Genomic DNA, 57,671 nt, shown 5'->3' on the forward strand with positions numbered 1-57,671 from the left:
CCCGTCGGCCGGGAGCATGTTCCCGTAGACGTCGGGATGTCGCGCACCCAGCTGAGTGGAGCAGGTCCCTCCCTGGGAGAATCCTCCGATGGCCCATAGCTGGGGTTTGCTGTCGACCGGCAGGTTGGCCCGGATCCAGGCAGGCACGTCACGGCTCAAATAGGTTTCGGCCTTTCCGTAGACGGGTGAGTCTACGCACAGGCTGTTGTGGAAGGAGGACCCGTTCTGGTCGGGGGAGACCACCACTGGAGCCAGTCCATCGTGTTCGGCCGCATAGGCATCCATCATGGCGGGGATGGACCCGGCGGTGAAGAGCCGGTCGGGGCTGCCGGGTTGACCGGCCAGAAGGACGAAGACGGGCAGAGCGGGGGGCTTCTTGCTCAACGCAGCGGGTGGTAGGTAAATATCGGCTGGACGTGCCAGGAAACGTGAGCTGTCATTGGGGATGTGCACGCTGTAGGAGCGGCCGGTGCGGGGATAGGTCGGCAGGTTGCCCTGTGAGGCACGGGCACGCCACTGGGCCACACTCATGGCTGGTCTGACTGCCTGATGGCTCCCGTAGTCGGGATAGAGAGTGACGTCGAACAGGGATCCCAGAGTGGTGAACTCTCCGTAGATGATATCCACTCTAAGCCCGGTGGACAGCAGGCAGAGCAGGATGCTCAGGGCTGCCAGGAGGCGGCGCCATCCCCGGGAAGTGATGAGGATGCATACGGTGAACCCCACGGCCAGGAAGCCCAAGGCCACGGTGATGATGACCATCCAGCCCAGGGAAACCCCGAAGAGCATGAAAACGTCGGAGACAAGCCAGGTGGCCAGCAGTCCCAGGGCTCCTATGCCTACGGCGATGGCGATCTGTTTCAATAGGGTCCGCCAGCGTCCATGCGTCAGTCCGGTCAGCACCAGCAGGGCCAGGGCCAGGGCCGTCAGTGTGAACAGTGTTGCGGGAAGCCATCCCTGGGTCAGATGGACCTTAGCCAGCCATGTACCCATGCAATTCCTTCCAGCCAAAACGTATCCGCAGTTCAGTATAGGGAGTGTCTAGGCGGATGGCTGCCATTTGTATGGGCAACCTTTCTGGCCATTGATAGTTCTATGGTAGATTTATTGATAATCAATCTCAGTAACGGTTCAAGGGTCGTTTGAGGCCCCTGGCCGTCGCCAGGAAGGAACCCTCATCCATGCATGCCAGCAGCCCACGCCTTCGCCGGACCCGCACCTTGGTCGCCGCCCTTCTGGCCGGACTGACTCTGCTGACCAGCCTGACAGGCTGCGGGAAGGGCGAATCGACCCCATCCGCCTCCGGATCCGGACCTCTGCAGGTGGTGGCCAGCATCAATCAGTGGCAGTCCCTGGCCGAGGACCTGGGCGGGGATCAGGCCCAGGTGGATACCATCTTGAGCAACACCTCGACTGATGCCCATGATTATGAGCCGACAACGGCTGACATCGCCCGAATCAGCCGTGCCGATCTGGTCATAGTCAACGGGGCCGGCATCGATGACTGGGCTGCCAAGGCCGCTGAAACCGGGCAGGGCAAGTTGGTGGACGTATCCAAGGCATCGGGGCGCGAGTCTGGCGACAACCCCCATCTCTGGTTCTCCTCCCAGAGCAGGAGAGCGGCCGCCAAGGCCGTGTATGAGGCTTACCGGCAGCTGCGCCCAGGCCGTGAGACCGACTTCGACAAGGCCTACCAGGACTGGCAGGGTAGACAGACCCGACTGGACAATCTGATTGCCGATGCGCGCAAGCAGACCCAGGGACGCCACTATGCGGCCACGGAATCGGCTGCCTACTACCTCTGCCATGATCTGGGCATGAAGGATCTGACCCCAGAGGGGTACCTGCGGGCGGCCGCCAACGAGAGTGAGCCCTCGCCCGAGGACTTGGTGGCCTTCCGCCACCTGCTGGCCTCCGGGCAGTTGGATATGTTGGTACTCAACACCCAGGAGGTCAATCGAACCTCCAAGGAGCTAGCCACTGAGGCCCGCAAGGCCCATCTGCCGGTCTTCGAGGTCAGCGAGCAGCGACCCGATAAGTACCGGAACCTGGAGGATTGGATCAGCGCCCTGGTCCAGCAGGTGCCGGGCGCCAAGGCCTGATGGGTCCGCTCGCTCTTCATGTTCGCTAAGGGGTGTTTTTATGGGGCTTGTCGTCCTTAATGGGAACAATGGCACAGGTATCGGTAAAAGGCCCATGGGGCCCAGTCACCAAAGTCAGGAGTAAGTGGTGAAGGATCGTGAACGTCAGCCCGGCCGGTGGACATCCTGGATGCAGATCGTGACCGGACGTCTTCGGGTGCGTGGGTGGGTCTACCTGCTCGCCTTCATCCTGATTGACTTCCTGTCGGTAGGCATCCTTCAGTGGGGGGTCTCCCTGAACAGTTCCCGCGTAGAGCTGTCCAACCCGCTGATCGGCTTCTGGGGCTTCATCTCGGCCATGTGGACCCAGCGTCGGTTTGTCCTGGTGCTCAACATGCTGGCTATAGGCCTGGTTTACCTGGCCCTGGCCTACCTGACCAATCGCTTCTGGGCGGCATCGGGCCTGATTCTGGCCATCTGTGCGGTCATTGCGATCATCGAGCGTTTCAAGGTGCGTGCACGGTATGAGGCCGTCCTGCCCTCCGATTTGGACTTTCTCCATGCCGATGCGGCCAACCTGGTCTCCTTCCTGCCGGCCCGGTCCCTGATCATGATCGGGCTGGGAGTTGTAGCTTTGATTATTCTCGGATTGCTCTGCTGGGTGGTGACACGGATGGATTCCCGTCGCGGTCGTCCGGTGTCCACCGGCAACAAACCCCTGGGCGCCGGGCTGCGTACGGCAGGGGTCCTGGTCCCGGTCCTGGTGGTGGCACTCTTCATGTCCACTGTGGGTACCTACGGCAGCCCCGCCTACCGCTTCTCGCAGTTCATGGGCGACATACCCTCCATGTGGGACTCGGTCTATGACGCCCAGCGCAACGGGGTCTTCGTCTCCTTCTCCCGGCAGCTGCGGCCCAAGGTCATGGACCAGCCCTCAGGATACAGCCGTGCCACCATGCAGTCTCTGGCCCACCGCTACCAGCTTTCGGCGGACCGCATCAACCGTGACCGCAAGTCCTATATGAATGAGTCGAGCCTGGTCTATATCCTCTCCGAGTCCTTCTCGGATCCCACGCGGGTGCCGGGCGTCGCACTCAACCAGGACCCCATGCCCCATATCAGATCCATCAAGGATGGCACCACCAGCGGGCTCATGCTCTCCTCAGGCTATGGCGGGGGCACGGCCAATCTGGAGTTCCAGGCCATGACCGGCCTGTCCATGGCCAACTTCGATCCCTCGCTGACCTCTCCCTATCAACAGGTCATCCCTCACCTGAGCTGGATACCCACGGTCAATCAGGCCTGGGGGTCGCCGTCCAAGTCCCTGGCCTTCCACCCCTATGAGTCCTCCATGTACTCCAGGGCCGAGAACTACAAGAAGTTCGGCTTCTCGCACTTCTACTCGCTGACGGGCCCCGACCAGATAGCCCACCAGGACCGCATCGACCGCAGCCAGTATGTGGGGGACCGGTCCGCCTACGATTCCGCCCTGGAGCAGATGGGTGACGACAAGGGCAACCAGTTCGTCGAGGTCATCACCATGCAGAACCACATGCCCTACAACGACTGGTATGACGACAACAACTTCTCGGTCAGCTCCTCTGACCCCAACATGCCCCTGGGCGACGATGAGATGCAATCCATCCGCACCTACGCCAAGGGGGTCAGTCTGACCGATCAGGCCACTGCCGATTTCCTGAACAGCCTGGACTCCCAGAGCAAACCGGTCACCGTGGTCTTCTACGGGGATCATCTGCCCGGCATCTATGGCACGGCCGGTTCGGACCAGCGCAACTCCCTGGCCCTGCATCTGACCGACTACTTCATCTGGTCAAACAAGGCCTCGGATGCATCGGGGACACAGGTCAGCAACAGCGCCTATTCCTCTCCCAACTTCTTCCAGGCACAGGTGGCCGAACACATGGATACCAAGGTCTCTCCCTTCACGGCCTTCCTGACCGAGCTGCACGACAAGATCAGTGCCATCGAGCCCCCGGTGGCCAACCAGATCCAGGACTGGAACAGGATTCCTGCAGGGCAGACCAACTATCTGGATGCCCAGGGTCAGCCCATGAACGCCCGTGACTTCGACCAGGCCACCCGGCAGCTCCTGAACGACTACAAGCTGATCCAGTACGACATCATGGCCGGCAAGCACTACCTGCAGGGGACCGGCTTCAACACCACGCCCACCCGCCATTCGGATGCCGCCCGGCAGAAGGCCAAGGAACAAGCCCGCCAGGAGGAGCAAAGCCAGGATAAGGACAGCGGGGACTCGACCAGCTCGGCCAATTAGGCTTCCAGGCCGCGGTGGCCGATGTCGTGCCGATAGAACAGGCCGGGCATCGACAAGCCGTCCAGCCGGGCATAGACCCGGTGGGCTGCCTGGGCCAGGTCGTCGCCTTGAGCCACCACCAGGGCGGTCCTCCCAGAGGACGATGTCAGACCGGTTGAAGCCGAGCCGGACACTCCGGCGTAGTAGGCTCTGAGGTCCTGCTCCGGAGCAATCAAGGGCACGGGCACCCCGGTCTTGGGGTTGCCGGGATAGCCCTGTGCTGCCAGGACCACTCCAAGGCGGCTGTGGGAGTCGTCCCAGGTGAATTGCGGCTCTCCGCCCTCCATCAGTGTGCGGATGGCCGTGCCCAAGTCGCTGGTCAGTGCAGGCAGCACCACCTCGGTCTCCGGGTCACCCAATCGCGCATTGAATTCGATGACCTGAGGGCCTTGATCGGTGACCATCAACCCCGTGTACAGGACCCCGGTGAAGGGACTGCCTTCCCGGGCCAGGGCACGGACGGTGGGTGCGACGATGGTGTCCAGGGCCTTTTGGGTCAGTTCCGGGCCGAACTGCGGAAGAGGGGAGTAGGCCCCCATGCCGCCGGTGTTGGGACCCCGGTCCCCGTCATAGGCGGGCTTGTGGTCCTGCGACAGAGGCATGGGCCAGAACTGCTCACCCCGGACGAAGCACATGAGCGAACACTCCTGGCCCACCAGCTGATCCTCGATGACCACCTGGGCTCCGGCCTGCCCGAACTTATGATCGATGAAGATGGCATCCAGGGCCTGCATGGCCTGGTCAAGGTCGGTGGCCACCGTCACACCCTTGCCCGCAGCCAGCCCGTCAGCCTTGATGACCACTGGTGCTCCGTGCGAGCGCACATAGGACTTGGCACCGTCCAAGTCATGAAAGACCGCATAGTCGGCGGTCGGGATTCCATGCCTGCGCATCAGATCCTTGGCAAAGCCCTTGGATCCCTCTATGCGGGCCGCAGCCTTGCTGGGTCCAAAGGCGGGGATGCCGGCAGCCTGCAGTTCGTCGACCAATCCAGCCGTCAAAGGAGCCTCGGGCCCGACGAAGACCCAGTCGATTCCCAACTCGCGTATGGCAGCGATCAGTTTTTCGGGTTGTGTGGGATCCTCTCGAAGCAGGCTGATGCCGTCCGGTTCCATGCCCGGGTTGCCCGGGGCGCACCAGACCCGATCCACTCCTGGCCCGGACAGCAGGGTGGTGGCGATAACGTGCTCCCTGGCTCCCGATCCGATGACCAGTACCTTGTCCGCCATGATGGGCTCCTCTCGCTATTGCTGACGACCGTCTTCGTTAAGAATGACCTGCTGGCCGTTTTGAGCACCTGTCACCCGACCGATCAGGGCGTAGGGCTCCTGCTCCTCATCCAGGACTGCGCGGGTCTGGTCCAGCCGGTCAGGGGAGACGACCAGGACCATCCCAATGCCCATGTTGAAGATGTTGTACATCTCCAGATGGTCGACCCTGCCCATCTCCTCGATCATCGTGAAGATGGGCGGCACCTTCCAGGAATCGAGGTCGAAGCTGGCAGCCAGACCCTCGGGCAGAATCCGGGGTACCTTCTCCACGAAGCCACCCCCGGTGATGTGCGCCGCACCCCTGAGCAGGCCAGAGGCGAAGAGCGGGCGCAGCGCCTTGACGTAGATGCGGGTGGGCGTCAGCAGTTCCTCACCCAGGGTCCGTCCGCCAAGCTGGTAGGGCCGGTCCTCCAGCTTCATGCCCCCCTGGTCAAGCAGGACCTGACGAATCAGGGAGAATCCGTTGGAGTGGACTCCCGAGGAGGGCAGGCCGATCAGCTGGTCGCCTTCTGTGATGGCCGAACCATCCACCAGGGACTCCCGTTCGACCACGCCCACGGTGAATCCGGCCAGGTCGTACTCGTCGGGCTGGTACATGTCGGGCATCTCGGCGGTCTCCCCGCCTACCAGGGCGGCCCCGGCCTGGACGCAGCCGTCGGCGACGCCCTTGACCACCTGCTCCAGCAGAGCCGGGTCGTTGTGCCCGCAGGCGATGTAGTCCAGGAAGATCAGCGGCTCGGCCCCCTGGGCGATGATGTCATTGACGCACATGGCCACGCAGTCCTGGCCGATGGTGTCATGGCGGCCGGCCTCCCGGGCCACCATCAACTTGGTGCCCACGCCGTCGGTGCCTGAGACCAGGACCGGGTGGCGGTAGTTGAGTGCAGACAGGTCGAAGTCGCCGCCGAAGCCGCCGATGTCACCGGCGCCCGGCCTATGGGTTCTGGCCGTGTGGGAGCGGATCCTGTCGATCAGTTCGTATCCGGCCTCCACCGATACCCCAGCCTGCTCATATGCCTTCGGCATGGTTGCCCCTTTCTCTGCCCTGTCTGTCCTGCTCTTCGCTAGTGCTCATTGGTCTGTTCTCCGGCTCGACCCTGCAGGCATGTCAAGCCCATAGGATCCCTTGGAGGCTTCCAGCCGGGCCCGGTCCTCCGGAGTCAGCGAGGCCAGGAAACCCTGCTCGTAGTCGTCAAGCCGCGTTGGGTAGTCTCCGTTGAAATAGGCCACGCAGAGCCCTTGGTAGGGTGCATCACGGCCCAGACCGATGGATTCCACCAGACCGTCCAGACTCAGGTAGGCCAGGGAATCGGCCTCGATGGCTTCCCTGATCTGCTCCACGGACTTTTTGGCGGCGATCAGTTCGGATGTCCGTTGGATGTCGATGCCGTAGTAGCAGGGGTAGCGCAGGGGCGGGGAGGCGATGCGCATGTGCACCTCGCTCGCCCCGGCCTCCCGCAGCAGACGGACGATTCTGCGCGAGGTGGTGCCTCGGACGATGGAATCGTCGATGACCACCACCCGCTTGCCGGCCACGACACCGCGCACTGCTGCCAGTTTCATCCTGACTCCCTGCTCGCGCATGGCCTGGCTGGGTTGGATGAAGGTGCGTGCCACATACTGGTTCTTGATCAGTCCCATCTCGTTGGGCAGCCCGGCCGCCTCGGCATAGCCTGAGGCTGCGGAAAGGGAGGAGTTGGGCACCCCGATGACCATGTCGGCGTCCACCGGGGCCTCGCGGGCCAGCCTGGCTCCCATCCTCTTGCGGGCCGAGTGGACGTTGACCCCGTAAATATTGGAATCGGGCCTGGCGAAGTAGATGAATTCCATGGAGCAGATGGACAGGCAGGTCTGATCGGTATAGCGCTCGATGCTGTAACCCGAGTCATCCACCCTGACGATTTCGCCGGGGCCGATGTCACGCACCAGCGTGGCGCCGACCAGGTCCAAGGCGCAGGTCTCGGAGGCCAGGACATAGGCCCCACCTGGCAGCTGTCCCAGCGAGAGGGGACGGAAGCCGTTTGGATCCATGGCTCCGATCATGGCGTCCTCCGTCATGAGCAGGTAGGCGAAGCCGCCATGGACCTGGCGCAGGGCCTGTTTGAGCGCCGCCATGAAGTCCTTTTCGGGGCTGCGGCGGATCAGGTGCATGAGCACCTCGGTGTCGGAGTTGGAGTGGAAGATGGCTCCCTGATCCTCCAGCTGTGCCTTGAGGCTGTTGCAGTTGGTCAGGTTGCCGTTGTGGGCCAGGGCTATATCCCCGTCGTGGAAGCGGAAGACGAAGGGCTGGATGTTCTCGATGGACCCCGATCCGGTCGTGGCGTAGCGCACATGGCCGATGGCGCGGTCCCCGGTCAGCGGTGTCAGGCTGGACTCGTCCGGGAAGACCTGAGTGAGCAGACCCAGACCGCGCCTTCCAATCAGCTGCCCCTGGTCGTTGGAAACGATGCCGGCACCCTCCTGGCCGCGGTGCTGCAGGGCGTGCAGGCCGAAGTAGGTCAGCCGGGCGGCGTCGGGATGTCCCCAGACCCCGAAGATCCCACACTCCTCGTGGATGCCTTCAAGCTCCAACGACATGGTCTATGTCCTTTCCCCTAGGCGGCAAAGTAATCCACTCCAGACTGGAAGAGCGGTTGCGTATTTTTTCCGGGCACGTTGAGATACAGGTCGGGACCACTGCGTTCCGTGTGGCCCATCTTGCCCAGCACTCGGCCGTCTGGGCTGGTGATGGCCTCGACGGCCATGTCGGATCCATTGGGGTTGACCAGCGGATCCATGGAGGGACGGCCCTGCTCATCTACATACTGGGCAGCCACCTGGCCTCGGTCGATCAGGGTGCGCAGGAGGCCAGGCTGGGCCACGAACCGCCCTTCGCCGTGGCTGATGGGCATGGTATGAATATCGCCCACCCGGCAGGTGCTCAGCCAGGGGGAGCGGGTGGAGCTGATCCGGGTGTGGACCAGACGGCTCTGGTGGCGACCGATGGTATTGACGGCCAGGGTGGGATCCTCGGGCGAGCCGGTGACGATTTTGCCATAGGGAACCAGACCCAGCTTGATCAACGCCTGGAAGCCGTTGCAGACGCCCAAAACCAGCCCGTCCCGGTCCTGTAAAAGCTCCTGGAGGGCATCGGCAACCTGGTTCGAACGCAGGAAGGATGCCACCAGTTTGGCCGAACCGTCGGGTTCATCGCCGCCGGAGAAGCCTCCGGGCAGCATCAGTATCTGGCTGTTGCGGATGGCCTGGGCCAGGCGGCGGGAGCTCTCGGTCACGTCCTCGGCATTCAGGTTGCGGATGACCACGGTATCCACCTGGGCTCCAGCGTCCCGGAAGGCCCGTGCGGAGTCGAATTCGCAATTGGTGCCGGGGAAGACGGGCATGACCACCCTGGGTCGGGCGGTCTTGGAAGTCCCTTCGGCTCTGCGCGCGGCAGGCCTGCCGGGCTCACGGTCGGTGCGGCCGATGGTCGGCACTGGGTCGCCTTGGCCCCGGTATGGGAAGATTGATTCCAGACCCTCGGCACGGATCTCCTCCAGCTCGGCCAGATCCAGATCCTCGTTGCCGCAGCGCAGGCGATAGTCCTCGCGAGTGTGCCCTAGTAGGCGCAGATGCAGGCCTGAATTCTGAATGAACAGGGGTTCCGGACCAGAGGCCTCCAGGATGAAGCTTCCATAGGCGGGGCGGAAGAGTGCAGGTATGGCAGTGTCTGGCGCCAGGTCCAGCCCGATCCTGTTGCCCAGGCACATCTCCATCAGGGACTGGGCCATGCATCCGTAGCCCGGTGTGGCTGCAGCATCCACCAGGCCCTGGCTGATCAGCGTCTCCACCTGGTCCATGACGGTCCGCAGGCTCTCCGGGTCGGGCAGCAATCCGTCCTCCTGGTATTCGGGGGTCAAGAGGTAGACCTGACGGTCAGCCGCCTTGAATTCGGGGGAGACCGCATCCTTGGCCTGCCCCAGGGCCACGGCAAAGCTGATCAGGGTGGGTGGAACATCCAGGTCCTCGAAGCTGCCGGACATGGAGTCCTTGCCGCCTATGGCGCCCACGGAAAGATCCAGCTGGGCCTGGAGGGCTCCCAGGACGCCGGCCACCGGCAGACCCCATCGCCGGGGGTCGGCGCCTGGCTTGGGGTAGTACTCCTGCAGGCTCAGGTGGGCCCGGGAACGGCTAAAGCCAGAGGCCACCAGCTTGGCCAGGCTCTCGACCACGGCCAGGTAGGCGCCGGTGTATGGGTCCTGGCTGCTGATCCAAGGGTTGAATCCCCAGGCCATGGCCGAAGCGGTGGTGGTGTGCCCATCCACCGGCAGCTTGGCCACCATGGCCTGTGACGGAGTCAGCTGTCGGGCTCCGCCGAAGGGCATGAGGACGGTGCCTGCGCCGATGGTGGAGTCGAATTGTTCGGCCAGACCCTGCTGGGAGCAGACGTTGATGTCCGTAAGCAGGGCCCTCATGCGCGCATCCAGGCCGCCTTGGACTTCGAAGGGGGCATGGTAGGGAGCGGGGACCGGCACCTGGGCACCGGCCTTATGCGGGGCGCCGTTGGAGGCCAGGAAGGCTCGGGGGATGTCCACGATGGTCTTTGACCGCCAGGTCATCCGCAGCCGGGGTTCTTCCGTCACCTTGGCGATGACGGTGGCCTCGAGGTCCTCCTGCCGGGCGTATTCGATGAAGGTGGGTGCGTCTTCGGCAGCCAGGGCCACGGCCATGCGCTCCTGGCTCTCGGAAATGGCGATTTCGGTCCCGTCCAGCCCCCGGTACTTGAGTGGCACCCGGTCCAGGTCCACGCTCAGTCCGTCCGCCAGCTCGCCTACGGCCACGGCAACGCCGCCGGCTCCGAAATCGTTGCAGCGCTCAATCAGCCTGGCTGCCTCCGGGCGGCGGAAGAGGCGCTGGAGCTTGCGCTCCTCAGGCGCGTCGCCCTTCTGCACCTCGGCTCCGCAACGTTCCAGACTCTGCTCGTCCTGTGACTTGGAAGCCCCTGTGGCGCCGCCGATTCCATCGCGGCCGGTCCTCCCGCCGACCAGGATGATCAGATCACCGGGGGCGGGTCGGCGACGAATCACATGGTCGGCCGGGGTGGCTGCCACCACTGCGCCCACCTCCATCCGCTTGGCTGCATAGCCGGGGTGGTAAATCTCCCGAACCTGACCGGTGGCCAACCCGATCTGGTTGCCATAGGAGGAGTAGCCGTCGGCCGCCTGACGGACGATCCGGCGCTGGGGCAGCTTGCCGGGCAGGGTCTGATCCAGGGGCTGGCGGGGGTCTGCTGCCCCGCTGACCCTCATGGCTTGGTAGACGTAGCCCCTTCCGGACAGAGGATCGCGGATGGCTCCGCCGATGCAGGTGGCGGCACCGCCGAAGGGCTCGATCTCGGTGGGATGGTTATGTGTTTCGTTTTTGAAGAGGAAGAGCCAGTTCTGATCCTGGCCGTCCACGTCGACCTTGGTTCGGATAGTGCAGGCGTTGACTTCCTCGGACTGGTCCACATCGTTCAGGATGCCGCGCTTCTGCAGGTACTTGGCTCCGATGGTGGCCATGTCCATCAGGCATTCCGGCCGGTCCTGGCGGCCCAGCTCTTCGCGGATGGTCCGATACCGTTCCAGCGTGTCACGGGCCCGGGGGTTGTCCGCATCGATCCGCTCCAGCCTGGTGTTGAAGGTGGTGTGCCGACAGTGGTCGGACCAGTAGGTGTCGATCACCTTGAGCTCGGTCAGGGTGGGGTCGCGCTTCTCCTGACGGTAGTGGTCACGGCAGAATCGGATATCCGGCAGATCCATGGCCAGGTCCAGCTTGTCGATCAGCGCTTCCAGTCCAGGATCATCCAGATCGCGGAACCCGTCCAACACCGGCACTGGATCCGGGTCGTCATCAGGCAAGGCCAGGGTCTTGGGCTGCTCCAGCCCTACCACCCGTGAGTCGACCGGGTTGACCAGGTAACTGCGGACGGCCTCGATCTGCCCGGCATTCAGGTCGCCCTGGAGCAGATAGACGGTGGCCGTGGCCACCAAGGGGCGGGCGCCCTGGCCGATCAGCTGGACACACTGGGCTGCGGAGTCGGCTCGTTGATCGAACTGACCGGGCAAGGGGGCCACGGCGAAGAGCATGGGGGAGTCCAGGGATGGCAGATCCTCATCGCCCTTCATGCGCAGGGCCTGCTCCAGTTCGGTGGCCACCAGGTCGGTCTGGGGCTGGGCGAAGACCGTGGGCAGGCAGCGTTCGAAGAGGTCTTCGTCGATCCCTTCCAGATCGTAGCGGTTGATCATGCGCAGGCCGGTCAGCCCTTGCACACCCGGCAGGGTGCGAAGCTGTTCGGCAAGCCTTTCGGCGGCCTGGTCGAAGCCCTGCTTTTTCTCGGTATAGACACGGAAGAGCACAATGGATCCTTTCGCGATGGACTGGTTGGGGACCAATGAAAAACCCGGAGGCGATATGCTCGCTTCCGGGTCGACCGATTCAGCTGTTCGATTGGCTCTCGCGTTCCTCCAATTCGGTCAGCCCATCCAGAATGGTTTGATAAGCCGGAATGATGCTTCCCAGGTCCCTGCGGAAGATGTCCTTGTCCAGGTGGGTGACATGGCTGTCATTATTGTTGCCGATCGCCCAGAGCCGGCAGGTGTCAGGGGTGATCTCGTCGCCGAGAAGGATGATGCCCGAGCCGGTCTTGCCCATTTCGATCTTGAAATCCACCAGCTCCACGTTGATGGCGCGGAAGATGCCGGTCAGCGCGCCGTTGATCTCCCTGGTCTTTGCGGCGATGATGTCCAGATCCTGCTCGGTGGCCAGTCCCAGGGCCAGGATGTCGTCCCGGTTGATAAATGGATCATCCAGGGGATCGGACTTGTAGAAGAACTCCAGCACCGGCTGCTTCAAGGCGGTGCCCTCCGCAACCCCGTACCGCTGGGCGAAGGAGCCTGCGACCCGGTTGCGCATGACGATCTCCAGGGGGAACATGTCCAGCCGACGATTGAGCTGTTCGGTATCCGAGATGCTACGTATGAAGTGGCTGGGGATCCCCCGGCGGGCCAGCAGGGAGAATATCACCGTGGTGATCCTGTTGTTCAGTCTGGCCTTGCCCTCGATATTGGCCTTCTTGGCCCCGTTCCCCGCGGTGGCCTGGTCGGTGTACTCAACCCATAGTATGTCCGGATCATCCGTCTCGTACAGTTTCTTGGCCTTGCCTTGATAGCGCATTCCCAACTTTTCCACTGTTCGCCTTCCTCGAGTTTGTTGCGAATTGGAAACTTCTGCACTGCTTGGGACACGACCACCATAGCAAGCCCGGGTTACATCCCCGTGCCCACCCGGGGTTTCAGATCGTGGACCACGGCTTCGGCACGCTTGGTGGCGGTCTGCAGGTCAGGGCCCAGGGCCAGGGCCACGCCCATGCGGCGCAGGCCATGCACTTCCGGCTTGGAGAAGATGCGCAGATCGGTGCCTGGGTGGTCAAGGGCCTGGGGCAAGCCTTGGAAGCTGACCGGTCCCTGGCCCCTGACCAGGATGGGCCGGCTGACCGCGCATGTGCCTTCCGGCAGACCCAGGGTCAGATCCTCCTGGTGGACGGGAATGCCCAGGATGGCCCGGGCGTGAAGATCGAACTCGCTCAGCCGTTGGGAGATCATGGTCACCATGCCGGTGTCATGGGGACGTGGGGCCACCTCGTTGAAGAGCAGCGACCCGTCGCGCAGGACGAAGATCTCCACACCGTAGATCCCCCAACCGGTCTCGCCACTCTGGCGGGCCAGGGAGGTCATGGCCTCAACCAACCGGGTGGCCATGCTCCGGGCCTGCTGCAGGATGTCAGGATTCAGATCCGCAGGTTGCCAGGAGAGGCGGTAGTCCCCGTCCTCCTGACGCTGGCCGATGGGTGTACAGGTGGCCACGCCGGCGCAGGAGGCCACGGTCAGAACAGTCAGCTCATGGGCCAGGGGGGCCAGGGCCTCCACGATGACCTCGGCCTTGCCCTGGTGCCTGGTGGCTGCCCGGCCTTGGGTCAGTGCCGAATTCCATGCTTGCGACAAACCCTCCCTGCTCCGCACCAGGGTCTGTCCGTGGCCGGAGGAGCTCATCAGGGGTTTGACCATGCAGGGGTAGCCCACCTGGTCCGCCGCGCTGGCCAGCTCTTCGGGGGAGTCGGCGAATCGGTAGGGGGTGGTGGGCAGGCCCACCTGCTCGTGGGCGAAGACGCGCAGGGCCCGGCGGTCCATGCACATGGCCGCCAGGGGGGCGGCAGGCACTACCTGGATGCCCCTGGCCGCGGCACCGACCAGACGGTCTGTGGCGATGGCCTCCACCTCAGGCACGATCAAATCGGGGTGGACCTTGTCGATCAGGTCCTCCAAAGCCTGGGGATCGCTCATTTTCACCTGGTAGCCGGCATGGGCCACCTGGGTGGCCGGTGCGCCAGGGTAGGAGTCCGCCGCGCCAACCCAGGCACCCAGCCGCATCAGGCTGATGGCAATCTCGCGTCCGAGTTCGCCGGCTCCCAACAGAAGGACTCGTGTTGGTCTTGGTCCCAGAGGAGAGCCGAACGGTCGCTCCCCGGGATTGATGGTATTGATAATCCGCTGCTGACCGGATGCGCTCATACCCATATTCTGCCACCGACCCGTAGACCAAGCAGGTGAATTATCGATACATGCCTATAAACGACATCTATAGAGGCCTTCTTGTCCGCTGGCCGCCGGGACGATTACCATGTCATGCAGTCGACCAGGGAAGGCGGGAACGTGAGCGAGCGGACACCGGCGGTGCGGATGGAGCACCTGACCAAGACCTATCACAGCGATGACGACGAAGACAAGACGGCACTGGCCGACATCGATCTGACCGTCGAGACTGGGGATATTTTCGGCATCATCGGTTTGAGCGGGGCGGGCAAGTCCACGCTGGTCCGCTGTATCAACGGGCTGGAGGATTACGACTCGGGCAGCGTCAAGGTCCGCGGCCGCGAGGTCAAGGATCTGGCTCCGGCCGAGCTGAGGGACCTGAGGCGTCGTACCGGCATGATCTTCCAGCACTTCAACCTGATGCCCTCCAGGACGGTGGCCGACAATGTGGGTCTTCCCCTGCGGGGGAGCGGACGCGACCGTGCATCCCGACGGGGCCGGGTGTCCGAGCTTCTGGAATTGGTGGGACTGACCGAGCTGGCCGACCATTATCCCGCTGAGCTCTCCGGCGGCCAACAGCAGCGGGTGGCCATCGCCCGGGCCCTGGCCAACGAGCCGGATATCCTGCTCAGCGACGAGGCCACCAGCGCATTGGATCCGACCACCACGCGCTCCATCCTTCAGCTGCTGCGTGATCTGCATGACCAGCTGGGCATCACTGTGGTCATGATCACCCACGAGATGTCGGTCATCAGACAGATCTGCAACCGGGTGGCGGTCATCGACCAGGGCGTCATCGTGGAGCAGGGCAGGGTCTTCGATGTCTTTGCAGACCCCAAGGCCCAGCTGACCAAATCCTTCGTGGCCACAACCTCCAACCTGGACAAGGTCAAGGATCTGATGGCCGCCGATTCGCCCCTGGTGGCCCTGGAGCCCGGACAGATCCTCATGCGCATGTCCTATGTCTCCAAGGAGGTATCCGAGGCCCTGGTCTCCGCCATCAGCCGTCGCTACAATCTGGACGTCAACATCATCTTCGGCGACATCGATGTGGTGGAGGGTGCACCCCTGGGCGGTCTGGTGGTCCGAGTGGGCGGCGATGCTGAAAATATCCGTCAGGCCATGGAATACCTGCGCTCGCGCAACATCGGAATCGAGGTTCTCAAGTCATGACGTCCCTGCTTACCACCTGGTTTCCCAACGTCATGAGCCGGCTGCCGGAGTTTTTCAGCAGCATGGTTCAGACCCTGGTCATGGTCGGCGTCTCCGGGGTGATCTCCTTCCTGCTGGCCCTGGTCATCGGGGTGGGACTGATCATCAGCCGACGCGATGGCATCCGTCGCAACGGCCTGGTTTTCACCGTCCTGGACAAGCTGATCGACCTCTTCCGCTCCATCCCCTTCATCATTCTGGCGGCGGCCCTGGTGCCGGTGACCAGGATGCTCATGGGCACGGCCATCGGACCCAAGGGGGCGATCTTCCCCCTGGTCGTGGGCATCACACCCTTCTTCTCCCGGCAGATCGAGTCGGCACTTGCCGGTCTGGACCCTGGGTACGTCGAGGCGGCGGAGTCCATGGGCATGACCACCTGGCAGATCATCTGGCATGTCTACCTGCGTGAGGGCATCCCCTCAATCATCCGGGTGACCACCATCACCATCGTCAGCCTGGTGGGCGAGACCGCCACCGTGGGCATTGTGGGCGGCGGCGGTCTGGGTGACTTCGCCATCCGTCTGGGCTACCAGCGGTCCATGAACGACGTGACCATCGCCACCATCATTGTGCTGGTGATCTTCATCGCCCTGATCGAACTGTTCGGTCGACTTCTGGCCGAAGTCCTCGAACACTGAGCAACCTGGGAAAGGTCAGATTATCGTGGTCGGTCGTAATCGCGTCGGCAAAAAGAACAGAGCCAAGGTACAGCTGGCGGCACTCAGCCTGGTCATCGTCCTCCTGCTGGCGCTGGTTGTAGGCACCGATGTGCGTCTGAACCAGGTGGGTGCCGGTGTCAAGGTCGTCAAGGTCGGTGTCATCGGCAGTTCGGACGACCAGATCTGGAAGGCTGTCCAGGCAGAGCTGGATCAACGGGGCGAACACATCAGGATCGAGCTCAAGCCCTTCCAGGACGCCATCTACGTCAACCAGGCCACGTCCAACCGCGAGGTGGACTTCAACGCCGCCCAGCATTACGCCTACCTGGAGGACGATGTAAAGACCAACCACTACCAGCTGGCCGTGCTTGGCAATACCTACATCTCGCCCATGAACCTATACTCGCAGCGCTATGCCAAGCCCTCGCAGTTCCAGGACGGTGACCGGGTGGCCATCCCCAACAACGCCACCAACATGGGCCGGGCCTTAAAGGTCCTGGCCGATGCCAAGCTGATCGGTCTGCGCGACCCCAAGGCCACCAACCCACTGCCCGAGGATGTGGTGGACAACCCCAAGCATTTGCACATCGAGCAGGTGGATCCGGCCGGCATCCTCAACCTGCTGCCTGATTATGCGGGCGGGGTCACCAATGCCAACTTCGTGGTCGACGCAGGCCGCAGCGTGCACGATGCCATCCACGAGGTTCCCTACGATCTGCAAAACCCGGCCAACAAGCCTTACATCAACATCATCGTCACCACCAAGGATCAGCGGGACAACCCCACCTATGCCGCAGTGGTGCGCGCCTACCATTCCAAGTCCGTGGCCGACACCATTGTCCGTGTCTACAAGGGCGCCTGTCTGCCGGCCTTCAAGGTTTCCTGATGCGATAGGTTCCAGCAATGAAGGAGGACGGATATGAGCACCAGAAGAACCAGAGCCAAGAGAGAGCTGGCGGCTGTCTCGGTCGTCATCCTGGTGGTCGCCGTCCTGATGGGCGTGGCCTATGTCAAGGTCAACCAGCCCGAACGTGGCCAGCGGGAGATCAGCATCGGCCTGGTGGGCGATGCCGACGAGGAAATCTGGAAGGCTGTTCAGCACGAGTTGGACCAACGCCGGGCCGGCATAAAAATCAAGCTCCGCTCCTTCCAATATGGGCGCTACGCCAATCAGGCACTGTCCAACGGGGAGATCGACCTGAATGCCTTTCAGCACTACGCCTTTCTGGAGCAGGAGTCCAAGCAGCACGGGTACCGGTTCGCAGCCATCGGCGACACCTACATCTCACCCCTTAACCTCTACTCAAAGAAGTACAGGAGCGTTGACCAGATTGGCTATGGCGAGCGTCTGGCCATACCCAGTGATCCCATCGATCTGGGTCGATCCCTGAAGGTGCTTGCCAGCGCCGGGCTGATCGGTCTGCGGGACCCCAAGGCCACCACGCCGGTTCCAGAGGACATCGTCGACAACCCACGCGGGCTGGTCCTGGACCAGGTCGATCCACCGGGAATCGTCAAGGTTCTACCCGACTATGCGGCCGGCATCACCAACACCAATTTCATCCTGGATGCCGGCATGAAAATCCAGGATGCCATCTACCAGGTGCCCGGCGATCTCAAATCGCCAGCCAATCACCCCTATGTCAACATCATCGTGGCCAGACAGGCCGACAAGAACGACCCCGCCTACAAGTCCCTGGTTTCCGCCTACCACAGTCGATATGTGGCCGATGCCATTAACCGCTACTACCGAGGTGCGGCCGTCCCGGCCTTCTCCTACTAATAGTGGGTGCAATCGGGTCGTCGCCCTGTCTTGGTCCGGCCCAAGTCTGCTAATGATGAACAGCGGAGGGAAGGCTGATGAGGGATCGTGATCGCCTGACGCTGGCCCTGGTCCTGGATTCCTTCGGCAACAGGGGCAACGGGACCTCCAACTCCGCCATCCAATACGCCCAGGGTCTGGAGGCGCTTGGACACCAGGTCCGTCTGGTGGGGGTGGGCTCGACCGACTATCCGGCACGGGTGCATCGCATTCCTTTGGTATCCGCAGTGGCGGCCAGGCAGCAGATGAGCTTCGCCCATGCTGATCCGGAACTCTTCCGAAGAGCCTTTGCCGGTGTGGACCTGGTCCATATCTACGAACCTTTCGCCTTCGGCCGCGCCGCGCTAGCGCAGGCCAGGTCCATGGGTATACCGGTGACCGCCGGGTTTCACATCCAACCTGAAAACATAACCTATTCTGCAGGCCCATTACGCTGGCTGCCCGGGGTGGATGCGGCCATCTACAGGCTGTTTCGGTTCTGGCTTTACGATCATGTCGGGCACATCCATGTTCCCACCCAGCTGACGGCCGACCTGCTGCGCTCGCATGGGTACAGGGCCCGTCTGCATGTCATATCCAACGGGTACCAGCCTAGGTTCAACCCTGGTAACCGATATAAGCAGCACCAATCCGGTCGGCTGATTCAAGTCGTGGCCTCTGGCAGGCTAGCCCGGGAAAAGGACCATCTGACCCTGATCCGTGCCCTGGCCTTGTGCAGGAACAAATACAGAATCCGCTTGACCATAGCAGGTACAGGTCCAATGGAGCGCCGACTGAAGGCGGAGGCCGCCTGTCAGCTGGATGGTATGCAGGTCGCGATTGGATTCCACCAGAACGCGACCATGCCTGATCTGCTCAGGCAGGCCGACCTGCTGGTCCACCCCTCAATCGCGGATCTGGAATCGGTCAGCGTTCTGGAGGGGATGGCCTGCGGCGCAGTTCCGATCATCGCCCGATCTGAGCTTAGCGCCGCCGGTCATTTCGCCCTGACACAGCACTCGCTCTTCCCGGTTGGCAAGGCCCGGTCCCTGGCTGAGCAAATCGACTGGTGGATAGACCGTCCTGATGCCCTTGCCGTCTGGTCAAGACGCTATGCCGAACATGCCAAGGAAGATTACTCCCTGGATACCTCCGTCAAGGCCTTTGCCCATATGGCCGTGCAGGCCGTCAGCGATCAAGAGCCGGACCAGGCGCAATCCAACCCCGCTTAGATCTCCTGCTTGGATATGATCAGAGCCGACCCGAAAATAGCCACCAGGACTACGCCCACGGATACTCCGGCATAGATCCAGACCTGATCGGCCTTCAAAGTGCCAAGGATCATCTGGTCGCCGAACCCGACAAAGTCGAAGTACTTCAGCCAGTTCAACTTAAAGGCATACTCTACAAGGGAGATAAGAATGGGCCATATCACAATCACCACCGCTGAAATGACCAGGGATTTGGTAATAATTAAGAGGACAATGCCCAGACTGATGATGACGGAGATACAGAAGCCGACCGTTAAGGTCATGAGGGCCACATCCTTGCCCAAGATGCCCCAGCCGGCTCCAGGCTTCCTTCCCAAGGCGAGTCCAGTGATCAGGATGGTGATGTAGTAGCACAGGGTCAGGAGGATGATGTCAGTCAGGATGGTCACGTACTTGCCCAGAATGAACTGTATTCGCGAGATGCCCGAGGTCAGCGTGTTCTTCAGAGTGTGCTGGCTGTATTCCGCACCGATGACGATGACGAAGACCGCGATGAAAAAGTAGATTAGGGACGAAGTGGAGGCGGCGCCTACTTGCAGGCCTGTTCTGACGGTCCAGCTTCGGCCTTCGATTGCCATCAGTTTATGATTGTATTCTTCGCTCCCGCCGCTCATTCCTATGGTCGTCTTACTCCATGTGGTCACTATGCCGAGTGCCACAGTGGCAATCAGCAGAAGCAGCATGCCGATGGAGCGTCGCTGCCTGTAAAAGTCGGCCCTGATCTGGTTAATCATTGTTGTCTCCTAGGCTCTTGAGGATCCTTGTCGAGCAGATCCGCGAAATATTCCTCCAGCGACTCCTTCTGCTGGCTGATTTGATTGACCAGGATGCCTTTCTGAACAAGAAGATTGATGATGGGTCCCGGTTCCAGATTCCCTTGCTTGATCAGAATCTGATGGTCGTCAAGGACTTGGAAGGGGCCGATTCCCTTGCGATCTAGGAGCATGGCGGCTTTGGAGCTCTGGTCCACGTCTATCAATAGTCCATTCTGGTTGATCCGGTCCAGTTCATCCTTGTTGACCTCCTTGATCAGGCGGCCGTGGCTGATGAACCCGAACCGGGAGGAGACCAGGTAGAGTTCGCTCAAAATGTGACTGGATATGAGGATGGTCGTCTGGCGTTCCTTGTTGAGCCTGTCCAGGAGTGTTCTGAATTCCATGATTCCTGCCGGGTCCAGGCCGTTGATGGGCTCGTCCAGAATCAGGAAATCGGGTCGGGTGAGGATGGCCATGGCCAGCCCCAAGCGCTGACGCTGGCCCAGAGAGAGGTGACCGGCCCGAGTCTTGGCCTTTTTGCTCAGGCCGACGAAGTCGATGGTCTGATCGATGGCCTTGTCGTCGGCCAGCCCGTGCTGGATGGCTGTCAGTTTCATGTTCTGGACGACGGTGAGTTTTTTAAAGGCGGCTGGGGCCTCAATGACCGAGCCTATTCTGCTCAGTATGCGGCTGTCCTTGCCAATTGTGTGCCCCATCAGCCTTATGGCCCCCTTCTGCATGGGGGAGAGTCCTGTGATTAGACGCATCAGGGTGGTTTTGCCGGCGCCGTTCTCGCCGATCAGCCCGTAGATCTCGCCCTTGTTTATGGAAAGGCTGAGATCGTCCAGTGCCTGGAAGCGGCCGAACCGTTTGCTGACATGGTTAATATCCAGAATGGTATCGTCCATGGGGTTCCTTTCTCTATGTCGCTATGAGAGAATCTAAAATGCCTTTCTTAAGTGCTTGGCTAAGAAATCATTAAGAATTTCATAAATCCGATTGGGCGAGATCGGCCTCGTTAGACGGCTTCAGTAACATGAGAGTGACCTGCGAAAGGAAGAAAGTATGCCGACGATTCTGGTCGTGGAGGATCAGGAGGACATCCAGTCCCTGCTCAAGGATGTGCTGGGCGGGACCTATCGGATCATCCAGGCGACGACGGGCGCCCAGGCCTTAGACCGCTTCCAGCAGGAGGAACCCGACCTGATTCTTCTTGACCTGATGCTCCCTGTAGTCACCGGGGACAGCGTCCTCAAAGCCATTCGACGTATCTCGTCGGTGCCGGTCATCATCCTCACGGCCATCCAGGACAAGACCAGGACCGTCAGCCTCTTGGAGCAGGGCGCCAATGATTATGTGACCAAGCCTTTTGACATCGACGAGCTTCGCGCTCGTGTCCAGGTCCAGCTGCGCCAATCCGGGGCACTGAAAGCGAACGCGGATGCAGCAGGTAAATCCGCCGCTAAGATTTGTTTCGAGGGGATTGAGCTGGACCGGATGGAGCACACGGTCAGCGTTGATGGACACCGGGTCGAACTGGCGCGTAAGGAATTCGCCATCCTTGAGCTTCTGATGGACCATCCACATCGGGTTTTCGAGAAGGAGGACCTCTATCGACAGGTTTGGAATCAGCCATACATCAATGCCGAGAATACTCTCAATGTGCATCTGAGCACCTTACGAACCAGTTTGAATAGATACGCCGGCAGTCAACGCTACATCGTGTCGGTCTGGGGCATCGGCGTTCGCCTGGTTTGAATTCACACGGAGGGAATAACGATGAATAAGGGGTCGTCGGAGGTGAATCCGTGAAGGTGGTTGCACTTGTTCTGGGTCTTGTCGTCCTCGTCCTGGCGATTGGCCTGATAATGCTGACTACCGACCTCAAACGGATCAGTGATGATCTGGACTTCATCAACCATGCCGACACTAATGCCTTGGTAACCACTGGGTCCAATATCGGGCTCATCCGCACTCTGGCGGATAGGATCAACGCCGTTCTGAACAAGACCAGACGGCTGCAGATCACTCATGCTGAGCAGAACAAGCAAGTCCGGCAGATGCTGACCAACCTAACCCATGACATCAAGACCCCGCTGACCGTGGCCAGGGGATACGCCCAGCTGCTCAAGGAAGGATCGGCTGATCAGGAGCAATTGGGCAAGATCCTCAACAACCTGCAGTCAGTGGATCACTATCTGCATTACCTGATGGATTTCAATCTGATCCAAGAGAAGAGTGTGAGCCTGGATCTGACCCGGGTGAACCTATCGGAACTGGTTCAGCAGGAGCTCTTCAACGCTTTCGATTCGTTGAATGCGCGGTCTGTCACAGTGGATCCCAGAATTGAAACTGGTGTGGAAATTACGACGGACCAGATTATGATGAGTCGAATAATTCAGAATCTGATCGGCAACTGGCTCAAGTATGCTGACGAATCAGCCTGGGTTGAACTGAACAAGGGTGAAGATGGGCGGATCCATCTGGACTTCGGCAACGAAACCAAGGGCGGGGCCGTCGATGTGGACAGGCTCATGGAACGGTTCCAGACTGATGACCAATCACGGACCAAGATCAGAAGCACAGGCCTGGGTCTGAGTATTGTTGACTCCCTGGTGGATTCGCTCGGAGGCTCCATGAGGCTGGAATCCAGCAAGGGTATTTTCCTGGTCCACTTGCTACTTAGTGATGTTCCTCAACCGAAGGAACTATGAATAACGTGGTTTTACGACCGTTTGGTAAGATGCAGCGGCCTGCCATGGCCTTTATGGCAAGACCTTGACAGGCCGCAGCGCATGTAGGCGGAGAATAGTGTCAGCAGATGAATCTAACAGAACTTAAATAACAGTACTTAAATCTGATTGTGCTTAAGTCCGGCTGATAGATGAGCCGCTTCTCCGTCTACAATCAAGGGAAAATCAGGCCTTGGTGTGGGGAACTATAACAGCCCTGGCCGAGAGCTTGTTGTCGACCAGCTTGTGATAGGCATCCAGAGCATTGTCCAGCGAGTAGGTTTCGATCTCGGTCTCGATCTGGCCGTTGCGATACATGTTGGCCACATCGTAGAGCTCAGGGATGGAGCCCCAGTAAACGCCAAGCAGCTCCTGCTCCCAGGGCTTGGAGTACCAGTCGTACTCCGCCTTGCCGCCGGCGATGCCGACCACGGTCACCCGGGATCCCGGGCCGCCCGAAGCCTGTGCCGCAGCGATGGTCGGGGCCACACCCACGAAATCGAAGGCGGCATCTACGCCCTCCCCGTGAGTGATCTTCCTGATGTTCTCCACCTGGTGATCGTCGCTGATTACAGGGATGGCACCCTTGGCCTCAGCCTTGGCAAGGGCCTCAGGCTTGGTGTCGGTAGCGATCACGGTGGCGCCGGTCAGTGCGTGAAGAATCTGAATGGCGATCTGGCCCAGTCCGCCCAGGCCAATGACCAGAGCATACTTTCCGCCACCATTGAGGTGAGGCATTGCAGCCCGGATGGCGTGGTATGGAGTCAGGGCAGCGTCAGCCAGGGGTGCTGCGCCGATTGGATCCGCATCTCCCAGCGGCACCAGGTTGCGGGCCGGGACGGTCATGTATTCGGCCATGCCGCCGTCGCGTCCCAGACCCAGGGCCAGTGACTTATTGGTCGCGGCGCTGGAGCAGTAGTTCTCCTGGCCGGCCACGCAGTGAGGGCAGTGACCGCATCCGGTGGGCCCATAGACGATGTAGGCATCACCCTTCTTGAAGCCCGTGACATCGGGTCCTACCTCTTCGACCCAGCCGGTGGTCTCGTGCCCCAGAATAAATGGAGGCTTGGTGTGGCTCCCAGTTTCTGGGGTGTAGTCCTGGAAGACGGAGACGTCAGAATGGCAGCAACCTGCCCCAGCCACCTTGAGCAGAACTTCGCCGCTTCCAGGGGTCGGCTCCGGCACTTCCTTGAGGGTGGGGAAGGTGTTGAATTGTTCGAAAACAACGGCTTTCATAAGTTTCCTTTCATCGTTGAAGCATTTCCGCCCCTATGCTCAGAGCGGAGGTGTGTGCATCAGCATCGTTGCAATAAAAATCTTACTGAAGACCAGCTTCGCACTCACCCGAACGAGTGTGATATGTCCAACAATGTGGGATTGGCCGTGTTTACGGGACGGATGAAAAATTCTCGTATAAATACGAATACCCCTCCCCTAAGGATGACCAACAGGGGAGAGGATGGCTTTGATTTGCTTGGGTTTAGCTTGAGCGGCTTTTACAGCAAATTGATCAGAGCCTGGGTGTCTTCGACTGTTGTCGCCCAGGAGGTGGCCAGCCGGATCACGGTGTGGGTGGCATCGCTGCGTTCCCAGAAATCGAAGGCGACCTGTTTGGACAGCTCCTCCATGCGCTCATTGTCCAGGCGGACGAAGGTCTGATTGGTGGGGGAGTCCATGACGATCTGATATCCCTTCTCCCGCAGGGCCTTCTTGATCATCGCTGCCGTCCGTATGGCGTTGCGGCTGATTCGTGAGTAGAGGTCGTCGGTAAAGAGGGCATCGAACTGCACCCCCAGGAGCCTTCCCTTGGCCAGGAGTGCACCCCTCCTTTTGATCATGGTGCTGAAATGCTCGGGAGCATTCCCCCTGGGGAAGACCACCGCTTCGCCGCAGAGTGCACCGACCTTGGTTCCACCGATGTAAAAAACGTCGCAGAGACGGGCTATGTCCGTCAGGTCAACGTCGGTTCCGGGGGCCACCAGTCCGTACCCCAGCCTGGCTCCGTCCAGGTAGAGCGGAATCTTGTGTTCCCGACAGATCTGCGAGAGGTCTTCCAGCTCCTGACGAGTGTAGAGGGTTCCATACTCGGTGGGATGGGAGATGTAGACCATGCCGGGGAAGACCATCTGCTCATGGTTTTCGTCGGCATAGAAGCCTTCCAGGAAAGCCTTAAGGTCCTCGGCACGAATCTTGCCCTTTTCGCCGGGAATGGTCAGGACCTTGTGGCCTACGGCTTCAATGGCGCCGGCCTCGTGGACGTTGACATGGCCCGTATCTGCAGCGACTACTCCCTGGTAGGACTTCAGCAGGCAGGAGGTGACAACCTGGTTGGTCTGGGTCCCTCCGGCCATGAAATAGACCTGGGCCTGGGGACAGCCACAGGCCTGGGCGATCTTCTGAGCAGCGGACAGGCAGTATCGATCCTTGCCATAGCCGGGAAGGTGCTCCATGTTGGTGTCGATCAGCCGCTGCAGGACTTCGGGGTGGGCGCCCTCGGAATAGTCGTTGACGAATGACAGCATGCGGGTCCTTCCTGTTCGATGATAATTGGCTCCGGACCAGCCAAGCCGATCCGGAGCCATGACTCTTATTACAGCATATGCTCAGGCGATGAGTTCCTTGACGGATGCAATAATCGCTTGCAGGCTGACCTTGGCGTCGTTGAAGAGCATCTGCGTGTTTGGATTGAAGTAGAGCTCGTTCTCGATGCCGGCGTACCCCTTACCTGTGCCTCGTTTGAGGACGACAACATGCTGGGCCTTGTCAACGTCCAGAATGGGCATGCCGGATACAGCAGTTCCCGGTCGGCGGGCTGCCGGGTTGGTCACGTCATTGGCGCCGACCACCAGGGCAACATTGGCTGAGGGGAACTGGGGGTTGATGTCATCAAGGTCGATCAATTCCTCATAGGGGACGTTGGCCTCGGCCAGGAGGACGTTCATATGTCCGGGCATACGGCCAGCCACCGGATGGATGGCATAGGATACCTCCACGCCACGGCCCTTGAGCAGTTCACCCAGATCGGCCAGTTCGCGCTGGGCCTGGGCCTGAGCCAGACCAAAGCCGGGGACGAAGATGACCTTGTCGGCATAGACCAGCTGAACGGCCACATCGTCGGGTGTGGTCTCCTTCATGGTCCCTTGGGTACCCTGATCCTGGCTGGTGCTCGCAGAGGAGCCGCCGAACCCACCGGCCAGGACGCTCAGAAGCGGCCGGTTCATGGCCTGAGCCATCAGGACGGACAGGGTAGCACCTGCTGCGCCGACCAAAGCGCCTGCCACGATCAAGGCGACGTTGTCGATGGCCAGACCGTTCATAGCCACAGCTGTGCCGGTGCAGGCATTCAATACGGAGATGACCACGGGCATGTCGGCGCCGCCAATGGGAATGACGAAGACCAGTCCATAGCCTAGGGCGAAGATGGCTGTGAGGATGGCCCATAGGGTCCGATTGCCAGGATTCAGGCAGAGCATGACCAGGCTGAGGATCGTCAGTAGGGCGAATAGCACATTCCAGACAGCCTTGGCCGGCAGCTTCAGGTTTTTGATCATGCTGATGCCCTGGAGCTTGCCGGCGGCTATTAGGGAGCCGGTGAAGGTGATGGAACCGATGACCACGCCCAGGCCAGCGGTGATCAACACCACCAGAGTCGGGGTGCCCTCGGAAGTCAGTATGTCGTTCAGGGCGACCAGGGCTGCAGCGCCGCCGCCGACCGTGTTGAAGACGGAAACCAGCTGAGGCATGTCCGTCATTTTGACCTTCCTGGCTGAATAGACACCTGCTGCGGATCCAATCAGAATACCGAGCACGAGCAGAATGATAGCTAGGGAGGAGTTGAAACCGGTGACGAACAGATGGATGAAGGCCATGGCTACGGCGATGACCATGCCCGCTGCAGAAATCCTATTGCCTGTACGGGCCGTCTTGGGGGAATTCATGTAGTGCAGGCCCATGACGAACATGACTGAGGAAAGGAGGTAGACGAACCAGGTGATGATGTCGAGGGTGTTCACTTCTCGGCTCCCTGATCCTTAGCGGTCTCGGTCGTGACGGCCGAAGCCTGTTCGTCCTGGCTGGCCTTACCCTTCTTCTTGTCGGGTTTGGAGGACTTGAACATCTCCAGCATCCGGTCGGTTACCACATAGCCGCCCACCACATTCATGGCGCCAAGGACGGCAGCCAGGAATATGAGTACGTAGGAAAGCGGGGAGTGAGCCTCCGCCGCGATGATGACTACCCCGACAATCACAATGCCATGAATGGAGTTGGCGCCCGACATGAGCGGTGTGTGAAGCGTGGCCGGAACCTTGCCAATCACCTCCACGCCGATCAGCAGGGCCAGAATGAAGAGCGTAATTGCTATGACCAAAGAATTCATTGCTCTTGACCTTTCTCTTCGGTCTCTTCGACACCGGGAGCATCCGCGCTTTCGCTCGTGCCGGATTCGGCTGCTCCTGTTACAACCAGTGCTTGATCAATCTCGTCGTCTGCTTTGATGCTGAGCGCGCCATTGCGAAGGAAATGCACCAGCACGTCCGCCACATTTCTGGACAGCAGGTTGGAGGCCGTCGTGGCTACGCCGCTGGCCAGGTACGGGGCTCCGATCATGGTGACTCCGTTATCGGTGGTTTTGGTTCCCACCTGTGACCCCTCGACGTTGCCGCCCAGCTCGCTGGCAGCGCAGTCCACGATCACGGCTCCGGGATGCAGGTTGGCCACACCCTCGGCGCTCAGGAGGCGTGGAGGCTTTCCACCAGGAACCTTGGCTGTGGTGATAACCACGTCGAAGCCTGCCGCCTTGGCATCCACAGCAGCCTGCTGCTGGGCCTGTTCCTGATCGGTCAGCTGGCGTGCATAGCCGCCCTGCCCCTGTCCCTTGGAGAAATCCAGTCCCAGGTCGAGGAACTTGGCTCCCAAGGATTCCACCTCCTGCTTGGAAGCGGGTCTGACATCGTAGGCGGTGACCACGGCTCCCAATCGTTTTGCGGTCCCGATGGCCTGCAAGCCTGCGATACCAGCGCCCAGAACCAGGACTTTGGCTGGTCGGATGGTTCCTGCTGCAGTGGTCATCATGGGGAAGAAGGATCCATAGGCATCGGCAGCCACCAGAGCCGCCTTGTATCCCATGACCGAGTTCTGCGAGGTCATCTCATCCATGGACTGGGCCGAGCTGAGTTGTCGGGGGAGTCGCTCCATAGCGATTCCGGTAAGCCCGGATGCCTCCAGGGATTCGGCGTAGTCCTTGTCGCTCAATGACCCCAGCATGCCGATGATCCATGTTCCGGCTGGAATTCGCTTTAGCAAGGAGCTATCCGGTCTGCCGACGAAACCCAGGACTGTCGACTTGGATAGGACAGTATCCCTGTCGGTGACGGTGACTCCTGTCCGTTGGTAGTCCTCATCTCGGAAGCCGGCTCGGACCCCGGCTCCGGACTCCAGGAGGCAGGTAACGTCTTGCCTGGTCAGCCGGGTCACGATGTCAGGCGTCAGAGCCACACGGGCCTCCTCATCGTCTGTCTCTTTGAGGACCCCGAAGGTTACAGGAGATTGTTCTGGTCCACTCATGTCTTTCCTTCTTCAAGCACAACTGTGTGTGAACAATTTCATCAATGATTCTAGTTGCTGAATGTTCTTGTTGGGAGGCCAAGACAACTTATTATGTATCAGCGTTTTATAAGTATCAGTCGAAGATAAATTAATTTCAAGGTATCTTGTAGGGTATCTTGGCTTGGAGGATGAGAAACAGAAAGAGCAAAAGCTATGCTCGCCCAGTTGTGCCTGCACAGCTCATAAATTGTCTGAAGAGTGGTTTCGCGGTTTTGATGCCGGATTTTTGTGAGCCGGGCGGCATAGTGCACGGCATTGCGGCCTGAGTCAAGCTGCAGCAGGTGACATGATCAAATTAAAGGGTGCCGCGCATCGTCATGAACGATGAACGGCACCCTGAGGCGGAAGGCCTTGGCAGGAAGAACGCTGTGGGGATTTCACATGCACGGCCGGCTATTTGGCCTTCCCGGCCTTCTTCGCAGTTTCAGACCAATGCTCGCCGCCCCTTATTGCTTCCCCTTGCGTTGATCGTTTGCCGCAGGGTCCTTGGGCTTGAATTGCAGGGGATTGTGATGATAGATAAGGGCGAAGGCGGCCAGGGTTTCGATCATGCTGGCGATGATCCAGGTGATGACGATGGCGTTCTGGTGTTTGCCTACTGTTCCCATTCGGGTGAAGATGAACACATCCATGATGAAGGTCTGCAGAACCAGAAGGACCGTCGCCACAACTACCGTCCTGGTGTGCCTGTCCGTCTCCGTTCCCTCTCCTTCTGGTTTGCCGGGAGACTTGAAGCTGGCATAGGAGAGGAGCCAGATGCCGATCCCAAAGAGGACAGCGGCAAGAGGCAAGGAGAAGAAGATTGGCATGGTGCTCAGGCTGAGGCCCAGAGCTGCGACCAGGACTGCCGAGGCCAGGCCCAGATAGAAGGAATCATGGTTTTTCGCCTTGCGCGGTTTAGGTAAGCTGGCAGCGCTCGTCGGCTGAGATGGCTTGTCGTCAGGCTTACTGGGTTGATTCGGCTTGTCGTCAGGGGAGGGGCCATGCTCTTTGTCTGGATGGCCGGCTTGCACATGGCTAGCGGTTAGAGCCTGTTCCTGCTTATTTTGCGTTTCAGGTCCGCCATGGTCAGCGTTCTTGCTGGATGAATCCCTGCCTTCCTTCTCGCCTGTTTGTCCTGATACAGGCTTGGGCTTGGAAGCAATTTCTGCTTTGCTTTCTTTTCCGCTGTTCGTATTCTCCACTGATTTCGGCATGCGATTCTTGTCATCCATTGTTGAGTGTTGGGAACTTTCCCGGGTGTCGTTGCTCCGTGAGGAGTTGCCCTCGTACCTCTTTTGCTGGTTATCGGGCACCCGCGATTCTTCATGCCTGCCTTGGTTCTTATTCACACGTTCGTTTCGATTGTTGCTCATCTGACCCTCCAGGCTTGTTCTTCCCCATTTCTTGTGGCAGGTCATCTGGCGGCCTGCCCATTTTCGGGAAGCAACCTCCGTTGAGGCCAGTGTATGTGCCTTTTTCTCGTAAAAGCGGCATTGACCGGCACCAGGTCGACATCATTTCGGTATCGACTTTTTGCGGGTGAAGTGCTGGATTCGTTGCAGTGCATTCAAAGACGAAAGACGTTTGTTGATGGACGTGCAGTATCTGTGGTCATATTCTAGACTTCGACTCTTGGCTGTGCTGCTTGTGCACTCTCACATACTTTTATTCCTCTGCTCATTTTTATGCAGAAGATGTATCCTGCGCCGCTACGTTGATGTGCGTCAATCAGATGAATGTATATCCTGACTTGTCGAGGGCATCCAGGGCGGCAGGGAAGTCATCGGCCTTGGTAAGGACATAGTCTGTGTTGTAGGTGGAGATGGCGAAAATACCTATGCCCTTGTCTGCCAGAATTTTGGCAATCTGCGCCAGGATGCCAATGAGCGAAAAAACGAGAATGCCTTGGATGCGGAAGGCCCGCCAGCAGTCGCTGCGTTCCAGGGTCTGGCTGGGAACCATGTTGGCCGGACAGACCAATGAAGCCTCTTGATCGGTTCGCCCTGTAAAAACATAGGGTGAGTTCAGATCAACCCCTGTGTAATTAGCAACTTTGCAGACAGTCAGCTCCGCTTCTATAGGCTGAATGCAGATGCCTTGCCCCTGCCTTGTCGCTGAGCTGCAATTCTTGGTCGTAAGTGACTTGCTTTTTGAGTGGGAACGGGTGAAGTCGTATAGCGCAACTAGTGTCCACTGCAGGTTAGCCAGGGCATCGACGGCCAGCAAGCTTGCACCGACAAGGTTTAGGACAAGGTTGACCCGGCTGCTGCCGGGCAGGCCTGGCAGTTGCCGCGAAGCGAAGGCCATGAGCAGCAGCAAAAATCCAAAAAGTTGAACCAGCATGAACAAACCAACCACATCCTTCCACGAGTGACCTAATGAGCGTCGTCGTCAATCCGGGTATGGCGCGTCTCGTCCGGGGAAGGGATGCTTCGGGAAAGACACTCTAGCACCACTGGCAGAAGGCCGAAGGTCTGGTGCGCCGCATATACAGAAGATGAATGGGCAGCCATATGCGGCAGGCATTGTACTGTTTTCCCACGCTTTGTTAGATTGCAGGAGGGCATCACCAAGGAGACGATAGCGCATGGAAGACCTGCAACTGAGCAATGGCTTCGAGCTGCCCGTATTGGGATACGGAGTCTACCAGATAGATGATTTGGATGAATGCAAACGTGGGGTGGCGTCGGCCCTCGATGACGGCTATCGCCTTATCGATACGGCCGCCTGTTACGGCAATGAGAGAGCAGTGGGGGATGCTCTGAGTGAAGCCGCCATTCCTCGAGAGGAGGTGAGCATCTCTTCAAAGGTCTGGATTCAGCATAATGGTTACGAGGGGACGATACAGTCCTTTGAAAAAACATTGATGAACTTGCAGACGGACTACCTGGATCTGTACCTCATCCATATGCCTTATGGCGATTATCAGGGGTCGTGGAGAGCTATGGAAGACCTGTACGAGCAAGGTCGAGTTCGTGCCATCGGAGTCTGCAATTTTCTACCTGACCGGCTGATCGATTTGATTCTTTCCAGCCGAATTGCGCCCATGGTCAATCAGATTGAGCTACATCCTTTCACCCAGCAGATCGCACTTCGAGAGGTCATGGCCGAGCAGGGGGTTGCACCCATGGCATGGGCGCCCCTGGCTGAGGGCCGTCGGGGCATTTTCGGCAATCCTGTCCTCAAGCGTATTGGTCAGCGCTATGGCAAGACCCCGGCCCAGGTGGTATTGCGCTGGCTGACTCAGCAGGGGATATGCGCCATCCCGAAATCTGTGCATGAGGAACGGATTCGTGAGAACCACAATATTACAGATTTCAGTCTTGATGATGACGATATGCATGACATCAGTGCTATGGATACGGGAGGGCCGCTCATTCTTGATGTGGATACGCCCGAGGAGGCTACACGCCTGCATGGGATATCCTATACACAGTGACTGAGGTCCGCTGAGTCGATAAGACGAGGGCGCCCGCACTTGAAGATTCCAGAGTGGGAGCCCTCGTCTTGATGTCAGGGATCGTCGCTGAGGCCTATTGTGCTGGCCAGTCGTCTTGCAGACGGCGCAAATAATCCTTGGCTGCCTTTTCCAGGTTCTGATCGCTCATGCCTGAGCTGACTCCTGTGAGAATAAAGGGCTTCCGATAAACGGTTCCGATGAGATTGCTGGTAGCTTTGAACGGAGCCAGGAGCTCGTCCACCGTATAGCCGAATTCACCCTCATGGTGATAGTTCTCTCCAGCAGAGCCGACCGAGACGGCGAGCATGAGTTCCTTGCCTTTCAGGGCATCGCCGTGGGTACCGTAGGCCCATCCGTAGGTAAGCACCAGGTCTTCCCACTCTTTGAGCAGGGGAGGGCAGCTGTACCAATACATGGGAAACTGCCATACCAGACGTTCACAGCCTTTGACGAATGCTTGTTCGCCGGGAATGTCGATTTGGCCTGAGCGCAAGGCAGCGTATTCGTCCCGGACCGAGATGCCCTCATCATCATGCCCCATGGCTTCCCGCATGAGGCGGGCGTTGGTCCGTGAGGCTTCCATATGGGGGTGGAAGACCAGGACCGCCGTCTTGGTGTTTTGTTCCATGCCTTACTCTCCTTCAGTCATCATTTTGCCAGATTTGCTTGGCACGGTTGAAGGCCGACCAGGCCTTCGGCCAGCCTGCGTAGAAGGCCAGATGGGTGATTTCCGCTACTATCTCGTCCTTGGTGATGCCGTTCTTTTTTCCGATGTTCAGATGAGCGTCGAGCTGTTCTGTGCTGCCCATGGCAATCAATGCAGCTATGGTGATCATGCTTCTGTCGTGTGCGGACAGTGCTTGTTCATCGGCCCAGACTTCGCCGAATAGAACATCGTCATTCAGAGCTGCGAACTGAGGTGCGAATTCGCCCAACTGCTCTCTTCCTGCTGTTTGTTTTGTGGCCATGATCTTCCCTTCCTTGCTGACTGTATGATGGTCCAAGACGCAGGTTCACTGCTGTCTTGGATGTGAACGGCAACAGTCTAGGGCTCTCGAAACGGTATGTATAATGCCGATTGCTTATATGTTGGTATTCGTTTTTTGCATGGGCTTTGCCGCGTCTCTGCCCGGCCGGTTTCTTCTTTGCTGGCCGCAATACCGCTTTTTGTTCGCGAGAGCCAGGCCGTCTTTTGAGTTGTTCGGCGATGGGCAGTTGGCGTTGAAATTCGGTCGGCAGAAGATCAACATTCATGAGGCCGGCCACGAGATTGACCCCAAGGCGGACAGGCCTGCGCCCGGCTCTGCTGATTTGTATCTGCTGGGGGAGGATTCACTGGATGGTGTGGTTGCCGCGCTTGATGAGCATCATGTCGACTATCTGGGTCCGGTAAGCCTGACCGGCGCGCACGGGGCCGTCACCTCGGTGTATGTCAGGGACCCCGATAGGAACCTGATAGAGCTTTCCAGTACGACCAGGACTGATACCAGGCAGGAGCCGGATACGTCAGCACGTGCATCCTTGCGGCTAGATTCTTTGAGCCGATGGTGCGATAAGTGCAGCTTGGATTTCGTGTTTCTGTTTATATTTCGAGTCACATCGCAGCGTTTTCCTGGTTTATGTCTATTTGCAGACGTTTTCGGTCCCAATCTGCCTTCGTAATATTTCCAGGTACTGACTCGCCGCCGATGAAAAATGTCTATTGCTCTTCCAAACCAGGTTCACTCTCGTTCTAAGTTCAGGTACCAGAGGTTTGAAGACCAGATTCGAGTCCTCGGTCAGATTGATGATGTGGTCCAGACAGAGCGCGTAACCACATCCTTCGCTGACGAATAGTGACGCGTTGAAGAGCAGATTGTAGGTTCCTACAACATGCAGTTCATGCTCCGAGAAGGAACTCCACCCGCTGAATTCTCTGTCGAACCTGACTTGCCGTGAGAGCAGGAGGGGTATCTGCTCAAGATCTTCCTGGTGGATGCCATCATGGCTGGCCAAGGTGGAGTCCTTGCGCATGAGTAATCCCCATCTGTCGGCTGTAGGCAAGCTGATATAGGAGTATTTGGTGTTGTCCGAGGGCTCAAATAGCAGGCCAAAATCGAGAAGCCCTGATTCTAATTGATCTGTTACGGCCTGACCATTGCCGCTGAAAATGTGGAACTTTACCTGAGGATATTGCTGCAGCATGCACTCTGCGGCCCTGGCCAGGAAGCGCACGGCTTCTGTTTCCCCTGCGCCGATGTAGACATTGCCGTTGACTGGCTTGTCCATGCTTGTGAGCTCGGCTTCGGCACGGTCAGCCATGAGCACGATCTCGCGTGCCCGGTCACGCAACAGTTCCCCGGCCGGAGTCAGCGTGATTGTGCGGCTTCCGCGGTCAAAGAGTTTGTGCCCTAGATGCTCTTCCAGATCTTTTATCTGCCTGGACAGGGATGGCTGGGATATGCTCAGGTACTCAGCTGCACCAGTGATGCTTCCCTCTTCAACGATGGCCAGGAAATACCTCAGCACCCGTAAATTCAATCTAAGCCTCCAAGCGGTTCACTTTTGACGAGACCATGATCAATGGCCTTGATTCTTTGCATGATGATTCTGCCTATGTCAATCTGACATCCATGGGCATATTAAATGTCAGATCTCTTATTTCGTCATATCTATTAAGTATGATTATACATTAAATATAGGTATTTGATATGAATCAACCATTGGTGTTTACTGTTTTTAGTTTTAGCACATGGGCGTCATCGCTCTAGTGAATTCTATCTAATTGCTTGCTGCTTTGACGAAAGGAACAGTTAATGACTTCCAGTTCATTTCAAATCAATACAAATAAATCTGAATCTGGGGTTCGAATTAAGGGGAAGTCGCAGGTCTCTGGGGTGGAAGAGTCAAATGAAGTGGAAGCAGAACTCGGCCCGCGTCCTAAAACCGTGCAAAGGCGATTGACGGGTGAACGCGCGGCTTTCTTCTGCAAACATCATGATTTTGACTCGGTCACCTTTGCGGATGGGGAATCTCCGCTCAAGCACGCCAGTGATATACGTCTTAGCCAGAGCGGCTTTCAGTGGAAGTATCCACTATGGTATTGCAAAGATATTTCCTTGAAGGATTGCACGCTGTTCACCATGGCCAGAGCTGGAATCTGGTATACACAAAAAGTAAGCCTTGAGGACACGACTATTCAGGCCCCCAAAACTTTCAGGCGCTCCAGCGGCATAGTGATGAGGGATGTAACCATGCCTAATGCGGATGAGACCCTATGGAATTGTAGCGACATCGATATGGAGCACGTCAGCGCGCAAGGCGATTATTTTGCCATGAACAGCCACGGCATCAGAGCACGCGATTTCAGCTTGGATGGCAATTATTCCTTTGATGGTGCCAGTGACATAAATATTGACCATGCCCGAATACTGTCCAAGGACGCATTCTGGAATTCGGAGAATGTTACAGTGCGGAACTCAACCATCTCAGGGGAATACCTGGGTTGGAACTCTAAAAACCTGACCTTTGAGAATTGCCAGATCGAAAGCCTGCAGGGCATGTGCTACATAGATAACCTTGTTCTGCGCAATTGCCGTCTGATCAACACAACTTTGGCTTTCGAGTATTCAAATGTGGATGTGGAAGCCAAGGGTTATGTAGACAGCATACTCAATCCACTGTCTGGAACTATTCGGGCGGATGGATTCGGCAAGATTGCTCTGGAGCCTGAGCGAGTCGATCCTGAGAAAACCATCATTGAAGAAAATTCTCCGACTTCGCGTACGCGGTAATTGCGTCAGAAGACGCTGTCTTATCGGGAGTAATAATGATCAGCTTGCTGACAGGTCTCGCGATTGGACTGCTTTTTGGAATGCCTGTTGGAGCTGCGGGAATTATGAGCATGCAGAGGACCCTGTCTGCAGGGCCGGCAGCTGGTTTTATCACCGGCATGGGGTCATCCGTGGCAGTGTGCTTGTATGGTGCTCTCGGATTTTTTGGCCCCAGCTTGCTTTCTCAGACTTTCCTCAGTTATCAAAAGCCGATTGTATTCGCGGGAGCCATACTGGCTGTGGCGATCGGGGTCCTCAGACTTTACGACTTCCTTAAGCCGGAAAGGCCTGCCGAACGAGCTGATTGCCAAAAAAGCGATGTTCGCCCTGCGGGGGACGAAATAGCATCTGGTAGTTGTGAGCAGCTTATATATTCACAATCGCAGCTGTTCATGACACCTAATATCGGTAACCGATATAATCTAATTTCTTTCGCTTTGGGTCTAGCTACAGGTGTTACCAATCCAGTTGCAATGTTTGGACTGTCGCTCTCTCGCGCTGTTCTCAATGCTGACTGGAATCAGAACTCTTGCTCGGGTATATGGATCATAATTGGCATATTTACAGGGATGATGATTTGGTGGTTCCTCTTGACTGCCATGGTGGAGATATTACAAAGGAAGACACAGCCACGTATCGTAATTTGGTTCGATTTGGCTAGCGACCTGCTCCTTATCATATTCGGAATCTCGGTCTTCATCTTCAACTTGTGAACTGTGCCGCTCTTGAGATAAGAGGGTATTTCTGACGTATCAAACCAACACATCGCATGTTGTTGTCGATGTATTTCGTCTGAATATTGGCCTCACCCTTGGGTAGAAAAGCGTTGAGCAGGTTCGCGACAGAGGATTGGTTCCTTGTCCAATTATTGTCGGGAACAATACGAGAGGAGCTCATTAATGCAATACATAAACTATCCTGCCTTGCATATTTTGAAGACGGCTTCTAAAGAGGCTGAAAAGAAATTGAGAAAACCTACCCGTCAATGGATACGAGCACGTTATGGAGTCGGGAGTTTGGTGTCGGAACTCGGTTTCGACTTCATTCAGCTCTAATAGCTTTGTGATGAGTCATAACCTTCCGTGTCGAGTGTCTACCGACAGTGGTTTCTCCCAGAATGGTGAGAAAAGCGGTCAAACTTCAAAGTCAGTAAGGAAAAGAACAGACGGATTTGATGCTGTAGCACGGCATGGCCCGTGCATGTCCGCATACTGCGTAATGGGGATCATGGCCATGTCAGTCCCTCTGCCCGCGCAGTGCCTCCTGAGCGTCCAGGATGGCATGGACGGGCTCCTGATGATCGACCCACCATGATGCGGACGCCTGGGCCTTGAGCCAGGCGGAGGTGCGGTCGGCCAATTCTGTCCCCTCTTCGGTGGCCCCGCTCTCGGCCCGGCCGTCGTGGTCCTCCTGTGTCTCGTCCAGCATCTCCAGCAGTTCCATCATCTTCTCGCGTATGTCGGCGGCGCGAGCCACCTGCTCGTCGCTACCTTCAAGTGCGGGCAGGGTATTGAGCTCTCGGCGGACCTTCGCCGCCCGGCAGGCTGGGCAGTCGATAGTCCCGTACCAGGCGGCCTTCTTCTTGCGCCTCCCGAACCAGTTGATGCCCTTGATCTCCACCGTGTCCGTGTGCCCGCATCTGTAGGTGATGCCGCAGAGTGCCATCTTATCCTCTTTGATTGTGTGTACCCCTTGCTGATGTCTATATTACATCTCTAGCGGTGTGACGCATGATGGGGATACTAGGCCGCGTCGCACTGGGGCGGCGACCTCTCGGCCCTACTCATATCATCATATGAGTCCGGCTCATCATCCATGTATGGCCTATATCCTTGATGACATCTCTCAGATCCCCGACAACCACCCCGGCTATGTGCCCGCGTCAGAAGACTCGCGGAAGCGGCTGACTACCCTCCTTCACAAGCTTTTCGACCAGGAGCAGCAGGCCGGCCTCAGACGGTAGGACCACGAGCACCCTGCAAGCATCCATCAGCAGTTCAGAGCAGATTTGGCCGCCATCCGATATGGGGCCACAGAAAAGACCGTCAGAGAGATTGAACACAGACACCGGGCGAGCTGTTAATCTCGTTTTGTCGGTTTTGGGTCACACATGGGTCACACATCCTGGTGTCGATGGTGTTTTTCCGGAATTTAAGAAAACCCCTGCTTCCCAGTCGGGAGTAGGGGTCTGAGGTGGGGTGGCTAACGCGGCTCGAACGCGCGACCTCCTGAACCACAATCAGGTGCTCTACCGACTGAGCTATAGCCACCATGGTGAATCAACCCGTATCGCGGATCAATGCAACAGATGAAACTATACACGATGACATGACATGGCACGCCGGTGAAGTGTGACCCATGCCTAAAGACCGTGCTTTGTCTTTGGACCTTCAGTTCACGACCCTGGCCTCTACATAAAAAGTCTCCAGCACCACCAGGGTCTGATCATCGACGGTGAAGTCCGGATCATCCAGTGCCTGTCGCATGTTTTCTGAGGTCCAGAAAGACTCATGAGCCTCGCGCCACTCAGGAAGGCTTTTATAGTCTTCTCCCTCATTCAGAACATGCTGCAGTGTGACCAGGCCGAGTCGGGTCACGCTCACCGAGGCATATCTGAGGATGGCAATTGGCTGGTCATCTGAGTTCAACAGAAGCGTTCGTCGGCCGGCGGCGGGGAGTGGCTCATGATCATGGATGAACTCTGCCATCAGGCTGGTCGTAGCGGTTTTGCGCCCCTCCAGGATTGCTTCCACCAGGCAATCACGTCCTGGACCAGGGAAGGCGAATTCATCCTTGGGAAGATTCGCAACATCTTGGGCTTTGACCGCTGGTATTTGCCTATTTGCCATGGTCGTTGCGATTGTCTTGCCTGTTAGGCTCAATGTCGTCGAGCGCTTTTCTTATGGGTTGGTAGGCCTTGATCAGATCGGCAAGACTCATAGCAGCATTGGCGGGGCTGGTGGATGGCAGATTGATCATCGTCGGCCGATATCCCTTCTCCTGCAGGTTCGACAGGCAGTAGCGACGATAAAGCTGACCGGCCTTGCGTCCTGTGGTGAATATGGTGCCGATGGGCGCACGGTCCAGCAGGCCGGCGATGTCGGTAGGCACTACATTGGTGATTGAAGCGTCAGAGGCGCCATGGATGTCGCATTCCTGAATGACATCCCAGAGGGCGATGCGGTGATTGAGGGCAAATCGGGCGCGAACAGCCGGATCAGGCTCCGGAACAGGCCGGTCGAAAAGTGTGGCCAGTACGGGCCAGAAGCGATTGCGCGGAAACATGTAGTAGAAGCCGGCCACGCGCGAACTCGGGCTGGGAATGGAACCCAGGATCAGCACACGGGACCGATCATCCCAGACAGGCCCGAATCCGTGGGTGACATGGGTGACATGCGTGGCCACGGTTGCAGTCATGCGCCGAGCAGGCCAGTCAGGGACGCGGTCATCGTGTCAGCCTGAGCGATCACCAGAATGAAGACCAGCAAGCTGGTTGCGCATTCGACCAATCCCACATACAGAATGGGGATGCGGCGCCGGCGGGAAATGGCTGGCAGTAGGGCCGCACGTATCAGCAGAACCAGGGCGGTCAACAGAGGCCACCATCCTGCGGTGTGCACCATGGCGACCCCGATCAGGCAGAGTGCCAGGTTCCAAGCCAGCGAAAGCAGGTAGCACCAGGTCTTGCCGCGCTCGCGGATCATGGTCTTGACGAAGATGACCGAACCGAACTGGGTCACAGCGAATACAGCTGCACTGACGACTCCGATCGATGGCAGGGCAGCGCTTGGGAAAAATCCGCTGGCGAAGCAGTCTACAGCAGGATTTGGTTGGCATCCGAAGTAGCTGGCCTTGGCGCTTTCCGGTCTTGATCCCGGCGTCTGCAGTCGCGACCCGAGGGAGACGGCGATCAGACAGAGCGTGCAGGCCGCAATCACGGCTACAGTATCGTTCCACCAGGAGCGTTCCGTGCGTAGCCAGGCGGCGGCAAAGTTCAGCACACCTAGCACCAGGTAGAGCGGGGCCCATCGCAGGAGCCCTGGGGTGCCGACCAATAGGATCAGCCCGGTCACGGCCGTGAGTAGAGCGTACCCCAAAGCTGGTGGTGCGAATCTGGCGGCTCGGTGCGAAACCATCCACCTTGAGCCGGTGAACTCAAAGCAGTAGCAAAAAGCCCAGGCAACCATGAGCAGCAGGCTCCTCCAGGTCGGGCCTCCGACCAACAGCCCAGCCAAGCCCGGCATCAAAGCCATGGCCCAGCCGCCTATCTGGTCGGGTATCCATAGCCGCCGCCACTGTCGTCCTTTGGGTCCTGATCGGTTCGTGGTCGTCGATTTGTGGGCTTGAGGGTTTGGTCTGCTGCCGTTCGACCCGGCGGCCTTGCCCCTGTCTGCGTCTGTAAGCATACTCATCAGCCTACGCCCCGGTATGGGTGTCACTGCCTCTTCCGTAATGCCGATTCGGTCAATATCATGGTCGAAGGAGTCATGAATCACGTGGGTTCCTGGTTTCAGGAGGCAGATGATGGGTCAGGTGGATATCAAGCGTGTATACGAGCAGGCAGCTGACGAGGACGGGGTCCGCATCCTGGTCGACAGGCTCTGGCCGCGCGGCGTCAGCAAGGAGCGGGCGGCCCTGTCCGGATGGCTCAAGGATGTCGCGCCCAGTCCGGACCTGCGGCGCTGGTGGCACCATGATCCTGACCGCTTCCAGGACTTCGCACGCCGCTATCGCACTGAGCTGGATGACAATCCCGCCTTGGAGGATCTGCTCAGCATTGTACGCGAACATGATAGGACGACACTGGTCTATGCAGCCAAGGATCCAGCCGTCAACCATGCTCTGATCCTGCGTGACTACATCCGGCAGGCTCTGGAGAAAGAGGGCATGTAGACAGCCGGACATTCACGAATTTCAGAGAATAGCCGGACAATGGCATTTGTGTCACCGGACACCGGCCGCTATATCCCCAGTCATCCATATTTACTGATTGAGATATCAATTTCCGACACCTATATATCAGGGATCTGTTATAGGCGGACAACCGATTATTAATCAACAGATACCTATAAATACAGGTATGTGCAAAGATCTGTTAGATATTCCTGCCAGAGCTTTCCCGCCAGCTGTTCCACTGCGTCATCACAGTGGGCAAAGCCCAGAGCATACTTCCAAGTTCATAATGTGGCCATGTCTGCCCTGGTGATATACTTTTCATCGTGTGTGCCGACAGCACGCCTTATGTCACAGGTGAGCTTGTCGGGATATCCCCGAATCCGAAGAGTGCAGGCAGCAATGCCCGGCAGGAGGATTAGGGGCCATCGGGCCGGTGGACAGTGGCTGATCTCTCCTCGTTGGAGCGACTGCGGCTGCGGTGCGGCGGTCTCGCAGTGCAAACGAAGACAAGTTCATCGAAGGAATCGGAGAGAGTCAGTTGCCAACAATTGAACAGCTCGTCCGCAAAGGGCGCAAGGCCAAGCCTCGCAAGTCGAAGACTTTGGCACTCAAGGGCAGCCCGCTGCGTCGCGGCGTGTGCACCCGTGTCTACACCACCACCCCCAAGAAGCCGAATTCGGCTCTGCGGAAGGTTGCCCGTGTCCGTCTGAGCTCCGGCATCGAGGTTTCCGCATACATCCCCGGAGAGGGACACAACCTGCAGGAGCACTCCATCGTGCTGGTGCGCGGCGGACGTGTCAAGGATCTGCCCGGCGTGCGCTACCACATCGTGCGCGGTGCGCTGGATACCCAGGGAGTCAAGGATCGCAAGCAGGGCCGTTCCCTGTACGGAGCAAAGAAGGCCAAGTAACACATGTCACGCAAAGGACCAGCCAAAAAGCACCAGCTCCTGCCCGATCCCATCTACGGTTCCACCGTGGTGGCCCAGCTGATCAACAAGATCCTGCTGGACGGCAAGAAGTCCATCGCCGAGAACATCGTCTACACCGCCCTGGAGCAGGTCAAGGAGAAGACCGACCAGGAGCCTGTGGCCGTGCTCAAGCGCGCCTTGGACAACATTCGTCCCAGCCTGGAGGTCCGCAGCCGTCGTGTCGGCGGTGCCACCTATCAGGTCCCCGTCGAGGTCAAGCCGAACCGCGCCAATACGCTCTCGTTGCGGTGGCTGACCGATTACAGCCGCGCCCGTCGTGAGAAGACCATGTCGGAGCGGCTGGCCAACGAGATCCTTGATGCCTCCAATGGCCTGGGTGCCGCGGTCAAGCGCCGCGAGGACACCCACAAGATGGCCGAGGCCAACAAGGCGTTCGCCCACTATCGCTGGTAATCCAAGAGAGCGAGAACAAGGAATTATGGCACAAGACGTGCTCACGGACCTGACCAAGGTCCGCAACATCGGCATCATGGCCCACATCGATGCCGGCAAGACAACGACGACCGAGCGTATTCTCTACTACACCGGCGTCAACTACAAGATCGGCGAGACCCACGACGGCGCCTCCACCATGGACTGGATGGACCAGGAGAAGGAACGTGGCATCACGATCACCTCCGCCGCCATCACGGCCTTCTGGAACCGCCAGTCCCACGATCCTGAGGATCGCTACCAGATCAACATCATCGACACCCCCGGCCACGTGGACTTCACCGCCGAGGTGGAGCGCTCCCTGCGCGTGCTCGATGGCGCTGTGGCGGTGTTCGACGGCAAGGAGGGTGTGGAGCCCCAGTCCGAGACCGTCTGGCGTCAGGCCGACAAGTATGGCGTGCCCCGCATCTGCTTCATCAACAAGATGGACAAGCTGGGCGCCGACTTCTACTACTCGGTGGACACCATCAAGGACAAGCTGGGTGTCAAGCCGCTGGTCATGCAGCTGCCCATCGGCGCTGAGAGCGACTTCCACGGCGTCGTCGACCTGGTGCGCATGGTGGCCTACTACTGGAAGGACGAGGCCGATCTGGGCGCCAAGTACGACACCATCGACATCCCCGACGACCTCAAGGACAAGGCCGAGCAGTACCACACCGAGCTGCTTGAGGCCGTGGCCGAGTCGGATGAGGATCTGCTGGAGAAGTATCTGGGCGGTGAGGAGATCTCCCAGCAGGAGATCCGCAGCGCTGTGCGCAAGATGACCATCGAGCAGTCGGCCTTCCCGGTCTTCTGCGGATCCGCATTCAAGGACAAGGGCGTGCAGCCCATGCTGGACGCGGTCGTGGACTACCTGCCCAGCCCCGAGGACGTGCCGGCCATCAAGGGCTACAAGATCGGCGACGAGTCCGTCGAGATCGACCGCAAGCCCACCGTGGACGAGCCCTTCTCGGCCCTGGCCTTCAAGGTGGCCACCCACCCCTTCTACGGCAAGCTGATCTACGTGCGCGTCTACTCCGGCAAGGTGGCCCAGGGCGAAACGGTCCTGGACTCCACCAAGGACAAGAAGGAGCGCGTCGGCAAGCTCTTCCAGATGCACTCCAACAAGGAGAATCCGGTCGACGAGGCCATCGCCGGCAACATCTACGCCTTCGTCGGGCTCAAGAACGTCACCACCGGTGACACCCTGTGCGACGAGAAGGCACCGCTGGTGCTGGAATCCATGACCTTCCCCGATCCTGTGATCGAGGTCGCCGTGGAGCCCAAGACCAAGGCCGACCAGGAGAAGATGGGCATCGCCCTGCAGAAGCTCTCCGAGGAGGATCCCACCTTCCAGGTCAAGACGGACGAGGAGTCCGGCCAGACCCTGATTTCCGGCATGGGTGAGCTCCAGCTGGACATCCTGGTGGACCGCATGCGCCGCGAGTTCCATGTGGAGTGCAACGTGGGCAAGCCCCAGGTGGCTTACCGCGAGACCATCCGCAAGCCCGTCATGAACCAGGAATACACCCACAAGAAGCAGACCGGCGGGTCCGGCCAGTTCGCCAAGGTGCTCATGAACTTCGAGCCCCTGGATACTTCCGAGGGCGAATCCTACATCTTCGAGAACAAGGTCACCGGCGGTCACATCACCAAGGAGTTCATCCCCTCGGTCGACGCGGGCGTGCAGGAGGCCATGGAGTCCGGCGTGCTGGCAGGCTTCCCGGTCGTGGGTGTCAAGGCGACCCTGACCGACGGCCAGATCCACGAGGTCGACTCTTCGGAGATGGCCTTCAAGATCGCCGGCTCCATGTGCTTCAAGGAGGCCGCTCCCAAGGCCAAGCCCGTCATCCTCGAGCCCATCATGGCCGTCGAGGTCCGTACTCCCGAGGAGTACATGGGCGACGTCATGGGCGACATCAACTCCCGTCGTGGCTCCATCCAGTCCATGACCGACGCCACCGGCGTCAAGGTCATCGACGCCAAGGTGCCCCTGTCGGAGATGTTCGGCTACATCGGCGACCTCAGGTCCAAGACCCAGGGCCGCGCAATGTTCACCATGCAGATGGACTCCTACGCTGAGGTTCCCAAGACCGTCAGCGACGAGATCATCAAGGCCCAGCGAGGCGAGTAATGCCGGTCCGGTCCGCCGCCACGGCGGGCCCCTGCAAAAAGGCTCTTCTGTCACAAGTCGGCGTTACACTCTTGTAGCGCTGACTGGGCGGAGGGCAAAAGTGGCAAAGAACCCGATAACCCAGTAATATGTAGCGAGTGCTCTGTGCGTGGTTCGCGCAGGCAACCTACGAGACGTCCAGGAGGACAAAACACAATGGCAAAGGAAAAGTACGAGCGGACCAAGCCGCACGTTAACATTGGCACCATCGGCCACGTCGATCACGGCAAGACCACCCTGACCGCGGCCATCTCCAAGGTGCTGCATGAGGAGTACCCGGACGTCAACCCCGAGTACGATTTCGCCCAGATCGACGCTGCTCCTGAGGAGAAGGAGCGCGGCATCACCATCAACATCGCGCACATCGAGTACCAGACCGCCAAGCGCCATTACGCCCACGTGGACTGCCCCGGGCACGCCGACTTCGTCAAGAACATGATCACCGGCGCTGCTCAGATGGATGGCGCCATCCTGGTGGTCGCCGCCACCGACGGCCCCATGGCCCAGACTCGCGAGCACGTGCTGCTGGCCCGCCAGGTCGGCGTGCCGAAGATCCTGGTCGCCCTGAACAAGTGCGACATGGTCGACGACGAAGAGCTGATCGAGCTGGTCGAGGAGGAAGTCCGCGATCTGCTGGACGAGAACGGCTTCGACCGCGACTGCCCCGTCATCCGCACCTCCGCCTACGGCGCCCTGCATGACGATGCCCCTGACCACGACAAGTGGGTTCAGACCATCAAGGACCTCATGGATGCCGTCGACGACTACATCCCCACCCCGGTCCACGACCTGGACAAGCCCTTCCTGATGCCCATCGAAGATGTCTTCACCATCTCCGGCCGTGGCACCGTGGTGACCGGTCGTGTCGAGCGCGGCAAGCTGCCCGTGAACACCAACGTGGAGATCGTCGGCCTGCGGGACACCCAGTCCACCACCGTCACCTCCATCGAGACCTTCCACAAGCAGATGGACGAGGCCGAGGCTGGTGACAACACCGGTCTGCTGCTGCGCGGCATCGGCCGTGAGGACGTCGAGCGTGGCCAGGTCGTGGCTGCTCCCGGCACCGTGACCCCTCACCACAAGTTCGAGGGCGAGGTCTACGTGCTGACCAAGGACGAGGGTGGCCGCCACTCGCCGTTCTTCTCCAACTACCGTCCGCAGTTCTACTTCCGCACCACCGACGTCACCGGCGTCATCACCCTGCCCGAGGGCGTGGAGATGGTTCAGCCCGGCGATCACGCCACCTTCTCCGTCGAGCTGATCCAGCCCGTCGCCATGGAGGAGGGCTTGACCTTCGCTGTTCGTGAAGGCGGCCACACGGTCGGCTCAGGTCGAGTCACCAAGATCATCGAGTAGGATTGCCTGTCGCTTGTCGACACAATCCGATGACGGGGCCCGGAATCCTTCCTGTGATTCCGGGCCCCGCCCATATCCGGCAGACTTCGCCGCCGGACCAGCCGCGGTGTTCATGCGCCGTGGCATAATAGGCGAGGATTTATCGCGAGCGGGCCGGATCCTGTGTGGCCCGGTGCTTTCGGCAGATGGCCAGGAGCCCTCCGAAGGAACGTTCATCAGAATGAGGTGGTATCAAGGTGGCACAGACTTCCAACGACATCAAGAACGGATCGGTCATCAACCTGGACGGCAAGCTTTGGACCGTCATCAAGTTCCAGCACGTCAAGCCGGGCAAGGGGCCGGCCTTTGTGCGCACGACCATCAAGGACGTCCTCTCGGGCAAGATCGTGGACCGCACCTTCAATGCGGGCATGAAGATGGACTTCGAGACCGTCGACAATAGGACCATGCAGTACTCATACCGGGATGGCGACTCTTTCGTCTTCATGGATATGAACACCTACGAGCAGGTCAACATCCCCGAGGCCCTGGTCGGCGATCAGGAGCGCTTCCTGCTTGAGGGCACCGACTGCATCATCAGCTTCCATGACGGCAACCCCCTGTCCGTGGAGCTGCCTGCATCCGTGGTGCTGACCGTGACTGAAACCGAGCCCGGCGTCCAGGGCAACCGCTCCAACGCCGGAACCAAGCCCGCCACTGTGGAGACCGGGGCCGAGATTCAGGTTCCCCTCTTCGTAGGCGAGGGTGAGAAGGTCAAGGTGGACACCCGCGACGGCTCCTACCTGGGCCGCGAGAACTGAGCAAGGCGGAAACCACACATCCATGGCACGTTCCACAGCCCGCAAGCGGGCCTTGAACACCCTGTATGAGGCCGATGAGAAGAGCCAGGATTTCCTCTCCCTGCTGGAGGAGCGCAAGGCTAGGCCAGGGGCACAGACACCTCTGCCCGCCTACGCCGTGACCATCGTTGAGGGTGTAGCTGAGCACCGTCGAGACATCGACGATGCCCTGCAGACCCACTCAACCCGGTGGCCGCTGAGCCGCATGCACGCCATCGATCGCAACATTCTGCGTATCGCCGCCTGGGAGATGCTCTACAACCCTGACGTTCCGGACAAGGTGGCCATCGATGAGGCCCTGTCCTTGGCCAAGACCCTCTCGGATGCCGATGCCCCCTCCTTCATTCACGGCGTTCTCAGCGCCCTGGAGCAGGAGAAGGATGAGCATCAGGCTCGTCGTGAACAAGCCGATCGGATCGCTGCCTTGGCTGATGCCGAGGCCGATGCGGACGTTTCGGATGATGAATCCGATAAGGCAAAAGCGGAGGTCGCATCCGCAGAGTCTGTCTCCTCAGAGTCTGTCTCCTCTGAGGATGCCCATGCTGACAGCGATTCGGAATCGGCAACGAGTAGACATGAAGATGGGGGTTCCGATCAGTCCGCCCTCAGTCTGGACCAGCTGAAACTGACCCTGCCGGAGGAACTGGCCCCGGATACGAATCGCCCGTCAGGCGACTGAGCAATGTCCCGGGGAAAGGCCGACCGATGTCCGCTGGCTGTCAGGGCATCGGGTCGGCCTTTTGCCATATTCAGGCCGGGAGATCAGTTGGGCTTGCGACAAGCTTTACTCAACCATCCTATGAACAACCCGTTCGGCGTAATCCATGGGGGTCATTAATATGGGTGCGAATATCCACGGCAAACAAGGGGGTTCGGTGAACCTGAAGGACACCAACGCCATCGCCTCCGATCGTCGTTTCTCCGATTCCGCCATCCTTCTTCTGGAGGACGGCCAGGTCTATGAGGGAAAGGCCTTCGGGGCACTGGGCGGCACTATCGGTGAGGTCGTATTCGCCACGGGGATGACCGGATACCAGGAGACCCTGACCGATCCCAGCTATGACAGACAGATTGTAGTCCAGACATTTCCGCATATCGGCAATACCGGTGTCAACGGGGAGGACGGTGAGTCGTCACGGATATGGGTGGCCGGATATGTGGTCCGGGAACCCAGTCCCACTTTCAGTAATTGGCGGGCTACAGGTGGTCTCCAAGGGGAGATGATCGATCAAGGCATCGTCGGCATCAGCGGCATAGACACTCGCCGGCTCGTGCGGCACCTGCGTTCAGCGGGCGTCATGCGGGCCGGTATTTTTTCTGGATCGGCCCTGGATGATGCCAGCGTCCAGAGTCTCTTGGAACGAGTCAGACAGGCACCGACCATGGGCGGCTCCCACCTGACCGGCGAGGTCAGTACCGACCACCCCTACACGGTGGAGCCCTGCGGTCAATACCAGGACAGGGAGCCGCTCTGCACGGTGGCCGCTGTAGACCTTGGCATCAAGGCCATGACCCCTCATCGGCTGGCCGAGCGCGGATGTCGGGTCCACCTGCTGCCCGTGGGCACCACCATGGAAACCATTCGCTCGCTCAATCCGGATGGTGTCTTCTTCTCAAACGGTCCCGGCGACCCCTCTACGGCCGACCATGAGGTGGCCCTCCTGCGTCAGGTGCTTGATGCAAGGCTGCCCTTCTTCGGCATCTGCCTGGGCAACCAGCTTCTGGGCTGTGCCCTGGGCTTTGAGACCTACAAGCTTAAGTTCGGACATCGCGGCATCAATCAGCCGGTCATGGATTTGAGCACCGGTAAGGTGGAGATCACCGCCCATAATCACGGATTCGCAGTCAAGGCGCCCAAGGGGGACCCAGTGCCATCACCCTATGGTGAAGGCCGCTATGGTCGTGTCCGGGTCTCTCATATCGATCTCAACGACGAAGTGGTCGAGGGTCTGGAGTGCCTCGACATTCCGGCCTTCTCCGTTCAATATCATCCGGAGGCGGCGGCTGGTCCGCATGATGCCTCCTACCTGTTCGACAGGTTCGTCACTTTGATGCAGGACGCCAAGGAAGGGAAGGCACATGCCTAAGCGGCAGGACATCCATTCGGTCATGGTCATCGGCTCGGGACCCATCGTCATCGGGCAGGCGGCCGAGTTCGACTATTCGGGGACCCAGGCCTGCCGGGTGCTGCGTGAAGAGGGGATTCGCGTCATTTTGGTCAACTCCAATCCCGCCACCATCATGACGGACCCCGAGATGGCCGATGCCACCTACATCGAGCCCATCGCCCTGCCTTTCCTGGAGCGGATCATAGCCAAGGAACGGCCGGATGCGCTGCTGCCCACCCTGGGTGGCCAGACTGCGCTGAATGCCGCCGTGGAGCTGGGCAAGGCCGGCGTGCTGGAGCGCTACGGGGTTGAGCTGATCGGCGCTTCGCTGGAGGCCATCGACAGGGGAGAGGACCGTGAGCTCTTCAAACAGGTGGTGGACCAGGCCGGTGCCGAGTCGGCCAGGTCCCGCATCGCCCACAGTCTGGATGATGCCGAAGCAGTAGCCGGCGAATTGGGCTACCCCCTGGTTGTTCGTCCCTCCTTCACCATGGGCGGCCTGGGCTCTGGGATCGCCCATGATCGTGAGGAGCTGCGGCGGATCGCCGGTGCGGGCATCCATTATTCGCCCACCGACGAGATCCTTCTGGAGGAGGGCATCGAGGGGTGGAAGGAGTATGAGCTGGAGCTCATGCGTGACCGCCTGGACAATGTGGTTGTGGTCTGCCCCATCGAGAATGTGGACCCGGTCGGCGTGCACACCGGAGACTCCATCACCGTGGCACCGGTCTTCACCCTGACCGACCGGGAATATCAGCGCATGCGCGACATCGGGATCGCCATCATCCGAGGCGTGGGGGTGGATACGGGCGGCTGCAACATCCAGTTCGCTGTCAACCCCAAGAACGGCCGGATCATCGTCATTGAAATGAATCCACGTGTTTCGCGGTCTTCGGCCCTGGCTTCCAAGGCCACCGGCTTCCCCATCGCCAAGATTGCGGTCAAGCTGGCCCTGGGATACACCTTGGATGAGATCGAGAACGACATCACCCGTTCAACCCCTGCCTCCTTCGAGCCGACCATCGACTACGTGGTCACCAAGATTCCGCGTTTCACCTTCGAGAAGTTCCCCGGGGCGGATACGACCCTGACCACCTCGATGAAGTCCGTGGGTGAGGCCATGGCCCTGGCCGGCAACTTCCGCGAATCCCTGGGCAAGGCCATGCGCTCCATCGACAAGCGGCACATGACCTTCTCCTGGGATGGCCCCCGGCCCGACCAGGCCGAGACCGACCAGCTGCTGGAGGCCATGCATACTCCCACCGAGCATCGCTACCTGCAGATTCAGCGGGCCTTCTGGGGAGGGGCCACCGTGGAGCAGGTCCACCAGGCCACCAGGATCGACCCCTGGTTCCTGGAGCAGATCAGCATGATCAACGAGCTGGCCCTTCAGGTGCGCCAGTCCGAGGTCCTGGACGAGGACCTGCTGCGCCGGGCCAAGCAATCAGGACTGAGCGACCTGCAGATCGCCCACCTGCGCGGCATGGGCGACCAGGGTGAGGCGGTTGTCAGGGAGCTGCGCTGGGCCTTCGGTCTTCATCCTGTCTACAAGACTGTGGACACCTGCGCAGCCGAGTTCGATGCGGTCACACCCTACTACTACTCCTGCTACGCCGACGAGTCCGAGCTGCGACCCCGTCAGCGCGAGGCGGTCATCATCCTGGGTTCGGGCCCCAACCGGATCGGCCAGGGGGTCGAGTTCGACTACACCTGCGTGCACGCCGTCCAGGAGCTGGGCAAGGACTATGACACCATCATGGTCAACTGCAATCCCGAGACGGTCTCCACCGACTATGACATGTCGGACAGGCTCTACTTCGAGCCGCTGACCTTCGAGGACGTTCTGGAGATCTACCGGGCCGAGAAGGCCATGGGACCGGTCAAGGGTGTCATCGTCCAGCTGGGCGGTCAGACCCCCCTGTCCCTGGCGGCCAGGCTCAAGGCGGCCGGGGTGCCCATCCTTGGCACCAGCCCCGAGTCCATCGACCTGGCCGAGAACCGCGAGCTCTTCGGGCAGGTACTCAGCAAGGAGCACCTCAACGCTCCACGGTACGGCACCGCTCTTTCTTTGGATGAGGCCAGGGAGGCGGCCCATGCCATCGGCTATCCGGTTCTGGTCAGGCCCTCCTACGTGCTGGGCGGACGAGGCATGGAGATTGTCTACGATGACCAGCAGCTGGCCACCTACGTGGATCGCGCCCTGGATGAGGCCAAGGCCGATACCGTGGTCTCCGGCCGCCTGCCCTCGCCCCTGCTGATTGACAAGTTCCTCCAGGATGCCATCGAAATAGACGTGGATGCCCTCTATGACGGGCAGGAGCTCTACATCGGCGGCATCATGGAGCATGTGGAGGAGGCCGGGGTCCACTCCGGCGATGCCGCCTGCACCCTGCCGCCTTCAACCCTCTCCGACGACCAGATCAACCGGCTGCGGCAGGCCACCCTGGCTATAGCCCAAGGTTGCGGGGTCCAAGGACTGATCAATGTTCAGTATGCCTTCATGGCCAACACCCTCTATGTGATCGAGGCCAATCCCCGCGCATCCAGGACCGTTCCCTTCGCCTCAAAGGCCACGGGTACGGCACTGGCCAAGGCTGCGGCGCGGATCATGGTGGGGGAGTCCATCGCCCAGCAACGAGCCAATGGTCTGCTCCTGCCCGTCGGCGACGGTGGCATGGTCCGTGTCGGCCAGCCTGTGGCAGTCAAGGAGTCCGTCCTGCCCTTCAAACGCTTCCGCACTCCGGTGGGTCGGACCGTGGACATCCTGTTGGGACCGGAGATGCGTTCCACCGGGGAGGTCATGGGCTTCGATCGGGACTTTCCGCACGCCTTCGCAAAGAGCCAGCTGGCCGCCTACCAGGGAGGATTGCCCACTGGTGGGGTCGCCTTCCTGTCGGTCAATGATTCGGACAAGCGCCAGCTGCCCATGCTGGCCGCCCGTCTGCTGGAGCAGGGCTTCAGCATCTGCGCCACCAGTGGCACGGCTTCAGTCCTGCGCCGGTATGGCTTCGATGTGGCCGTTGTCGACAAGATTAGCGATGGCGAAGAACAGGGTCGGGCCTTCACGGATGCCGACGGGGTCAGACACATGGGCCGCAATCCCGTCCAGCTTATTGAGGATGGGTCCATCGACATGATCCTCAACACGCCCAGCTCCAGGGGCTCTCGTTCTGACGGCTATCTGATCCGCGTGGCCGCCATAGCCGCCGATTTGCCACAGTTCACCACCATCACCGAGTTCTCAGCCGCCCTGATGGCCATTGACGTGGTCAAAAAGGACGACTACGAGGTCATGAGCATCCAGGAACATGCGGACCGGCTGCTGGAGTTGGAGAAGGCCAGGTAGGTACTGGCTATATGATTGACCCATGTTCCGGTCCATATATGCCGGAGGATGACCCTTAGGAAAGGAAGTGGCCGTGTCAGCGATCAACGGTGCCGACATGTCGATTCAGGATTCTTCGGGAGAACAGACCGGAGGTCCAAGGAAGGCGGGCGGCCGGCTGATCGTGCTGACGGGGCCCACGGCCGTAGGCAAGGGCACTGTGGAGGCGGCCCTACGCCATGCCCACCCGGAAGTCTGGGTCTCCGTCTCGGCCACCACCCGGGCGCCGCGTCCGGGCGAAAAGGACGGCATCACCTACTGGTTCATGGATGAGCAGGAGTTTGCCCGCAGGGAGGCCGCCGGAGAATTTCTGGAGACAGCGCTGGTCCATGGCATGTCCCACTACGGCACCCCGCTGCAGCCGGTTCTGGATCATCTGGCGGAGGGGGTGCCCACGATTTTGGAAATTGATCTGCAGGGGGCGCATCGTGTCCGCCAACGCGCAGGGGAGCTGGGCCTGGAAGTGTTCTACGTATTCCTGGCACCGCCCTCATTCCAGGACCTGGTTACCAGGCTGAACATGCGGGGGACCGAAAATGAGGAACAGCGGGCCCGCAGGCTGGAGACTGCCAAGGTGGAGCTGGCCTCAGAGAATCAGTTCGACCGGGTCATAGTCAACGACAGCGTGGATAAGGCAGCCCAGGCGCTCTGGGAGGTAATCGCCAAGGAATACGGTCTCTGAACACCTGGACTTTACTTCAGAAGAGTTGAAAAATCCCCCAATCGAGTGGGAGCCCGATCGGGGGATTTTGGTTTATCAGTCCAGACCTGACAGTTGGTTGATCAGATCCGGGTCGCGGGTGGCGCCCTTGTCTGCCGAGCGGGCGAAGGCGGCGTAGGCCTTCAGCGCCAGGGAGACCTTGCGGTCCCTGTGGGCTACATATCCCTCGCCGGCCTCCAGCTCTGCGCGGCGCTGGGCGAGTTCCTCATCGCTCAGCTCGACGTCTACACGCCGGTTGGGGATATCGATGCGGATCATGTCGCCGTTGCGGATCAGGGCGATTGGGCCCTTGTTGGCTGCTTCAGGAGCGATATGGCCGATGGCCAGGCCTGATGAGCCGCCGGAGTAGCGGCCGTCGGTCAGCAGGGCCACATCCTTGCCGATGCCCTTGCCCTTGACGAATGAGGTGGGGTAGAGCATCTCCTGCATGCCTGGTCCGCCCTTGGGTCCCTCGTAACGGATGACCAGGGCCTGACCCTTGTGCAGGGTGCCGTTGAGTATGACCTCCACGGCCTGTTCTTGCGATTCGACCACCAGGGCCGGTCCGCGGAAGTTCCAGATTTCCTTGGGCACGCCTGCGGTCTTGACCACGCACCCATCGGGGGCCAGATTGCCTCGCAGTATGGCCAGGCCGCCTTCGGAGACGGCCGGGTGATCCAGGTCGTGAATGGCGCCGTTGACGCGGTCGGTGTCCAGGTCCTCCCACTCCTTGGACTGGTTGAAGGGCTCGGGCGAGGTGATGTGTCCAGGAGCTGCGTGATAGAGTTCCTTGGCCTCGTCCAGGCAGGTGGGTCGCATGATGTCCCAGTCGTTGAGCTTGGACTCCAGGTCCGGGTAGTCGATGGAATGCGTGTCCTGGTGAAGGACCCCGCCACGGTCCAGCTCGCCCAGGATGCCGCAGATGCCACCGGCCCGGTGGACGTCGGATATCTCCCAGTCTCCGGAGGGAGAGGCCTTGCAGATGCAGGGGACCGTGTGGGAGATACGCTCGATGTCGTCCAGGGTGAAGTCCACATCCGCAGACTGTGCGGCGGCGAGGATATGCAGGACGGTGTTGGTCGATCCGCCCATGGCCACATCCATGGTCATGGCGTTTTCGAAGGCCTTCTTGGTGGCGATGGAACGCGGCAGGACCGAGTCGTCGTCATCCTGGTAGTACCGGTTGGCAATCTCGACAACCAGCTTGCCGGCCCGCTCGAAGAGCATCTTCCGCGCTGTGTGCGAGGCCAGGGTGGTGCCGTTTCCGGGCAGGGCCAGACCCATGGCCTCGGTCAGGCAGTTCATGGAATTGGCGGTGAACATGCCAGCGCAGGAACCACAGGTTGGGCAGACCGTCTTCTCCAGGGCCAGCAGACCCGCATCATCGATGCTGTCATCCGCCGAGGCGTACATGACGTCGATCAAATCGGTGCTCTCTTGAACCGTCCCGTCGGGCATGACGGTACGTCCGGCCTCCATGGGGCCGCCGGAGACGAAGACCGTTGGGATGTTCAGACGCAGAGCGGCCATGAGCATGCCGGGGGTGATCTTGTCACAGTTGGAAATGCAGATCAGGGCATCGGCGCAGTGGGCGTTGACCGAGTACTCCACGGCATCCGCTATCAGGTCACGGCTGGGCAAAGAGTAGAGCATGCCGGTATGACCCATGGCGATGCCGTCGTCCACGGCGATGGTGTTGAACTCGCGGGGGATGCCTCCCGCTTCCTTGACGGCCTTGGAGACCAGACGCCCCACCTTGTTCAGGTGGACGTGGCCGGGCACGAACTCGGAGAAGGAATTGGCGATGGCCACGATGGGCTTGCCGAAGTCCTCACCCTTGACGCCAGCGGCACGATAGAGAGCACGGGCGCCCGCGAACTCTCGTTCCTTCATCAACTTGGCTGATCGCATCTGCATAGTTTTATTCAAGTGATTGCGGGCATCGACGGGTTGGTCATGACCACATGTTGGAATTCTCGGCCTTTTCGCCCTGCTTTTTCCGGCAGAGAAGCATCCGAGGCTAAAATCGAGCCCGGGCGGTAAAATCATTCAGATTGAATGAATGGTTCATCCAGTTGAATTGGAGAAACATCTTATGGCATTCGGTACCGAGCCCCATCCGCAGGGATTTGCGAATCCTCCCATCGACGACCTCATGAAGCACGCCGATTCGAAGTATGCACTCTCTATTTTCGCGGCCAAGCGGGCCCGTCAGATCAATTCCTATTTCACTCAGCTCAATGAGGGCCTGCTGCAGAACGTCGGCCCGCTGGTCGAGTACCAGAACCAGGAGAAACCCCTGTCCATCGCCTTCCGTGAGATCAATGAGGGCCTGCTTGAGGAGACCCTGGGCGAGGACGATCTGAGCGAAGGCAACTGAGCCTTCGACTCTCATTGCAGGGTTCTCGGGCAGTGACGGTTTCTAGACAAAGGTGAATGAAATGACAGAGCGACGGCTGATTTCGGCTGAATCAGTGACCGAGGGCCATCCAGACAAGGTCTGCGACCAGATTTCCGATGCCATCCTGGACGATCTTATCGCCCAGGATCCGCATTCGCATGTGGCTGTGGAGACCTCGGCGGCCACTGGCCTCTTCTTCGTCTTCGGAGAGGTCTCATCACAGGGCTACACGGATATTCAGTCCCAGGTCCGGTCGGTGCTGCGCAGGATCGGCTACACCTCATCCGATATTGGACTGGACGCAGATTCCTGCGGCGTGACCGTGGCTCTGAGCGAGCAGAGCAAGGAAATCAACCAGGGTGTGGAACGGCTGTCGGCCAGCCAGGAGAGCGCCGCCACCCGCGAGGAGCGCTACCAGTCCCAGGGGGCCGGCGACCAGGGCGTCATGTTCGGCTACGCCTGCGATGAAACCGATACGCTCATGCCCCTGCCCATCTATCTGGCCCACCAGCTGGCCTTCCGGCTGGCACAGGTGCGCAAGGAGGGGATCATCCCTCATTTGCGCCCCGACGGCAAGACCCAGGTCACCATCGAATACGATCAGGATGACCGCCCCCGCCGCGTGGACACGGTCCTCATCTCCACCCAGCATGATCCCGAGGTGGGGCATGACTGGCTGCAGGAGCAGTTGATGGAGCATGTCATCACGCCCGTTCTGGATCGCGTCTGTGGCAAGGCCGTCGAGCACCAGGGCTACCGGGTGCTGGTCAATCCGACCGGCTCCTTTATTCTGGGCGGACCAGCGGCTGACGCAGGACTGACCGGACGCAAGATCATCGTGGACACCTATGGCGGTGCGGCCCATCATGGAGGCGGCGCCTTCTCCGGCAAGGATCCCAGCAAGGTCGACCGGTCCGCTGCCTACGCTGCGCGTTGGGTGGCCAAGAACATCGTGGCCGCTGGACTGGCGCACAAGGTCGAGGTCCAGGTGGCCTATGCCATTGGCGTGGCCGATCCGGTCAGCGTCAACGTGGAGACCTATGGCACCGAGCAGGGGGTCAGCCGCGAGCAGATCCAGGAGGCCGTGCGCGAGGTCTTCGACCTGCGGCCTGCTGCCATCATCGATGAGCTGGATCTGTTGAGACCCATCTATGCCAAGACTGCAGCCTATGGGCACTTCGGCCGGGAGGACCCGGATTTCACCTGGGAGCAGGTGGACAAGGTGGGCGAGCTCAAGGCCGCCATCGGCATGACCAGGTAGTAGCTGTTCGTCAAGAGCCACGGCGGGTTTCCAGGTCATCGACGGGGGGAATCCGCCGTGGTTCTCTTAATTGTGAAAGCGAGGGGAGCATCCATGGATTCGCAGGCCGTCAGTCAGCCCGCCCTGGATGGCCTTGCCCCACGCCGTCGTTCGAACAGCAGTCGAAGGAAGCCTCCGCGCCGACCGGCCGATGGACTCCCTGTGGCACGGGTTGTGCTGGACGTGCAGGCCACCCATCTGGGCGGGACATTCGATTATCTGGTGGATGCCGACCAGGACGATCATGCACAGCCGGGATGCCTGGTTCGCGTCCGGTTCGGGGCGCGCAGGGTCAACGGCATCATCTGGGAACGTGTGGCAGACAGCCAGGTTCCCCGTGCCTCCCTGCGTTTCCTGGAGCGGGTGGTGCTGGATCGCAGCCTGATTTCACCTTCCCTGCGCGCGGACATCACTGCCATCGCCGGCGCCTATGGGGGCACCGAGGCCAATATTCTGCGGCTGGCCCTTCCCCCTCGAGTGGCGCGCATTGACAAGGAGCAGCAGCTGGTTCCCGGTCAGCCCCGATTGGCTTCCGACCCCGCCTGGGTGGCCGGGCTGGCCCAGCGACACAAGGACCTGAAACAAAGGCTTGATCCGGGCTATCAGGGGTTGGAGAATCTGGACCAATCGCTGGAAGACGATGCCTTCGCCTCCTTTTTGGCTGACATTCTGCCTGGCATGGACCAGGCCGCCCTACTGGCTGCCAGGGTGCTGATAGCCGCCCTGCTGGCCGGCAGATCGGCGGTTATGGTGCTGCCGGGCACCCGTCAGGTGGTCCACCTGTCCGCAGTCCTCCAGCAACTTGGGTTGCGTCCCTTCGGCCCTTCTGTCACAGCAGGTCCTGGCCAACAGGAGGCCCGCGGCTGGTCCGGAGATTTCGCCGTTCTGGACAGCGGTATGGCTCCTGCCGAGCGGTACAGGGCCTACCTTGCTCTGGCCTCCGGTCAGGTCCGTTGCGCCATAGGACTGCGGGCTGCCATGTACGCCCCGGTGGAGGGTCCAGCCCTCTTCGCCCTGATGGACGATGCCAGCTATCAGTACGCCGACGGGATGATGCCCTACGCCAACGCCCGGGGAGTGCTGAGGCTGCGGGCACGTGCCCACGGCGGCGTCTTCCTGGCCATGGCCCGAGCCAGAAGCGTGCGTTCCCACTGGGAGAGTCTGCCCGAGGCCACCGAATCGGATTCTGGCGTGGCAGGTCCAGGTACCGCCTTGACCCTTGACCGGTCTGCGGTGACGACACTGCTGCCCTGGATCCGCTGGCTGAACCGGGAGGAACTGAGTCATCTGGCCGACCCGACCATTGGCGCCCGGGTTCCTCATACCGCCGTCGCCGTTATCAACAAAGCCCTGGAGCGTGGCCCGGTTCTGCTGTCCATCCCGCAGGACGGCATCTTCGAGAGCCTGAGCTGCGCTCGCTGCCATCATCAGGCTCGTTGCCCGCGTTGCACCGGACCCCTGCGGGCCAGGCGGTCTGGCGCGCCCCGCTGCGCCTGGTGTGGTGCTGCGGCTACGGACTGGTCCTGC

51 protein-coding genes, 1 tRNA gene and 1 pseudogene (2 of these 53 running past the window's edge) are annotated in these 57,671 nt (G+C 59.8%); 27 read left to right on the forward strand and 26 right to left on the reverse strand.

Going from position 1 to position 57,671, the window contains the following annotated elements; all coding sequences use genetic code 11:
• Positions 1-993, reverse strand: the 5' portion of a protein-coding gene (locus AACP62_RS02635; RefSeq protein ID WP_339346118.1) for an alpha/beta hydrolase. It extends 372 nt beyond the left edge of the window; the window shows 993 of its 1,365 coding nt (coding positions 1-993); the start codon lies at positions 991-993; its stop codon lies beyond the left edge, outside the window.
• Between the two features lie 188 nt (positions 994-1,181).
• On the opposite strand from AACP62_RS02635, the gene AACP62_RS02640 reads away from it, so the two are divergent.
• Together AACP62_RS02640 and AACP62_RS02645 are read left to right on the forward strand one after the other, a co-directional pair.
• Positions 1,182-2,102: a metal ABC transporter solute-binding protein, Zn/Mn family gene (locus tag AACP62_RS02640; protein ID WP_339346120.1), complete on the forward strand. Its 921-nt coding sequence runs from the start codon at positions 1,182-1,184 to the stop codon at positions 2,100-2,102.
• Between the two features lie 127 nt (positions 2,103-2,229).
• Entirely contained in the window at positions 2,230-4,377 is a 2,148-nt protein-coding gene (locus AACP62_RS02645) for an LTA synthase family protein (protein WP_339346122.1), read from the forward strand.
• On the opposite strand, the gene purD is transcribed toward AACP62_RS02645, so the two are convergent.
• The 6 genes from purD to purT form a co-directional block, all read right to left on the reverse strand.
• The gene (purD, locus tag AACP62_RS02650; RefSeq protein ID WP_198205549.1) at positions 4,374-5,645 is read right to left on the reverse strand and encodes a phosphoribosylamine--glycine ligase; all 1,272 of its coding nucleotides are present in this window, start codon (positions 5,643-5,645) and stop codon (positions 4,374-4,376) included. The two genes, AACP62_RS02645 and purD, sit on opposite strands and share 4 nt — an antisense overlap.
• A 15-nt stretch (positions 5,646-5,660) precedes the next feature.
• Entirely contained in the window at positions 5,661-6,713 is a 1,053-nt protein-coding gene (purM, locus tag AACP62_RS02655) for a phosphoribosylformylglycinamidine cyclo-ligase (protein ID WP_198177448.1), read from the reverse strand.
• A gap of 45 nt (positions 6,714-6,758) precedes the next feature.
• Entirely contained in the window at positions 6,759-8,264 is a 1,506-nt protein-coding gene (purF, locus tag AACP62_RS02660) for an amidophosphoribosyltransferase (RefSeq protein ID WP_015022169.1), read from the reverse strand.
• A gap of 17 nt (positions 8,265-8,281) precedes the next feature.
• A complete protein-coding gene (locus AACP62_RS02665; protein WP_339346125.1) occupies positions 8,282-12,061 on the reverse strand; it encodes a phosphoribosylformylglycinamidine synthase in 3,780 nt (1,259 codons plus the stop codon).
• Between the two features lie 79 nt (positions 12,062-12,140).
• Complete coding sequence (gene purC / locus AACP62_RS02670; protein WP_045935582.1) at positions 12,141-12,893, reverse strand: phosphoribosylaminoimidazolesuccinocarboxamide synthase; 753 nt, start codon at positions 12,891-12,893, stop codon at positions 12,141-12,143.
• A gap of 77 nt (positions 12,894-12,970) precedes the next feature.
• Positions 12,971-14,278 (reverse strand): formate-dependent phosphoribosylglycinamide formyltransferase, encoded by a 1,308-nt coding sequence (gene purT / locus AACP62_RS02675; protein ID WP_052690768.1) that lies wholly within the window; start codon positions 14,276-14,278, stop codon positions 12,971-12,973.
• A 135-nt stretch (positions 14,279-14,413) separates the two neighbouring features.
• Between purT and AACP62_RS02680 the strand changes: the two genes are divergently transcribed.
• The 5 genes from AACP62_RS02680 to AACP62_RS02700 all read left to right on the forward strand — a co-directional run bounded on the left by AACP62_RS02680 (position 14,414) and on the right by AACP62_RS02700 (position 19,197).
• Entirely contained in the window at positions 14,414-15,466 is a 1,053-nt protein-coding gene (locus AACP62_RS02680; RefSeq protein ID WP_339346128.1) for a methionine ABC transporter ATP-binding protein, read from the forward strand.
• Positions 15,463-16,143, forward strand: a complete 681-nt coding sequence (locus AACP62_RS02685; protein WP_339346130.1) for a methionine ABC transporter permease — start codon at positions 15,463-15,465, stop codon at positions 16,141-16,143. Before AACP62_RS02680 ends, AACP62_RS02685 begins: the two co-directional genes overlap by 4 nt.
• 25 nt (positions 16,144-16,168) lie before the next feature.
• Entirely contained in the window at positions 16,169-17,050 is an 882-nt protein-coding gene (locus AACP62_RS02690) for a MetQ/NlpA family ABC transporter substrate-binding protein (RefSeq protein ID WP_339346132.1), read from the forward strand.
• 33 nt (positions 17,051-17,083) lie between these two features.
• Positions 17,084-17,947, forward strand: coding sequence for a MetQ/NlpA family ABC transporter substrate-binding protein (locus tag AACP62_RS02695; RefSeq protein WP_029678628.1), 864 nt, complete (start codon positions 17,084-17,086; stop codon positions 17,945-17,947).
• A 77-nt stretch (positions 17,948-18,024) separates the two neighbouring features.
• Complete coding sequence (locus AACP62_RS02700; protein WP_339346136.1) at positions 18,025-19,197, forward strand: glycosyltransferase; 1,173 nt, start codon at positions 18,025-18,027, stop codon at positions 19,195-19,197.
• On the opposite strand, the gene AACP62_RS02705 is transcribed toward AACP62_RS02700, so the two are convergent.
• Both AACP62_RS02705 and AACP62_RS02710 read right to left on the reverse strand, forming a co-directional pair.
• The gene (locus tag AACP62_RS02705) at positions 19,194-19,970 is read right to left on the reverse strand and encodes an ABC transporter permease (RefSeq protein WP_339346138.1); all 777 of its coding nucleotides are present in this window, start codon (positions 19,968-19,970) and stop codon (positions 19,194-19,196) included. The two genes, AACP62_RS02700 and AACP62_RS02705, sit on opposite strands and share 4 nt — an antisense overlap.
• Positions 19,967-20,899: an ABC transporter ATP-binding protein gene (locus AACP62_RS02710; protein WP_339346139.1), complete on the reverse strand. Its 933-nt coding sequence runs from the start codon at positions 20,897-20,899 to the stop codon at positions 19,967-19,969. Before AACP62_RS02710 ends, AACP62_RS02705 begins: the two co-directional genes overlap by 4 nt.
• Positions 20,900-21,056: 157 nt before the next feature.
• Here AACP62_RS02710 and AACP62_RS02715 point away from each other — a divergent pair, with 157 nt between their 5' ends.
• Both AACP62_RS02715 and AACP62_RS02720 read left to right on the forward strand, forming a co-directional pair.
• On the forward strand, positions 21,057-21,749 hold the full coding sequence (locus AACP62_RS02715; protein WP_339346140.1) for a response regulator transcription factor: 693 nt from the start codon (positions 21,057-21,059) through the stop codon (positions 21,747-21,749).
• Between the two features lie 50 nt (positions 21,750-21,799).
• Positions 21,800-22,705, forward strand: coding sequence for a sensor histidine kinase (locus AACP62_RS02720; RefSeq protein WP_339346141.1), 906 nt, complete (start codon positions 21,800-21,802; stop codon positions 22,703-22,705).
• Positions 22,706-22,909: 204 nt separating this feature from the next.
• Here the strand turns inward: AACP62_RS02720 and AACP62_RS02725 are convergent, their stop codons facing one another.
• The 7 genes from AACP62_RS02725 to AACP62_RS02755 form a co-directional block, all read right to left on the reverse strand.
• On the reverse strand, positions 22,910-23,959 hold the full coding sequence (locus tag AACP62_RS02725; RefSeq protein ID WP_339346142.1) for an NAD(P)-dependent alcohol dehydrogenase: 1,050 nt from the start codon (positions 23,957-23,959) through the stop codon (positions 22,910-22,912).
• Between the two features lie 260 nt (positions 23,960-24,219).
• Complete coding sequence (locus tag AACP62_RS02730) at positions 24,220-25,245, reverse strand: threonine aldolase family protein (protein ID WP_339346143.1); 1,026 nt, start codon at positions 25,243-25,245, stop codon at positions 24,220-24,222.
• An 81-nt stretch (positions 25,246-25,326) separates the two neighbouring features.
• Entirely contained in the window at positions 25,327-26,736 is a 1,410-nt protein-coding gene (locus tag AACP62_RS02735) for an NAD(P)(+) transhydrogenase (Re/Si-specific) subunit beta (RefSeq protein WP_339346144.1), read from the reverse strand.
• Complete coding sequence (locus AACP62_RS02740) at positions 26,733-27,101, reverse strand: NAD(P) transhydrogenase subunit alpha part 2 (protein WP_339346145.1); 369 nt, start codon at positions 27,099-27,101, stop codon at positions 26,733-26,735. The genes AACP62_RS02735 and AACP62_RS02740 overlap by 4 nt, the downstream gene beginning before the upstream one ends.
• Complete coding sequence (locus tag AACP62_RS02745; protein WP_339346147.1) at positions 27,098-28,288, reverse strand: NAD(P) transhydrogenase subunit alpha; 1,191 nt, start codon at positions 28,286-28,288, stop codon at positions 27,098-27,100. The genes AACP62_RS02740 and AACP62_RS02745 overlap by 4 nt, the downstream gene beginning before the upstream one ends.
• Positions 28,289-28,776: 488 nt before the next feature.
• The gene (locus tag AACP62_RS02750) at positions 28,777-29,685 is read right to left on the reverse strand and encodes a hypothetical protein (protein ID WP_339346148.1); all 909 of its coding nucleotides are present in this window, start codon (positions 29,683-29,685) and stop codon (positions 28,777-28,779) included.
• 355 nt (positions 29,686-30,040) lie between these two features.
• Entirely contained in the window at positions 30,041-30,655 is a 615-nt protein-coding gene (locus tag AACP62_RS02755; protein ID WP_339346526.1) for an ACT domain-containing protein, read from the reverse strand.
• Between the two features lie 244 nt (positions 30,656-30,899).
• Here AACP62_RS02755 and AACP62_RS02760 point away from each other — a divergent pair, with 244 nt between their 5' ends.
• Positions 30,900-31,751, forward strand: a complete 852-nt coding sequence (locus AACP62_RS02760) for an aldo/keto reductase (RefSeq protein ID WP_339346150.1) — start codon at positions 30,900-30,902, stop codon at positions 31,749-31,751.
• A gap of 94 nt (positions 31,752-31,845) precedes the next feature.
• Here AACP62_RS02760 and AACP62_RS02765 read toward each other — a convergent pair whose 3' ends face one another.
• Both AACP62_RS02765 and AACP62_RS02770 read right to left on the reverse strand, forming a co-directional pair.
• On the reverse strand, positions 31,846-32,400 hold the full coding sequence (locus AACP62_RS02765) for an NAD(P)H-dependent oxidoreductase (RefSeq protein ID WP_339346153.1): 555 nt from the start codon (positions 32,398-32,400) through the stop codon (positions 31,846-31,848).
• Between the two features lie 13 nt (positions 32,401-32,413).
• On the reverse strand, positions 32,414-32,740 hold the full coding sequence (locus tag AACP62_RS02770) for a carboxymuconolactone decarboxylase family protein (protein ID WP_339346154.1): 327 nt from the start codon (positions 32,738-32,740) through the stop codon (positions 32,414-32,416).
• Positions 32,741-32,858: 118 nt separating this feature from the next.
• Here AACP62_RS02770 and AACP62_RS02775 point away from each other — a divergent pair, with 118 nt between their 5' ends.
• Positions 32,859-33,434 carry a VOC family protein gene (locus AACP62_RS02775; protein ID WP_339346155.1) on the forward strand — a complete coding sequence of 192 codons (576 nt, stop codon included), beginning with the start codon at positions 32,859-32,861 and terminating at the stop codon, positions 33,432-33,434.
• On the opposite strand, the gene AACP62_RS02780 is transcribed toward AACP62_RS02775, so the two are convergent.
• Both AACP62_RS02780 and AACP62_RS08330 read right to left on the reverse strand, forming a co-directional pair.
• Positions 33,396-34,073 (reverse strand): LysR family transcriptional regulator substrate-binding protein, encoded by a 678-nt coding sequence (locus AACP62_RS02780; protein ID WP_339346156.1) that lies wholly within the window; start codon positions 34,071-34,073, stop codon positions 33,396-33,398. The genes AACP62_RS02775 and AACP62_RS02780 overlap by 39 nt on opposite strands.
• 45 nt (positions 34,074-34,118) lie before the next feature.
• Positions 34,119-34,280: pseudogene (locus tag AACP62_RS08330) on the reverse strand (LysR family transcriptional regulator); the annotation flags it as partial.
• Between the two features lie 287 nt (positions 34,281-34,567).
• On the opposite strand from AACP62_RS08330, the gene AACP62_RS02785 reads away from it, so the two are divergent.
• Both AACP62_RS02785 and AACP62_RS02790 read left to right on the forward strand, forming a co-directional pair.
• Positions 34,568-35,545: a DUF3737 family protein gene (locus AACP62_RS02785; RefSeq protein WP_339346157.1), complete on the forward strand. Its 978-nt coding sequence runs from the start codon at positions 34,568-34,570 to the stop codon at positions 35,543-35,545.
• A 35-nt stretch (positions 35,546-35,580) separates the two neighbouring features.
• The gene (locus AACP62_RS02790; protein WP_339346158.1) at positions 35,581-36,297 is read left to right on the forward strand and encodes a LysE family transporter; all 717 of its coding nucleotides are present in this window, start codon (positions 35,581-35,583) and stop codon (positions 36,295-36,297) included.
• 523 nt (positions 36,298-36,820) lie between these two features.
• On the opposite strand, the gene AACP62_RS02795 is transcribed toward AACP62_RS02790, so the two are convergent.
• Positions 36,821-37,249, reverse strand: a complete 429-nt coding sequence (locus AACP62_RS02795; RefSeq protein ID WP_339346159.1) for a hypothetical protein — start codon at positions 37,247-37,249, stop codon at positions 36,821-36,823.
• A gap of 154 nt (positions 37,250-37,403) precedes the next feature.
• On the opposite strand from AACP62_RS02795, the gene AACP62_RS02800 reads away from it, so the two are divergent.
• A complete protein-coding gene (locus AACP62_RS02800) occupies positions 37,404-37,547 on the forward strand; it encodes a hypothetical protein (RefSeq protein ID WP_339346160.1) in 144 nt (47 codons plus the stop codon).
• A 231-nt stretch (positions 37,548-37,778) separates the two neighbouring features.
• On the opposite strand, the gene AACP62_RS02805 is transcribed toward AACP62_RS02800, so the two are convergent.
• From AACP62_RS02805 to AACP62_RS02820, 4 genes are all read right to left on the reverse strand, one after another.
• Positions 37,779-37,854: transfer RNA gene (locus AACP62_RS02805), tRNA-His, on the reverse strand.
• 120 nt (positions 37,855-37,974) lie between these two features.
• On the reverse strand, positions 37,975-38,433 hold the full coding sequence (locus AACP62_RS02810) for an ASCH domain-containing protein (RefSeq protein WP_339346161.1): 459 nt from the start codon (positions 38,431-38,433) through the stop codon (positions 37,975-37,977).
• A complete protein-coding gene (locus tag AACP62_RS02815; protein WP_339346162.1) occupies positions 38,423-39,001 on the reverse strand; it encodes a DNA-deoxyinosine glycosylase in 579 nt (192 codons plus the stop codon). Before AACP62_RS02815 ends, AACP62_RS02810 begins: the two co-directional genes overlap by 11 nt.
• Positions 38,998-39,996: a YwiC-like family protein gene (locus AACP62_RS02820; RefSeq protein ID WP_339346164.1), complete on the reverse strand. Its 999-nt coding sequence runs from the start codon at positions 39,994-39,996 to the stop codon at positions 38,998-39,000. Before AACP62_RS02820 ends, AACP62_RS02815 begins: the two co-directional genes overlap by 4 nt.
• A 112-nt stretch (positions 39,997-40,108) precedes the next feature.
• Between AACP62_RS02820 and AACP62_RS02825 the strand changes: the two genes are divergently transcribed.
• The 10 genes from AACP62_RS02825 to gmk all read left to right on the forward strand — a co-directional run bounded on the left by AACP62_RS02825 (position 40,109) and on the right by gmk (position 52,425).
• Positions 40,109-40,477, forward strand: a complete 369-nt coding sequence (locus tag AACP62_RS02825; RefSeq protein ID WP_198187518.1) for a DUF488 domain-containing protein — start codon at positions 40,109-40,111, stop codon at positions 40,475-40,477.
• 541 nt (positions 40,478-41,018) lie between these two features.
• Positions 41,019-41,390, forward strand: a complete 372-nt coding sequence (gene rpsL, locus AACP62_RS02830) for a 30S ribosomal protein S12 (protein WP_015022141.1) — start codon at positions 41,019-41,021, stop codon at positions 41,388-41,390.
• Positions 41,391-41,393: 3 nt separating this feature from the next.
• The gene (gene rpsG, locus AACP62_RS02835; protein WP_015022140.1) at positions 41,394-41,864 is read left to right on the forward strand and encodes a 30S ribosomal protein S7; all 471 of its coding nucleotides are present in this window, start codon (positions 41,394-41,396) and stop codon (positions 41,862-41,864) included.
• A gap of 25 nt (positions 41,865-41,889) precedes the next feature.
• Positions 41,890-44,016 carry an elongation factor G gene (fusA, locus tag AACP62_RS02840; RefSeq protein ID WP_045935561.1) on the forward strand — a complete coding sequence of 709 codons (2,127 nt, stop codon included), beginning with the start codon at positions 41,890-41,892 and terminating at the stop codon, positions 44,014-44,016.
• A 195-nt stretch (positions 44,017-44,211) separates the two neighbouring features.
• Complete coding sequence (gene tuf / locus AACP62_RS02845) at positions 44,212-45,411, forward strand: elongation factor Tu (protein WP_015022138.1); 1,200 nt, start codon at positions 44,212-44,214, stop codon at positions 45,409-45,411.
• Positions 45,412-45,647: 236 nt separating this feature from the next.
• Entirely contained in the window at positions 45,648-46,211 is a 564-nt protein-coding gene (gene efp, locus AACP62_RS02850) for an elongation factor P (protein ID WP_101432622.1), read from the forward strand.
• A 22-nt stretch (positions 46,212-46,233) separates the two neighbouring features.
• On the forward strand, positions 46,234-46,929 hold the full coding sequence (gene nusB, locus AACP62_RS02855; RefSeq protein ID WP_339346175.1) for a transcription antitermination factor NusB: 696 nt from the start codon (positions 46,234-46,236) through the stop codon (positions 46,927-46,929).
• Between the two features lie 196 nt (positions 46,930-47,125).
• Complete coding sequence (gene carA / locus AACP62_RS02860) at positions 47,126-48,337, forward strand: glutamine-hydrolyzing carbamoyl-phosphate synthase small subunit (RefSeq protein WP_339346178.1); 1,212 nt, start codon at positions 47,126-47,128, stop codon at positions 48,335-48,337.
• Entirely contained in the window at positions 48,330-51,704 is a 3,375-nt protein-coding gene (gene carB / locus AACP62_RS02865; protein WP_339346180.1) for a carbamoyl-phosphate synthase large subunit, read from the forward strand. Before carA ends, carB begins: the two co-directional genes overlap by 8 nt.
• Positions 51,705-51,801: 97 nt before the next feature.
• Positions 51,802-52,425 (forward strand): guanylate kinase, encoded by a 624-nt coding sequence (gmk, locus tag AACP62_RS02870; RefSeq protein WP_198183380.1) that lies wholly within the window; start codon positions 51,802-51,804, stop codon positions 52,423-52,425.
• A gap of 75 nt (positions 52,426-52,500) precedes the next feature.
• Here the strand turns inward: gmk and ilvD are convergent, their stop codons facing one another.
• Complete coding sequence (gene ilvD, locus AACP62_RS02875; RefSeq protein ID WP_045935555.1) at positions 52,501-54,360, reverse strand: dihydroxy-acid dehydratase; 1,860 nt, start codon at positions 54,358-54,360, stop codon at positions 52,501-52,503.
• Between the two features lie 178 nt (positions 54,361-54,538).
• On the opposite strand from ilvD, the gene rpoZ reads away from it, so the two are divergent.
• The 3 genes from rpoZ to AACP62_RS02890 form a co-directional block, all read left to right on the forward strand.
• The gene (gene rpoZ / locus AACP62_RS02880; protein WP_015022131.1) at positions 54,539-54,823 is read left to right on the forward strand and encodes a DNA-directed RNA polymerase subunit omega; all 285 of its coding nucleotides are present in this window, start codon (positions 54,539-54,541) and stop codon (positions 54,821-54,823) included.
• A 61-nt stretch (positions 54,824-54,884) separates the two neighbouring features.
• Positions 54,885-56,105 (forward strand): methionine adenosyltransferase, encoded by a 1,221-nt coding sequence (gene metK, locus AACP62_RS02885; protein ID WP_154312560.1) that lies wholly within the window; start codon positions 54,885-54,887, stop codon positions 56,103-56,105.
• A 93-nt stretch (positions 56,106-56,198) separates the two neighbouring features.
• Positions 56,199-57,671, forward strand: partial view of a primosomal protein N' family DNA-binding protein gene (locus AACP62_RS02890; RefSeq protein WP_339346183.1) — the 5' portion only. It continues 831 nt past the right edge of the window; 1,473 of the gene's 2,304 nt are visible here — the first part of the coding sequence; its start codon is at positions 56,199-56,201; its stop codon lies beyond the right edge, outside the window.

The organism is Bifidobacterium apis, assembly GCF_036986835.1.
GTDB lineage: Bacteria > Actinomycetota > Actinomycetes > Actinomycetales > Bifidobacteriaceae > Bombiscardovia > Bombiscardovia apis_A.

Bases quoted from the DNA above. Each gene is read 5' to 3' on its own strand.
- AACP62_RS02760 (WP_339346150.1), top strand. From the start codon at position 30,900: ATGGAAGACCTGCAACTGAGCAATGGCTTCGAGCTGCCCGTATTGGGA.
- purM (WP_198177448.1), bottom strand. From the start codon at position 6,713: ATGCCGAAGGCATATGAGCAGGCTGGGGTATCGGTGGAGGCCGGATAC.
- AACP62_RS02755 (WP_339346526.1), bottom strand. From the start codon at position 30,655: ATGCTGGTTCAACTTTTTGGATTTTTGCTGCTGCTCATGGCCTTCGCT.
- gmk (WP_198183380.1), top strand. From the start codon at position 51,802: ATGTCGATTCAGGATTCTTCGGGAGAACAGACCGGAGGTCCAAGGAAG.
- AACP62_RS02750 (WP_339346148.1), bottom strand. From the start codon at position 29,685: ATGAGCAACAATCGAAACGAACGTGTGAATAAGAACCAAGGCAGGCAT.
- AACP62_RS02795 (WP_339346159.1), bottom strand. From the start codon at position 37,249: ATGGCACTCTGCGGCATCACCTACAGATGCGGGCACACGGACACGGTG.
- AACP62_RS02710 (WP_339346139.1), bottom strand. From the start codon at position 20,899: ATGGACGATACCATTCTGGATATTAACCATGTCAGCAAACGGTTCGGC.
- carB (WP_339346180.1), top strand. From the start codon at position 48,330: ATGCCTAAGCGGCAGGACATCCATTCGGTCATGGTCATCGGCTCGGGA.
- AACP62_RS02780 (WP_339346156.1), bottom strand. From the start codon at position 34,073: ATGGCTGACCGTGCCGAAGCCGAGCTCACAAGCATGGACAAGCCAGTC.
- AACP62_RS02640 (WP_339346120.1), top strand. From the start codon at position 1,182: ATGCATGCCAGCAGCCCACGCCTTCGCCGGACCCGCACCTTGGTCGCC.
- AACP62_RS02705 (WP_339346138.1), bottom strand. From the start codon at position 19,970: ATGATTAACCAGATCAGGGCCGACTTTTACAGGCAGCGACGCTCCATC.
- AACP62_RS02725 (WP_339346142.1), bottom strand. From the start codon at position 23,959: ATGAAAGCCGTTGTTTTCGAACAATTCAACACCTTCCCCACCCTCAAG.
- purT (WP_052690768.1), bottom strand. From the start codon at position 14,278: ATGGGTATGAGCGCATCCGGTCAGCAGCGGATTATCAATACCATCAAT.
- AACP62_RS02790 (WP_339346158.1), top strand. From the start codon at position 35,581: ATGATCAGCTTGCTGACAGGTCTCGCGATTGGACTGCTTTTTGGAATG.
- rpoZ (WP_015022131.1), top strand. From the start codon at position 54,539: ATGGCATTCGGTACCGAGCCCCATCCGCAGGGATTTGCGAATCCTCCC.
- AACP62_RS02740 (WP_339346145.1), bottom strand. From the start codon at position 27,101: ATGAATTCTTTGGTCATAGCAATTACGCTCTTCATTCTGGCCCTGCTG.
- AACP62_RS02820 (WP_339346164.1), bottom strand. From the start codon at position 39,996: ATGAGTATGCTTACAGACGCAGACAGGGGCAAGGCCGCCGGGTCGAAC.
- purF (WP_015022169.1), bottom strand. From the start codon at position 8,264: ATGTCGTTGGAGCTTGAAGGCATCCACGAGGAGTGTGGGATCTTCGGG.
- metK (WP_154312560.1), top strand. From the start codon at position 54,885: ATGACAGAGCGACGGCTGATTTCGGCTGAATCAGTGACCGAGGGCCAT.
- AACP62_RS02800 (WP_339346160.1), top strand. From the start codon at position 37,404: ATGGCCTATATCCTTGATGACATCTCTCAGATCCCCGACAACCACCCC.
- fusA (WP_045935561.1), top strand. From the start codon at position 41,890: ATGGCACAAGACGTGCTCACGGACCTGACCAAGGTCCGCAACATCGGC.
- AACP62_RS02700 (WP_339346136.1), top strand. From the start codon at position 18,025: ATGAGGGATCGTGATCGCCTGACGCTGGCCCTGGTCCTGGATTCCTTC.
- AACP62_RS02765 (WP_339346153.1), bottom strand. From the start codon at position 32,400: ATGGAACAAAACACCAAGACGGCGGTCCTGGTCTTCCACCCCCATATG.
- AACP62_RS02775 (WP_339346155.1), top strand. From the start codon at position 32,859: ATGTTGGTATTCGTTTTTTGCATGGGCTTTGCCGCGTCTCTGCCCGGC.
- tuf (WP_015022138.1), top strand. From the start codon at position 44,212: ATGGCAAAGGAAAAGTACGAGCGGACCAAGCCGCACGTTAACATTGGC.
- AACP62_RS02785 (WP_339346157.1), top strand. From the start codon at position 34,568: ATGACTTCCAGTTCATTTCAAATCAATACAAATAAATCTGAATCTGGG.
- ilvD (WP_045935555.1), bottom strand. From the start codon at position 54,360: ATGCAGATGCGATCAGCCAAGTTGATGAAGGAACGAGAGTTCGCGGGC.
- AACP62_RS02685 (WP_339346130.1), top strand. From the start codon at position 15,463: ATGACGTCCCTGCTTACCACCTGGTTTCCCAACGTCATGAGCCGGCTG.
- AACP62_RS02825 (WP_198187518.1), top strand. From the start codon at position 40,109: ATGGGTCAGGTGGATATCAAGCGTGTATACGAGCAGGCAGCTGACGAG.
- AACP62_RS02810 (WP_339346161.1), bottom strand. From the start codon at position 38,433: ATGGCAAATAGGCAAATACCAGCGGTCAAAGCCCAAGATGTTGCGAAT.
- AACP62_RS02730 (WP_339346143.1), bottom strand. From the start codon at position 25,245: ATGCTGTCATTCGTCAACGACTATTCCGAGGGCGCCCACCCCGAAGTC.
- AACP62_RS02715 (WP_339346140.1), top strand. From the start codon at position 21,057: ATGCCGACGATTCTGGTCGTGGAGGATCAGGAGGACATCCAGTCCCTG.
- nusB (WP_339346175.1), top strand. From the start codon at position 46,234: ATGGCACGTTCCACAGCCCGCAAGCGGGCCTTGAACACCCTGTATGAG.
- AACP62_RS02815 (WP_339346162.1), bottom strand. From the start codon at position 39,001: ATGACTGCAACCGTGGCCACGCATGTCACCCATGTCACCCACGGATTC.
- AACP62_RS02695 (WP_029678628.1), top strand. From the start codon at position 17,084: ATGAGCACCAGAAGAACCAGAGCCAAGAGAGAGCTGGCGGCTGTCTCG.
- AACP62_RS02745 (WP_339346147.1), bottom strand. From the start codon at position 28,288: ATGAGTGGACCAGAACAATCTCCTGTAACCTTCGGGGTCCTCAAAGAG.
- purD (WP_198205549.1), bottom strand. From the start codon at position 5,645: ATGGCGGACAAGGTACTGGTCATCGGATCGGGAGCCAGGGAGCACGTT.
- rpsG (WP_015022140.1), top strand. From the start codon at position 41,394: ATGTCACGCAAAGGACCAGCCAAAAAGCACCAGCTCCTGCCCGATCCC.
- AACP62_RS02770 (WP_339346154.1), bottom strand. From the start codon at position 32,740: ATGGCCACAAAACAAACAGCAGGAAGAGAGCAGTTGGGCGAATTCGCA.